Here is a 57,671-nt window from a genome sequence, read left to right on the forward strand (position 1 = left end):
AACCAGGAGGCTGAAGGCTATGAACAGTGCAATCAGCACGTTTCTCAGGTAAGAGAGCTTGTCATAGCCAAATGCATCATAGGCTTTAATAATCGCATAATAAACCTGGTGATTGCTTTCGATATAAGCGCCCAGAACATCATAGTGCTTTTCATCTGCAAAAACAGACTGCTGAGCAGGTGACAGATCCAAAAGAACAGACCGGGCGGAATAAATCTCCAGGCTGTCAAGACTTGAAAAAATCAGATCCTTTTCCTTATCATATACCAGCAATTTTTCATCGAAAAAATCATTAATATCCTGTTCATCCAAAATAGATGATATCTCTGCACTTTGCTCCCGGTATTTCTGGATCAACTGAACCGTATAGCGGATCTTATTTTCCTGCTGCTTTCTAAAGGACTGTTCGCGGTAGGAATAGAATAATATATAGATCAGCAGGAAGGTAATAGCAGTAATACCTATGATGGTAGAGCAAACATAAATCAGTATCCTTTTTTTGATTCTCATGACATATCCCAGTAATAACCGTACCCCACTTTTGTTTTGATAGACTTTTGTCCGAAAGGCTTGTCGATCTTATTCCTTAAGAAATTAATATACACTTCGATTGTATTGGTATTGTAATCTACATTGCCGCCCCATATTTCTTTCATCAACTCTGCCTTGGACACTACCCTGTCTTTATTGTCGATCAGCATGTACAGTATCTGGTACTCCCTCGGCGTCAGCATTATCTCCTGCTGCCCGCGATAAACTTTCTTCTGATCATCATTAATCACCACATCACCAGCTGCCAGATTAGACGAGACTTCTTCCTGCAATTGCCTGGACCTTTTAACCAGGTTTTGTATCCTTAGATATAACTCCCGCATATAAAAGGGCTTGGTGAGGTAATCATCGGCGCCTGCGTCAAACCCCGTTACCTTGTCCTCTAATTCAGCAAAAGCAGTCAGCATAATCACTGGTGTGCTTTTATTAAATTGCCGGTAAGCCTTACATAGCTCAAAGCCATTTTTACCCGGGAGATTGACGTCCATAATCACGCAATCGAATGCCTCTTTTCGCAGTAAGCGCTCAGCAAGCATTCCATCATATACAACTTTTACATGGGCCTGCTCTGCTCTCAGCGCTTCCGTTATATTTTGCGCCAAAGTATGGTCATCTTCAATCAATAACAGGTTCATACTGTAAAGGTATTACATCTCCGGCGAAGCTTCTCATGAGCACCCGGTTTAAGGACAATTTTATCGGCTTTAAGCCTTTCTTAAGGTGTTTCATCCCAGCTTTGCCCATCATGAAACGGACTCTTTTATTGAGCACAATGCTTCTTGCCTGCTGGTGGGACGCCGCAGCACAGGACACGCTGCATTTATCGCGCAGCCAATGCGAGGCAATTTTCCTAAAGGAAAATTTATCATTGCTGGCTGAACAACTTAATATCCCGATGGCAGAAGCCGAAGTAAAACAGGCTTCTTTATGGCCTAATCCCCAATTCACCCTCGACGAAATCAATCTCTGGGCAACGCGTCATCAAACAGGCGGACAGGAAGTATCTCCGCCGATTATAGGCAATTGGGGGCGTAACCAACAATATGCCATATCTATAGAACAGTTGCTCTACACCGCGGGCAAACGAAAAAAGTTAATGGCATTGCAAAGTGTTGGCGTTGAAAAGGCACAACAATTTTTTAATGAACTATTACGAAATCTAAAACTGGAATTGCGCCGCCAGATAACGGAACTGCAATATCTGCAGTTGTCGGAGCATGCTTTTCAAACACAGCTACAATCGGTAAACGACCTGCTGGGCGCCTACGAACGTCAACTCGAAAAAGGAAATATAGCGGCAACCGAGGTTACCCGATTACAAAGCAAACAATTTGAGCTCCAAAAATCACTACACGAGCTGAAACAGCAAAATAATGAAACGCAAAAAGAACTGAAACAACTGTTGCATTTGCCACCTCAGACCTTTCTGCAATTAAGCAGCGATCAGTTTGAGCGGGCCATTACTAACAATAGCATTCCCACTTACCAAACCCTGGTAACTGAAGCATCAACCCACCGCCCTGATTATAAGTTAGCATTACTGGAAAAAAGGTATTCAGAAAAAGCTTATTCCTACGAAAAAGCTTTACGCACACCAGATGTAACTATTAAAGGCAGTTACGACCGGAACGGAAGTACGATGCTGAATTTTGTTGGCTTCGGGGCATCAATAGACCTCCCCTTCTTTAATAAAAATCAGGGTAATATCCAAAAGGCGAAGCTAGGCATTCAGCAGGCAAAAACTTTGTCTCAGCAGTCCCTGCACCAGATGGAGACAGAAGTAGCTGCCAGCTATAAGTCCCTACTGAATGCCTATACTTTTCATATAAATATTGACGCTGCTTATCTCCAAAAACTGGATCAATCTCTCGAAGCCTATACCCGTAACTTTTTATCTCGAAATATTAATATGTTAGAGTACCTGGATTTCCTGGAATCATATCAACAGAACAAACTCTCCATTCTTGGCGCCTCCCGTGATTTGAATAATGCAGTGGAAGAGGTCAACTATGTATCGGGCACTGAGCTGATGCCCTGATTTAAAACTATATGCTCCTAATTGATCCCATCAATATACAATATGAAAAGAATATTTACGATCGGAATAACCATCGCTCTGCTTGCAGGTTGCAGAGAAAAAAAAGCAGTGCCTGTTGAACAACAATTCTGCCTTGACAAAGAGCTTAAGTCGAAAATCAGTATTGAAGAAGCCAAAGCTGAACCTGTTGCCACCGGTGTTCATTTAATGGGTAGTGTGGAAGCCAATGCCGACAAGCAGGTCACCTATTCCAGTTTAACCAATGGTGTAGTCAACAATGTATTTTTTTCTTTGGGCGATAAAGTGCAGAAAGGGCAGGTATTGGCTGAAGTAAAAAGTGTTGAGTTAAACAGCTTACAATCAGAATCAGGCAATATCCTTCAACAGATCAGGATCGCAGAAAGAAAACTGGAAACTTTAAAAGACCTGTATGCCGACGGCATGTCATCAGGCAGGGAATTACAGGAAGCACAAAGCGAGTTAGAGATACTTAAATCAGAGCAAAGAAGAACCGGCGCCAATATGAGCCTTTATAATGCCAGTACGTCAAAAGGTGTTTTCCAGGTCAAAGCTCCTTCAAGCGGTGTTATTACTTCGAAGAATATTGCGCCTGGTACCCAACTCAATTCTGAAAGTGAATCGCTTTTCACCGTTTCTAACCTGGATGAAGTGTGGGTAATGGCTAACATCTATACCAGCAACATAGCAGAGATAAAGGAAGGCATGCCGGTAGAGATCACCACACTTTCTTACCCGGGCCAAACCTTCCGCGGAAAAGTATCGGTACTCTCACAGGTAATGGATAATGACTCGAAAGTATTGCAGGCGCGTATCGTAATGCCCAATAAGGATCTATTGCTAAAACCAGGGATGATGGTCGACATCACGGCATTAAAAAACGAAACAACCATGCAGGTATGCCTGCCTGAAGCATCCCTGGTGTTTGACAACAACGAATACTATGTGCTGATTTATAAGGAGGATTGCAGCATAGAAGTGCGTAAAATAAAGACAGGTAGCCGGAATCATAATAAGATCTACATACCGGAAGGCATCGTGCCCGGAGAAAAAATCATCACCCGAAATCACCTGCTTATCTACCAGGCGCTTCAATCATTTTAATACTGTATGTATATGCAGTTAACCCGGCAACACAATTGCACCAGACCAGGTGCGAGATTAAACCCGTATCGACATGACAAAGATCGTTCAGCAAATAGTTTCGTTCTCTTTAAAAAATCACATTATTGTACTGTTTCTTACCGCCTTACTGGTGGTATCCGGAATAGTAGCTTACCTGCACACTCCCATTGAAGCATATCCCGATGTTACCAACACCAGGGCCCGTATCATTACACAATGGCCCGGGCGGAGCGCAGAAGAAATAGAGAAATTTGTCACCCTTCCTTTAATGAAGGAGTTAAATACGATTCCCAAAAAATCGGATGTTCGTTCCATCTCTTTATTCGGGCTATCGGTAGTAACAGTTCTTTTCGACGATGATGTAGATGACTTTTATGCGCAGCAATATGCGGCAAACCGGTTACAATCTGTTTCTCTGCCGGATGGCGCAGATGCCGGTATTGAACCGCCAGCCGGAGCAACCGGTGAGATCTTCCGGTATGTTTTAAAAAGTAAAAGAGACATTAAGGAACTCACGGCTATACACGACTGGGTAGTTGAAAGGGAATTGGTTGCAGTGCCCGGTGTATCTAATATCATCAGTTTTGGAGGGGAAGAAAAGATCTATGAGATCAAGATCAACCCCACGGAGTTGGCCAATTACGACCTATCTCCCCTGGATGTATATGATGCCGTAGCGAAGAGTAATATCAATGTAGGTGGTGATGTGATTGAAAGAGGCAGCCAGGCCTATGTAGTAAGAGGTGTAGGTTTATTAGAACAAACAGAAGATATCGAAAATATTCTGATCAAAGTAAAAGGCAACACACCTATACTCGTGAAACATGTTGCCCGGGTAGAAGTAGCAGCTAAGCCACGGTTGGGTAAAGTAGGATTACAAGATGATACAGATCTGGTTCAGGGCATTGTGATGATGTTGCGGGGTGAAAATCCGGGAGATGTAATACCCAGGCTAAAGGATAAAATTGCCGAACTGAATAACAGTACTTTACCTGCCGATGTAACGATAGAGCCTTTTATTGACCGTACCGAACTGGTAAGTGCAACGGTGGATACCGTAAGTAAAAATATTATAGAAGGCATTCTCTTTGTATCGGTCATTGTTTTCATTTTTCTTTTCAACTGGCGTACCACACTAATAGTAGCATCGGTCATCCCGCTCTCCTTCCTGTTCGCATTACTTATGTTGCGGATACAGGGATTACCGGCAAATCTCATATCGTTGGGGGCCATCGACTTTGGCCTATTGCTGGAAGGCACTCTCGTCATTGTTGAATCTGTATTTGTAACCATGGAGCTCAGGGCGCACCAGCTGGGCATGAAACGGTTTAATAAAAGCAGTAAGCTGGGGTTGATCCGTAAAGGAGCAGGCAGCGTGGGTGGTTATATTGTATTTGCACAACTGATATTGATTGTTGCGTTAATTCCTATTTTCTCCTTCCAGAAAGTAGAAGGAAAAATGTTCCGGCCGCTTGCATTTACTTTGGGATATGCACTGTTAGGCTCACTCCTGCTCAGCATTACCTATGTACCGGCACTTTGCAGGTTAATGCTCACTAAGAACATAAAGGAGAAGGAAAATGTCATTTCAAAATTCTTTAAGAACAACCTGTTTCGCCTGTTTTTATGGAGTAATCGTCGTCGCAGGATTGTTGTTACGGGTTTTATAGTAATACTGGCCGGGTGTGCGGTAAGATTTGCATTCTACGGAACAGAATTTATTCCTAAGCTTAACGAGGGGGCGTTGTATGTAAGGGCCACACTCCCGAATAGCGTCAACCTTGAAGAATCAACGCGGTTAGCAGAGGAAATGAAAAAGAAGATCCGCGGCTTCGACGAAGTACAATTTGTGCTCAACCAGGTAGGAAGACCTAATGATGGAACCGACCCTACAGGTTTTTTCAATATAGAATTTCATATACAACTATACCCGGAAAAGGAATGGACACGACCGGTTAAAAAGGATGAGCTGGTGGAAGAAATGCGAAAGTCTTTGGATATCTATCCGGGTATCGTATTAGGCTTTAGTCAACCGATACAGGATAATGTGGAAGAATACGTGGCAGGTGTAAAAAGCTCGCTGGTAGTAAAGATCTATGGCAATAACCTTTTTGAATTGGAGAAATATGCTGACCAGGTAGCCAACAGTATACGTACGGTAAAAGGTATTGAAGACCTTAATGTATATCGCAATATTGGTCTGCCGGAATTAAGAATTCAATTGCACGATCATAAAATGTCCCGTTACGGCATTGATATCGCCGATGCCCAGGCTGTAATAGAAATGGCGATAGGCGGCCGGGCCGCTACCAAATTCTACGAAGAAGAACGCATGTTTGATGTACGGTTAAGGTTTGACAAACCCTACAGGGATAACGAGAAGAAGATCGGCGAAATGATGATCCCTGCCGAGGATGGTAAGAAAATACCTTTAAAAGAAATTGCTACCATCAGCTATATTACAGGACCTGCCTTTATTTATAGGGAAGGCAGCAGCCGTTATATAGCGGTAGGCTTCAGTATACAGGGCAGAGACCTGGGAAGTACGATTGCTGAAGCCAAAGCCAAAGTAGCTAAAGAAGTGAAAATACCGGTGAAAAATAAAATGACCTGGGCCGGTGAGTTTGAAAGTAAAGAGCGCGCTTCCCAACAACTATCTGTTATTGTGCCGGCAGTATTGTTACTGGTATTATTTTTATTGTACTTTAATTTCGGTACCATTAAGGATACCCTTATTGCAGCCAGTACCATTCCATTTGCATTCATAGGTGGCTTTCTTTCCTTGTGGCTTACCCAAACAGTATTTGGTATTTCTGCAGGTATTGGCTTTATTATACTTTTTGGTGTAAATACTATCAACAGTATCATATTGATCGCCGTGATGAAAGAAAACATGCGAAAAATGAATTTAAAAGAAGCCATATCCAATGGCGTACATAGTCGTATCCGTCCTATTGTAATGATCGCGTTAATGGGATCAATCGGTCTCCTCCCGGCAGCCTTATCAACCGGTATGGGATCTGAGGTTCAAAAGCCGCTGGCGATTATGATAGTGGGAGGATTACTGATTTGCATGATACTGTCGCTTACCGTGCTGCCCCAGATATTCTACTTCAGCTACCGGCGCAAAGCAGCCAGTCAGCAAACTTCATAATATCAAAGGTTTCAGGTATACACAAACTAAGGATCGAAGGTAACCCGTTATAGCATGCTATCATGGGTTGCTTCATAATAGGGCTTGCCCCTCGGGCAAATTATAGTCAGCGAATACAAATCTTACTGCTATAACGGAAGTTCAACTATGAATATGGATCCCCGGGGATTGTTCGGTTCAAACCACAAACGTCCCCCATGCCCTTCCACTATTTGCTTTGAAATAGCCAGCCCCATTCCATAGGTTTTCTCACCGGCAGTACCTTCTCTTTTAGACGGAGAGTATAGTTCAAATAAGCCGGACTCAAGATTTTCAGGAATGCCAATGCCGTTATCTATTACTTTTATATAAACCTTACCGGCGGCTTTTTCAGTAATAATTTCAATATGTGCTGATTCGGGACTAAATTTAATAGCATTAGTAATAAGGTTGCTGATCACTCTCCATAATTGTTCCCTGTTGGCTGGTATTTTCAACGGCAGCGCATGTAGTACCAGTTCCTGTTTCTTTGCACTTGCCCTGGGTTTAAGAATCGTAACACAATAGTGCAGAACCTCCGAAATATCCAGTAGCTCTTTTGCTATATTCTCCGTTTTAAATTGTACCTGCAGCAGATCATCTACCAATTGAAGTGCATTGGCACCGGATGTACGGATCAAATCCAGGATCTCAATATCATCCTGCCGCCTGTGCGAACTGCTGAGCATAATACCGGCCAACGAGTAAATCGCTCCCACCGGGCTGCGCAGGTCATGCGCCACTACTCTTAATATCCTTGTATTTTCTTTATGACTATGTTCTAACGCCGAAAGCGTATCATTCAACTCCCTGTTTTTTAAGATTAATTGTTGATTAAAATAACGCGATTTCAAAAGATTTTTACGAATGAGCAACAATATTATTATAATCATCAGAAGCGCAATAACCCCTATGACCAGTAGCTTTCTCTGATCCGACAGGTGGCGCTGCGCTGAAGCGAGCTGACTTTCCTGTATTGCATATCCCATGTAATCTACACCGGAAGCGTTCTCCTGCTCTCTCTGCTGATCTGCCAATGTTAAAGACAACCGGGCATAATATGCGGCCTGCTTATAATCGGTACCTGCATAAAAATCAAATAATTTTCTCGAGATCTCCTGGCTGTATGACAGGTATCCCTGCTTTTCAGCTATTTGTAAAGCTTCCCTGTAATGCGATAAAGCCCTGGCCGTGTCGACAGGCAAGAGTTGATCACCGGCGCCAATCATCATATCCATCGACGCGTAATACAGTTTCTGTTCGTGCGCTTTCTGTATAGCTAATTCCAGGCGCTCTACACCTTCCCGCCGGCGTCCGTCTTCAATCAGCTCGTTCGCTTCCAATTGTTCTATAGCCAATAAAACGAGACGATCTTTGTAACGGCTTGCAATTTCCTTTGCTTTTGAGAGATAATACTTTGTTGAATCTTTTCCGAAATGTTTGGGATACATCAACAGGTAATTGTACAAAAGGGGAGCCAGCATTGAATCTTTAGCCAGTATAGCGCTCCCCATTAACGCCTCATTAAATAATTCGATAGCCCTTGCATCATTTCCTGTTTGCTGGTACACCATACCGATATTCATTTGCATCTGTACCGAATTGGCATGATCTCCCATAGCCTGGTAGCCTTCATAAGCCTTAAAATAATACCGTAGCGCCAGTTGAGGATTACCCCGAACATCGAAGGATATTCCCAGGTTTTTGATCGCATCCGTTTTTCCTTTCTGATAGTTATGCCGGTCCGAAATTTCGCGGGCCAGTTTTGCAAGATTAAACGTACTATCAATGTTGATCTCGTAAAACAATGTAGCCATTCTATTCAACCTGTCTACCTGTTGCAGGCTATCCTTAGTCACAAGTAACTGAGCTCTTATTTGTTCTATTTCAGAAGTTTGGGCAACAGCGGGTTGCGCTCCAATCATTATAAAGAGTAAAAAGAACAAGGGCTTATTCATTATTCCAAAGTTAGCCGTTTTTTAAAAGCTGAAAAAGTGATAACCAGCCCTGTCACCGGTAAGGCCGGCAGGTTATGCGTATATTTGCAATCATCCGGTTTCGAGATTATTAAAAATAAATCGACAACATGTCCATTACAAAAGAAGCAGAACTTATTGGCTTGCAAAAGGCAAGTGAGGCAGTTGCCCTCACGTTAAAGGAAATGATCGCATATGCACAGCCCGGCATGTCGACAAAGGAATTAGATGAGTATGGAGCGATGCTCTTAAGCAGGTTCGCGGCCCAATCAGCACCTTATTTAACTTATGGCTTCCCGGGTTATACCTGCATTAGTGTGAATAATGAGTTTTGCCACGGCATCCCTTCTGACAAAAGAATATTGAAAGAAGGTGACCTTGTGAATATTGATGTATCGGCGGAACTGGATGGATTCTGGTCTGACAATGGCAGTTCGTTTGTATTGGGGGAAGATTTAAATCAACATCAAAAACTGGTGGCGGCCTCGAAACAAATCTTACATAAAGCAATCTCCAACATAAACGACGGTGTTCGTATTTCAGACATCGGGCATCTTATTGAAACGGAAGCTAAAAAACGCGGCTACAAAGTAATTAAAAATCTTACCGGGCATGGAGTGGGAAGAAGCCTTCATGAAGAACCGCTGGAAATAGCCAACTACCGCAACCGGCACTATAAGCGTAAATTTAAGAAGAACGAAGTGGTAGCTATTGAAACCTTTATCACCACTGCTTCAAGCTATGCCGATACTTTGCAGGATGGCTGGACGATGGTTGGTGACAAAGGAGGATATATGGCTCAACATGAACATACTATTGTTGTTACCGACGGGCAACCGATAATACTAACAGGAATGAATGGCATCTGGAATTAATAGCATATTTTACCTGTCCGATTACGATTCGACATATCATTCTCTTTTATAGTCCCCCCATCCCTATACTCCTCTCCATTACTCAGGAGAAGCAGGGCAATCGTTCTACAAACCGGGAATAAAATGTGTCGCCATTAGCATCACGTACCGCACACTTTAAGGCTTTAATGTTTATGAAGGGCGCTATCTGCCTTATCGACTATAACAAACTGCCGGATAATACCTTGCTCCCAGGCATTTGCTAATGAATCAACAGGCGGATCGGGAATCCCGGCTCTTTGCTCCTTAATCTTTCTTGTTTCAACTTTAAATCTTGATCCCGATCCCCCAGGAGTAAACGCTCTTCCAATTGCCCCTCTTTGTAAAGCCCATCATAATCATCGGAGCTCCGGTTGGCAGACTGCGCTGCTGATCGGTATGCAAGGTGTGGATAGTTTTGCCGTAAGTAGATACAAGCTTTTTCATCAGCTCGGTTTCAGCTGGCTCCGGAACACCTGGTTCGATCAGCGTACCCGTTTTTAATTCATGATGATGAGAGTGCCAAAGTAATTTCTCCTCATTGGGCAGTGTTGCAAACATGCGGGACGTAATAATATACTTCACACCCATGAATAGCAGAACATATTTTTTTGCATAACCGGTTTTTAATACGGAAACCAATTGCTATGCCGTCGTGCACAGTTACAACTAAATGACCTGTATTGATAGTAGCAATAGTTTTTAAATGGCATCCAATTTGCATCAGGACTATTACAAATGCAGACAGATTTAAGTATGACGAATTTATCCCCTAACAACCTGACCAATAGTGATAATGGACTTTATCCGTACCAGATACGTGATCTCAACCGTTTATTCGCGGAGGTTAATTTTGCAGAGCAGGCAGCCGGTCAGCGGCTACTCTACCAGCTACCTACCGGCGCCGGCAAGACACGTATTTTTTCGGAGATTGTAAAGCGTTATATGGGAACGATAGATGGAGATGTGGTGGTACTGACTCATCGTCTGGAATTATGTGCCCAAACGCATCGCCAGTTGAGTAAACAGGGAGTCCGGTGTAAAGTTATTTCAGGTGTGGTATCATCTCTGCGAAAAACCACCTCTGCCTATTGCTATGTTTCGATGGTCGAGACTATGAAAAACAGGATTAAGGCCGGAAAATTCAATACCGCTTCGGTAGGCCTGTTGATTGTAGACGAAGCTCATCATAATTCCTTTGCCAAACTGATCTCTAAATTTCCCCATGCCTGCGTTATCGGTGTCACAGCCACTCCACTTAGCTCTGATCCATCCTTACCATTAAAAAAAACATACGATAAAATAGTTATTGGCGAGCCAATAGAACAGTTGATTGAAAATGGTTACCTGGCAAAACCCAGATATTACAGTTATGAAGTAGAACTTAACAGCCTGGCAACCGGTGTACGCGGAGACTTTACCATGCAATCTTCAGACGCACTATACAGTTCACAGGCCATGCTTGAATTATTACTCCATGCCTGCCAACAGCATGCAAAAGGCCTTAAAACCCTGATTTTTAACACGGGGGTATTCAGCTCTGTAAAGGTTCAGCAATTCCTGGCAGAAGCCGGCTTACCGGTTAAGCATATAGATCATAAAACCCCTTCTGAAGAGCGCACCGAAATTTTAAAATGGTTCAGAAAAACCAAATCAGCCATACTCACCTCGGTGTCTATGCTGACAACCGGATTTGATGAACCTTCTGTGAATTGCGTAATCTTATACAGGGCTACCACTTCTCTCACCTTATACCACCAAATGATCGGGCGTGGCTCCAGAATCAAAAGCGGAAAGAAACACTTTACTATTATTGATCTTGGTAATAATGAAGAAAGATTTGGCCCCTGGCAACAATCTATTAACTGGCAGGAGTCATTCGATTATCCCGAATTGTATACCAGCCTTTACAGCCCCTCTCAATCTGCCGGGGATAAAATGAACGTCAACCTCAGACAAAAGTTCCCTAACAGCCTGTATATCGACTTCGACGTGCAGCAAGCTTACAATGAAGCGCTGGAAATGAACAGAAAGCCACGTTATGTTATCTCACAGTCTATACATCAGCACGCATTAATGTGCCTCGATAACAGTAATGATATTCCCTCAGCTTTATTACTATCCAAAGATTTAAAGGATGTCGTTAAATATCGGGTTAAGCAATATGGTAAATGCCTGGGCAAAGTCACCCGCAGCTACCTGCAATGGTTAGCGGAAGACTACATCCTGAGATTGTCTGAACTTATTGAACGATTGGGAAAAAAGCGGTGGATGGGGAACCTTACGGAACCATTGGCAGCCGCCTGATGAAGAAAGCTGAGGTGATAACCTGATGGTGATGCGAAACTGCTGAGGGCAATGCGTCCAGTTTCTGATTTCCTGCCCTTTACTCTCCCTGGAATGATCAATACCGATCACAATTGATTCATCGGGCTGAGGTTCATTAAATCAAAAAACAGCAGAAACTGTAGAATAAATTCCACAGTTTTTACCCTAAATAATTGTAAAAGCAACAGAAGGGTTTTATAGCGTACTTTTTTCAACCAGCTTAACATTTTTGTTGTACTATTATGCCTTAATTATTGATTATGAGTATTGATATATTTAAGTTTTTACAGCAAAATCAATCCGTCATCCTGGAGAAATGGATGACTAATCAGCTTGCAGATACCGGTTTAAGAGATGACCTGATCAGCAACGAGGAACTAAGAAATGAGTCGGAGGAACTGGTTCAGGAATTCATTAAAGGTTTATCCAAAGATAATATTGACAATCCGGAATCTCCTGACTTCGACCCTGTATTGGAGATACTGGGCGGCATCTCCATTTCCAGGGCGCAGCAGGGCTTCAGTCCCAAAGAAACAGGGCTGTTCGTAATCAGCCTGAAAGAAGCACTTATCGATCTGATATCAGAACAAAACTGGGAAGCGGCTACTGTTATGCAATCCATACGTTCACTCAATAAACTTTTTGACAGTTTTTCTATTTATACTTTTGAAACCTTTATAAAGGGAAGAGAAGAAGTTATTTTAAGACAAACGGATGAGATCACAGAAATTTCCACACCGGTCATCCGTATCTGGGATAATATCCTTGCCTTACCGATTATAGGAACACTTGATAGTGCCCGAACGCAGGTGGTAATGGAAAGCCTTTTGACGGAAATCGTAGCATCAGGAAGTAGTATTGCGATCCTCGATATTTCGGGAGTTCCAACCGTTGATTCACTGGTAGCCCAGCACCTGTTGAAAACCGTTAGTGCCACCAGGCTGATGGGCGCTGAATGTATTATTAGTGGTATACGTCCTGAAATAGCTCAAACGATTGTCCATTTGGGTATCGATCTTTCGGGCATCATCACCAAATCATCACTGGCGAGTGCCCTGTCTTACGCATTCAGAACACTACGCCTGGAGGTTAAAACGATTTTGAATAACAAATAAGAGGAGTTTTATGGATAGAATACCCATTTTACGGATGGGCAGGTATTTACTGGTAACCATCCAGGTAGATCTTTATGACCGTTTGGCGCTTGATCTCGAAAGCGACCTCGTAAAAGCGGTTAGTGCTAATAACTCAACTGGTATTCTTATAGATATATCGGCAGTGAGCATTGTCGATTCATTTATGGGTCGCATCATCGGAAATATAGGCACGATGGCATCACTGCTGGGAGCGGAAACAGTTGTGGTAGGCATGCAGCCCGCCGTGGCTATTACACTGGTAGAATTAGGGTTGGACCTGAAAGGCGTTTCAACCGCATTGAATGTAGAAAAAGGTATGGCATTGCTTGATTCAAAAACAGGCGGTGCATCGGCGTCGCATCAAAATACAAATACTGATGACGACGAGATTGATCGTTCTGAATAAAGACCAGGTTCCGGTGTTGAAAGAGCAGGATGTAGTGGTCTTCAGGAACAGGTTGAAGGAAGCAGCAACTAAAATAAAAATGGGGCTGGTAAACCAAACCAAGCTGATCACTGCCGCCAGCGAATTAGTCCGTAATATGCTTCGATATGCCGGAGGGGGAAAAGTGCTGCTGGAAATCGTATCCCGCGGCCGTGATAATGGTGTGCGACTCACTTTCGCGGATGAAGGGCCGGGCATCTCGGACATTGGCCTGGCAATGAAGGACGGATACTCTACTCAAAAAAGCCTTGGCCTGGGATTGCCCGGTGCAAAACGCCTGGTTAATGAATTTGACATACAATCTGAAGTAGGTAAAGGTACTTCAGTCACCATATTAAAATGGGCAAATGGTTGATGCCACTCATAAATTCTTTAATGCTTCGGACAGAAGCTATTTTGCTATTATAAAAAAAGAAGTGCATGCCCTTGCATTGCAACACCAGTTCACCGAAAAGCGGATTGCCGAAACAGATCTTATTATTGCAGAGCTTACATCCAATTTGGGTAAATATGCTACAGGAGGATATATCTTGCTTGGCTGGAATGAATGGCTGCAGGGTGGATATATAGAGATTATTTCGGTTGATAACGGACCCGGTATCAGCGACACGGGCCGTGTTATGTTCGACGGATTTTCAACTTCGAATACCCTCGGACATGGACTGGGAAGTATTAAACGGCTCTCCGACTTCTTCGACATATATTCTCTGAAAGGTTGGGGAACCATCGTAGTAAGTCGTATTTTTAAAACTGCTCAGCCTATAACAGGCCTGAAAACATTCCCGGAAATTCAACCACTTGTACTGGCCAAACAGGGTGAAACTACATCGGGTGATGGTTTTGTACTCCGTAAAGGAGACCGGTCTATTAAATTGATGCTGGCCGACGGCCTGGGTCACGGACCCGATGCTAATCTGGCTGTTAACGAAGCTGCCAAAGCTTTTCATAATATAGCGTCCAATTCACCGGTTGAGATCATCAGGCATATGCACAGCTCTGTCCGCAAGACACGCGGGCTGGTTGCTATGATATGCATTGCCGATCTTGTAAAAAAAACGGTGTCCTTTGCCGGTGTGGGAAATATCAGCACCAAGCTGTTCGGCGTCAACCAAACAGTCAAAAGTATCTTATGCTATAACGGGATTATCGGGCATAATATACCGGGCACGATGAATGACAATATCCTGCCCATAGATTCTTTCCAGGAGCTGATTTTATGTTCCGACGGAATCCGGTCAAGATGGGATACGGCGAAATTCACCGGCATAAATCGTTGCGACCCGATGATAAAAGCAGTAGCGCTTCTTAAAGACTTCAACCGGCTCACAGACGATAGTTCTGTAGTAGCCATAAAATTTAAAAGATGACAACCCTGGGCAGTACTACATTGGAAAATGAAATGGACCTGACATTGGCCTATAAGAAGTCCATATTGGTTGCTGATAAACTTGGGCTTACCGCTGCCACCCAAACTGCGTTCGCTACAGCAGTCTCTGAGGTTTGCAGAGATGTCATCGATAAAGCTACAGATGGACTGCTAATCATTGGCACTGCGCCAGAGGAAGGCAGGTTTGCACTGGAGGCTATTATCACTTATAACCCCACTGATAAAATACCGCATCCTAATCCTGGCTACGAATATGCCAAGAAGCTGGTTCCCGTTTTTAACAAGGGTTTCGAAGATGGGAAGGAGCGTGTTACACTGAGCCTTACTATGCCGAGGTCGTTGAACCTGAGTGATAAAAAAATTCAGCAACTGCAAACAGATCTTCTTGGGGCTTCCCCCATTAATTCTTACGAGGAAGTAAAGCTCCGCAACAGTGAGCTACAGCAGGCTAACCTGCAGCACGAATTGGAGCTGGTCAGCATTAAGTATCTGAACGAACAAAAGAAAGAATTTCTTTCCATAGCCAGTCACGAGATCAATGGGCCGCTTACGGTAGCGCATTCCATGGCACAGATCGCATTGAAGCTGGATCCAAAGACCAACCCCGCATTAACAGGATATCTTCAAAGGCTTCATTTACATACTACCAAGCTGGTACGGCTTACCCGGCAATTACTGGATATCTCCCGGATGGAAACAGGCAACTTCAACTATGAGCGGGAAGTCATAACCGCCCCCCTTTTTTTTGACGAGGTGATCGAAAATCTTAAATTGTTATGTCCTGATCACCATATCGCCCCTTCCCTTTCTTTAGACCTGGCGCTGTTGAATATTGACAAGATCAAAATTGAACAGGTTTTCAATAATGTAGTGGGGAATGCTGCCAAGTACTCCGATCCGGGCACTACTATCACTATTCATGCCAACTGTACCGCAGAGCAATTAGTAGTAACTGTTAGGGATCAGGGTATCGGTATGTCTGAGGACACGCTTTCCAGGGTTTTCAGCAAATTTTACAGAGGGAAAAATGAACGAAGCAAATTTAGTGGACTGGGTATGGGATTGTATGTTACCGCCAGGATCATAGAAGATCACAATGGCTCATTGACTGCCAGCAGTGTGCCCGGAGAGGGGTCTGCATTTACATTCAGGCTTCCGCTACACCAGGCTTAGATCTATTTTATAAAAGAGCTTATTTCCTGATCCGGTACGGAACAGTTTCTGCAATTGGTTTGCAGCCTTTCAAGCAGGAAGCCGGCCGAACTGGTCCATCATATTAAGGCGATCAGAAATTTGCCGGGTTAAGAGTCTGAAAAAACAGCAGATAGTTTTACCAGTTCGTCCTGGCTAGACTTTATTAGGCTTACTTATATATCGATTTCCCCTTACAAAAAAACGCCAGGGCAGCAGCGCGTGGTCGCCGGCATAATCTACACCCACACGGGGCGTGGCCACTATTTCATTATCATTAAATAGAAAACCATGATCCTCTATCCATATTTCCTGGCCGGTTAAATCCTTTGCATTCAAACTCAGATCAATTCCAAGCGCCTTACTTACCGAGCCCGGACCGGCAGAAACAGAGGCCTTATCAATGCTCCGGTTGCGCCGCTTTTCAATGATATCCTTACCCGCCAAAGGTTCCACTGCTCTTATCAATATGGCATGAGGCTCATCTTTGATAAAAGTAACCACATTAAACAAATAATGTATACCATAACAAAGATAAACATAGGAAACGCCTCCCGCCTGATACATGATCTCTGTTCGGTTCGTGCGCCTGCCTCCATAAGCATGGGAGGCCTTATCGGTCACTCCGGCATAGGCTTCCGTCTCTGTGATGATGCCTGATGTCACCTCTCCATTGATCCGGGTCACCAACACTTTACCGAGCAGGTCTTTGGCCAGGAACAGCACATCCTGGTTGCTGTAATAGGTTTTATCAAGCTTTTTCAAGACCCCAAATTAATTATTTTTTTATCACGGCACTGGTATATTTTCCGGTAAAGGCATCAATATCTATTCCATCCCTTATACTTTCTTTTATTAGCCGGATTGTCGGAAATTTCCGGGAGAGGGCTGATATAAAGCATAAGATGTCATTTTTGTTTACAGGAAAAGTCCGGCGGGCAATAATAATGAACATCAAAATCTTATTATATATCATTTTCTTTTTTGCAGCTACCTGCATGGTATTGGCGCAGGCAAAAGCATTTAAAGTTAATGCACAGACATTTGTTACTCAAACTAAAAAAATTGATAACGAATGGAACACTAAAGATGAAATAAAGCCGCAATATGTCCAGCTTATTACCCCTATAAGGACGAGGGTGGCGATTGCAATAATCTCTTCCGGACTAAAGAATGGTTGACCGTGAAATCCAGCATCATTGTTGTTACAACGCGGCATTTTCAAAAGACAGGGCGGGATCCTGTTACCCAATGGACCGCTGAAGAAAAATGAGGAAACACGTTGAAAAGCTCAACACTTACTGTAATTTGATATAGACTTCCTACCTTACAGCATGAAAATTGAAAAACTGCACCATATCGCCATTATTTGTTCGGACTATGAAAGGTCTAAAAAATTCTATACAGAAGTGCTTGGATTTACAATTGAACAAGAAGTTTTCAGAGCTGAAAGAAATTCTCATAAATTAGATCTTTCGCTGAACGGCCAATACTTAATTGAACTTTTCAGCTTTCCCGATCCGCCTGAAAGGCTAACCCGGCCTGAAGCCACCGGGCTAAGGCATATCGCCTTTAGCGTCACGAACATCGCTGATACCGTTAAATATCTGCAATCAAAGAACATTACACCCGAGCCGGTTCGCACAGATGAATTTACCGGTAAAAAATTTACTTTTTTTACGGATCCCGACCTGTTACCGATAGAAGTTTACGAATTATAGCTTTCTCCCGACCTGGTCTTAGCTTCAACAGGATACTTTTTGCTGAGCACGGATAAAAGAATCAACCTATGCCGCCTTCCGTTACTACGTACTTTTTACATAGAAAGGAAGGGTATATTTGCAGGTCTATCCCGTTCTTATTAACTTCGAAAGGTTATTTTCATATGAATAAAAACATTATTGCCCTATGCATTCTTCTTTAAAAAATATGACGCGTCATAAACCCCTTACCTTCAAGCTTATTTTATGTCATATACTGATTCTATGCTATCTTTTTAGTTTTGGCCAGAAACCTGATTCTAAATTTTCAGGTGTCCAGATGGGGGTGATCACTTACTCTTACCGCACTATGCCCGGTAAACTTGAACAGGTACTAGATCATATTGTAAGAAGTGGCATCAGCGCCACGGAATTAATGGGTGACCCTGTGGAAGTTTACCTGGGAAAACCTGCGGACCCCAAACAGGTAGCAGCATGGAGAACCTCTGTATCTTTGGACGGGTTTAAAAAAGTAAAAAAAATGTTTAATGATGCAGGTGTTAGCATTTATGCTTTTAAGCCCAATGCGCTCGGACCTGATAACACTGATGAAGAAATTGAATATGCTTTAAAAGCAGCAAAAGCACTGGGCGCAAAGTCTGTTACAGTAGAGCTACCTAAAGACCCTAAACAATCAGAAAGATTAGGGAAGCTTGCGGCTAAGCACAAGGTATATGTATCTTATCATAACCACCTACAGGGTAATGACCAGGCCTGGGTAACGGCATTGGCCCAATCTCCCTACAATGCCATCAACCTGGACTGCGGCCACTATATTGCCGCGGGGGGCAATAATACCAGGGAAAGCTTACTGGCATTCATAAAGGCAAATCACAAACGGATCACCTCTATGCATCTGAAAGACAGGAAAAATAAAGAAAACGGAGGCGCTAATTTACCCTGGGGGCAGGGTGATACACCTATTGACGAAATTCTAAACCTGCTTAAATCCATGCGCTACCAGATCCCCGTAAGCGTTGAACTTGAATACCCCATCCCGCCTGCTTCTGATGCAGTAAAAGAGGTTCAAAAATGTGTCGGATATTCTGAGAACGTACTTTCTGTAAAATAAGCCCTGGTACTGTGATCTGCATTGCAGCAAAAGATAAAAGAGTGTCAATCAAAAATGCCGCGGGGTTATAAAACCGCAGCATTTTGATAAGATCGTGCTTGGCAAACGTTCACACCTCAGTAGCCAGGATTCTGAATTAAATTGGGTTCGGTAGATAAGCTACTTTCATGGAAAGGCCACTTGTATTGATGATTTAAAAACCTGCGGTCTTCCACTTTAAGGCTTTCCATATTACCATTCAGCATGCGGGTATGGCCCAGCACGGGTTGATTAAGCGCCACTTCAGCGATCTTCCATCTTAGCAGATCATCATATCTTACACCCTCTCCGGCAAATTCAATACGTCTCTCATTACGTAATAATGCGATCCATTCCTGCCTGGTTTTACTGCCCAGCGTTACATCCGCAATAGTCATATCAAGACCCGCGCGCTGACGCACCTGGTTAATACAGCTTTTAGCTAAATCGTCTACATCATCCAACATAATTTTGGCTTCAGCGTAGGTAAGCAATACCTCGGCATAACGGGTCAGACCAAAATGCATATTTCCCCCGGTACGAAACAGATCTGCTTCATCAACATATTTTTTAAACCAGTAACCGGTACGGCTGCTGCGCAGGTTTTGGTAGTAAAAAATACTTTTGGAATCGTATACATCAATTTTTTCATTATTCAGCAAGTCTCCATTACCAAAAATGCTTACTGACAGGCGTGGATCACGATTCAGTTTTGGATTTAACTCGTACTCTTGTTTGGTATGCAGCGGGCATTGATCAATGGGTCTTCCCTGCGCCGTCCAGTAAGCATCTACCAGGGCTTTTGTAGGTACACAGTACGATTGACCTCTGCCGGTACGGTATTGGGGCGCCAGGTGCTCAAACGATTGAGTAGCCGAGTTAGCATGGCTTTCCATGTCGAACTTAACAATAAACTCTTTATTCGTTTTATCTGCTTTATAGGTAAACAAGTCTCCATATTTTGCATTCAGCTGGTATTTCTTACTGTCGATAATTTCTCTGGCCAAACGTGCTGCCAGCTCGTAGCGTCCAAAATACAGGGCATAGCGCATTACAACAGATTTAAAAGAGTATTTATTGAACATATAAACATTAGTGGTTCCTTCATCTTCAGGTAGCCGGCTGGCCACATCCTCGCTCATTTCAAATAACTGATCCAACACCTCCGCCTGCGATGTCAATGGAGGCGTTGATTCTTCTAAGTTTACAGGCACTAAAACAAATGGTATATCGCCCCAATAATAGGTAGTGCGGAAATAGTGCCATATCCGCAACCCTTCCAGTATCGCCTTATACCTTTGGCGGGTAGACGGATTCTCTACATAAGGTATATCAATATTTTTCAGGTAGGTATTGATACGGCCTATATGTTTCATAAAGAGCGTCCAGTAATATTCAGAGGCGCGGCTATTGCTGGTGAGGTTTCCGTTGGCGATGATCATGTGATGATCCGTTTCGATCCTGGCATACGCATTATCACTCCTGCCCTCCATCATATAAAACAATAGTCTGCGTTCGGTGGGATGCGTAAACGCATCTAAAAAACTACTATATACCACCCGTCGTATATCTTCTTCTGTAGTAAAAAACTCGTCAAAAGAAGTAGCAGTTGGATCTCTCTTGTCCAAAAATTTTTCGCATCCCGATAAAGAAATGATAGCAATTGCTAGCGCTATTATGTATTTTTTCATTAGATAGAATTTTTAATAGATACTTGTGCTGATTCCAAAACTGTAAGTTGCCATGCGCGGATAATTACCATTCCCGTCGTTAGTTCCCGGGCTGTCCACATCAATGCGCTCAGGATCTAACCCCTCCCACTTTGTTATGGTAAATACGTCCTGCGCGTTCAGGTATATCCTGAAATTTTTGAAGCTTCTGCCAATCTTCGGGAAGGTGTAGCCTAATTGCAGTGACTTTACCCGGAAGAAAGCAGCGTTGCTTAACCATACGTCACTTAGCAAGGTATTAGAAGTAGGGCCGGTCCAAAGCCTCGGAAAACGGCTATCGGGGTTTTCAGGCGACCAGTGACTGGCTACATATTCGACCCTGGGAGCACCTAAGTTATTACTGTTTCCATCTACATAAACAGGGTAAGCCTCCTGCCCCATCAAACGGCCCGTACGTTTTCCAATTCCCTGTCCCAATGCAGAGAAGTCCCAGCTTTTATAATGCAGATCCAAATTGATCGCATAATTAAAATGAGGCAACGGGTCTGCCAGGTAAACCCGATCCTGGTCATTGATAAGCCCGTCCCCGTTCTGGTCTACATAACGGATATCACCGGGCAAGGTATTGGGCATTTTTGCCGCTGTAGCATCAATTTCTTCACGGGTTTGAAAGAAACCATCGGTTTCAAAACCATAATAATTGTTGATCGGAATACCTTTATACCATATACGATCATTGTTGCCTTTAAAAATAAGGCTATCCATATCGGTGTACCCGGCTTTTAGCATTTTGTTCCGGTTATCGAAAAGCATACCTCCGATCTTATAAGAAAAATCTCCCGCCTTGTCAGACCAGTTCGCAGATAGCTCCCAGCCCTTGTTTTCTACCGAGCCGATATTAACAGCAGATACCAACGTATTGGAACCGGTTAGCGGAGGTACAGAAAACTGGTCATAGATCAGGTCATAAGACATTTTGCGATACACTTCTGCTGTAAAACTCAGCCGGTCGTTAAGCGCAGTAAGGTCTAAGCCAAGGTTCCACTGTTTTTGCTTCTCCCATGAAAATTCGGGATTAGGCACCCTGATCATCCAGCCATAGTTATTCACTGACTCCTGCCATAGATAAGGTCCGACATTTTCATTACCTATTAATCCATAAGAAGCCCTCAATTTCAGATTGGTGATGGCGCCGCTCTCTAACAGCCCCGTAAAAAAAGTTTCGTTATGTACATTCCAGGCAAAGCCCCCGGAAGGAAAAAAGCCCCACCGATGTCCCGGTGCAAATTTCGAGCTTCCATCCGAGCGGCCTGTCAACTCAAGAATATACCTGTTGTCGAATGAGTAATTCAGCTTACCAAAAAAAGAGGATTTGCTAATCTCCCTGTAATCTGTATAAGTATAGTTCATTACCTCAGATCCGGCAGTTAAATAGATCTTATCCTTATCCTTCCGCAATTTTTTATTATAATTGATCAATGCCCGGGCAGTCAATTGACTCTCGCTAACGCCTTGTGTAGCCGATACCGAATTAGTCCATATAGTTACCGGTGCATTATTTTCATCAAAAAATTTAAAAGTCTTCCGTTCGAGTTTTTCAGCAGATTTATTGATCATATAGGATACATTGGCTTCAATATTCAGGTTCCTGCTGATATTATATTTGGGACGCAGGTTAATGGTGCTGCGATCGTACATATTATTCTGAATACCGCCACGGGTAATAGAAGCTACGGGGTTGATATTATTATGAAGAATATAGGGATCCGGGCGGTCTACATCATAAAATACAGCTTGTGTAGGGTTCATTCGCCAGGCCAGCTTATAGAGCCCGTGACCATCATCGTTAGCCATTAAGCGATCTACCTGCAGCCTGTGGGCATAAAAATCGGCCATCAGAACAAACTTATCTGCAATATTGATATTGGTATTAAAACGTGCAGAGAATTTTTGAGTACCTTCAATATCGTTCAAGCCATTCTCTTTAATATGCCCCAGCATTAGATTAAATGTACCTACGCCACCCCCGCCCGACACGCTGACATTATTATTTAAAGCTGTAGAATTACGCTGCATTATTTCATCCAACCAGTTAACATCCTTCCGCTCCCCGCTTTCAAACCGGGTAATTTCCTCCTGCGAGTACACGGCAGGCTGTCCCTGATGCAATAGTGTCTCATTACGTAATTTCATAAACTCGGCGCCGCCCACAAACTTCGGCAGGTCAATGGGCTTGTTCAAGGCATACCAGTTATTGGTATATACTTTAAACTGCCCGGTTTGGCCACGATCCGTTTCAATAATAATAACACCATTGGCTCCGCGGGATCCGTACATAGAAGCGGAAGCAGCATCTTTTAAAACGGTGATGCTTTTTACCTGGTTAGGATCAATATCGTGAATACTTTGCTCCATACCATCTACTATTACCAAAGGATCGGCCGCCCCCAAAGTACTGATACCGCGGATGGAAATAGTGCCCGGCACACTTCCGGGCAGACTGCTTCCCCGCATCATGGTAACGCCCGGAATAGTGCCAGAAAAAGCATCCTGCATTTTGAATATGGGTCGATTCTTAATTTTTTCCATATCCATTTGTGAAACCGAAGAAGCAATATGTTTCCGATCTACTTCCGAAAACCCCATTACTACTACCTCTTCCAAACCCACATCGTTGGCCTCCAGAATCACATTAATTTCTGTTCTGTTGTTGATCGATATATCAGTTTGCTTGTAGCCGATGCCCGAAAAAATAAGTGTCCCGGCCTTTGCAGTCTCCGATAGGGTTAGCGTATAAGCACCATCAGCATTTGTTGAGGTACCGATATTTGAACCTTTAACCAGAATACTGATACCAGATAGCGGAGCGCCCTTGTTGTCACGCACCGTACCTTTGATGGTTTGAGCATACAATTGAGTTACCGACATTGCAATCAGGATGATCGCAATAAATGTTCCTTTCATATAAAATAAAGTTTAAAGGGAGATTATACACTCATAAGCAAGTTCAACGCAAATGGGAAAATCATTTGTCAAAAATACTTTTATGAGATTACGCCAATGTTACCGATTCATTTACTTTATATTAACATCCATAAGCAATATAGCCACCACATTAAAGTGAAGTCGATAGTACGTGAAAGCTTTTTTACGTAGCAGGTTTATTCAAGTGCTCATCAGGATGGCATCAGGTATACGGTTTCCCCAATCTGCAAAAATGTTTGCAGAAGGGTGCAACAAGTGTAAATTATCTTACTCTGAAGCGGATGGATTATCTTTCATTTATCCTCAGCCCGGCCCGGCCGCAACCGGCAAAACCGGACACAAATGTGACCTTCCTTATTATGAGCGGGAAAACAGGATTCGAACCTCTATCCTGATTGTTCTGTTTATACACTATCTGAAAAAGCTTACGTAGAAATGAACAGGATCAGGAATGAGATCTTTATAGCTATACAAAGGATAGGTCCAAGCTTACATTTAAGGCTATAGGAGGAGGAGCCTATTATGGAGTAAATTTTTAGATTCATATCGTTGCTGACACATTCCTGCCCATATGGCCCTTCGTATCAAAGCTTTTATATTTTTCTTGGAATGTAGATTTCATCCATCTCGCTAACGACAATTTCAACCCGGTATTTTCAATCCTAAGCCGGCCTTCTTCCCAATAAAAAAATCTGCATACGACATCAAACCGGCGTTTTACCTTACCCAACCCGCTGTTTACCGACCTTTCATTTACAATAGTGCAAATCTTTGTTTCCTTTGAAGCTGCCGACCTTTTAACACTGAATTCTTTTATTATGCGCAAGAACCTCTTTTTTTTACTACCCGTCCTACTTTGGGCCTGCCATCATAAAGCAGATCAGCCAGACACACCGAAGTTACCTGAGAGCAAATACATTTTTACCCCCGTAGCAGAAATGCCCGTATTGCCGGTTACGGATCAATGCAGTTCCGGCACTTGCTGGAGTTTCTCAACAGCCTCGTTCCTGGAAACGGAGATTGTGCGTATTAAAGGCGAAAAGATAAAGCTGTCCGAAATGTATTTTGTCCGGGGTGCTTATCTTTTGAAAGCTCAGAATTATATACTACGGCAGGGAACAGCCCGCTTTACCGAGGGCGGCCTCAATCATGATCCGGTTATAAGCGCTTCAGTCTTTGGACTGCTTCCTGAATCCGGTTACACCGGCCTGATCAATGGCCAGACGCGGCATAACCACTTTAAAATGTTTGAAGAATTGGAAGATTCTGTAAAAAGATATGCGAATCCCTCCAATAAGCTGGGAACAGCATGGAAACAGACGGTACCACATATTTTAGATAAATATATGGGGAGCGTACCCGATTCGTTTCGCTATAACAATAACATGTATACTGCAAAAAGCTTCCTGGCCTATACGAATTTGAACCCTGCCGATTACATCACGATCACCTCGTTTTCAAATGTTCCTTTTTTCAAGCCATTTGTATTAAGTATACCCGCAAACTGGGCCAACCAGCAGTACCTGAATCTTCCGCTGGATGAATTTATCGCCAACATCAACCATGCGATTCATACAGGTTATTCTTTAGCATTGGATATAGATGGCACGGAACCCACATTTCCTTCCGAACAGGGGGTCACTTTGCTTCCTAATGATACCGCAAATAACCGACTTATACTTACTGAATACAGGCCCGAAAAACAGGTAACTCAGCAAATGCGGCAGGACGCCTTTGAAAATTTTCAAACCACCGATGATCACCTGATGCACATTACGGGTCTTGTTCAGGATCAGAACGGGCATCTTTATTATAAATGTAAAAACTCCTGGGGGCCCGGAGCCGGCAGGAATGGCTATATGTATCTTAGCACTGCCTATATAAGAATGAAAGGGATTTCGGTATTACTGCATAAAAAAGGGTTGGCAGATACTACCCGTTTGAAGTTGTCTTTGTAACACACAATTTAGACAGATTAGGACAAGAAGATGCCTGTATGGCTTAAGACGGTATTTAAGAATTTTTCTAACACAGTTCACCGGTTCGAGGACGGTAGAGATAAAAGACTTCGCGATTCATTGCCAACACCGGCGCATTATTAATAGAACGTAAGCAGATAACCGCATGCAGCACCAATAATTATTACCGCCACTGTGGTTATTTTTTTCACAAAAAGAGTTAAACAAAGACAAAGTAAAAGGATAAAGCTGTTTCTCCAATCTCCCAATGTGGTTCGAGTAAGATTAACGCCGACTATGGCGATGACTGCGATAGAAGCAGCACTCAACCCGTCGAGAAACAAGCGTAAGGTTTTGCTCCTACGGGCATAGGATAGCAGCCGATGCAGGAAAAGAGATATAAAGAACGATGGAAGGAATATAGCTGTTGTTGCCAGCACGCCTCCGGACACACCACTAACAAGATAACCTGCAAAAGTGGCACTTGATAAAATAGGCCCGGGCGTAAGTTGTCCAACCGCGATCGCGTCCATCAGTTGCTGCCTGGTCAACCAATGATTTCTTTGCACAAGATCAGCGTCCATATAAGCGAACAATACATAGCCACTGCCATATAAAATTGCACCTATTTTTAAGAAAATAAGAAAGAGCTTTCCCAATGTAAAGTTCGATCCGTCCTGGACAAACAGTGGTAAAAATGGTGCAAGCACCACAGACCTAATGCGATCTCTTGAAGAGTGGAAAAGGCAGTTAACTATGCCTGCCCCAAGGATGAGTAGTATCTCGCTGATCCCTGCTAGACCACCTATAAAAACAAGGATGCAAAGTCCTATTAACCAGTAACTCTTTTTTAATGTGCCGCTCAACCTGAACAAGGTACCGATTACCAATGCTGTTGTAGCCGGACGTATGCCTGATATAAATCGCTGTACATTGGGTAATGCACTATACTGTTTATAAAAAAACGCAAACACAAGACATATTAAGGTGGCCGGAAGAATGTAACAGATACCAGCAGTAATCAATCCTGCGCGACCTCCTCTCTCCTTACCACAATGCATCATAATTTCAACTGAATTGGGGCCGGGAATAATGTAAGATGCACTTAATACATCCATAAAATGCTGGTGGTCGATCCATTTACGCTTTACTACCAATTCTTTTTCGATAGTTGATATCATACCAGCGATGCCTCCGAAGCCTATACATCCAAGTTTGAACGAAATTTTTGCTATTTCCTTTAATGAATCAGACATAATATGTTGATCTGCCAAACATCTTGACAATGTTTTGAATTATGAAAAGCTCTATTAGCGCTGGCAAATATACCAAGACCAGTCTTTTACCTACACACAGTATGCTGTATGATTATGTCAAAAACTGGTACTTTTCGGAACTCGAAAAGGTCAACGATATCACAGGTCATATTTGGGCAGTGTTCGACGAAGAAAGAAAGAACCATTAAGCAGGAAGATCTTTGTGACTTCGTTCAATACGTTCCGAGCGTCAACGGTGAAATCATACTACGTCAATATCAGGGATGGGCTATATTCCATCCGTAATCTTTCTAAGAAAATAAAACCGGGGGACAAAGCCATTCAGCACCTGTCACCCGGTCAATATTCAGCTAAAACGACTTACTTAAAAGCTCTTCCAGTGCTTTTGTCAATCCAGTAACCGGTAAGAGGCCTGTTTCCCGTACCAGCATTTCATTATAATGCTGCTTTTATTTGTTACGGGTCGATGACTTCTTCGCTCGAAGCTGTAGAGTGCGAGCGGAGCGTTGTTGCAGGTTGCGGCCTAGCCCCTGACCGGTATCGTGATTTAACAATAAAGTTGAAAGAAAGCATTGCCCTCCCGGTCAGACGGCAATGCTGATAAAGAAATCCCGTTACACCACGTTATAAATCCTGATATCCGGCTGTCTTTTAAGATAGGGTTTCAGGGCTTCCACTACATCTTTATTGAACAGTTCGCTGGTCAGGTAGGCCTGCGCTGCTTCAACGCTTTCAAAACCATGTAACACCTGTACACCCTGAATATGTACCAGTAGTTCTTTGGATAGTGCGCCCGGGACTGATTCCAGGAAAGATGATCTGTATTTCTGGTATATACCGGCTGCATTTGCCCTGTCGGTCTCGTCGATCTGTAAGGTGATCTGTAAATATGCCTTTGTCATAGTATCAATTTTTTGTTGATCATGCAAAGGTCCGACGCATCAGATTCATGAGAAATGGGCAGAAAGGAAAATGGATGGTAATTTTAGGAAATAGCCTTCCGGAATTCGGTGGGAGATATATTGGTGTGCTTCTTAAAGTACTTTACAAAGTAAGACGGATCATCAAATCCGAGCCGGTATCCAATCTGGTTAATGTTGAGCCCCGAATGTAACAACAAGCGTTGCGCCTCTAATACAATTCGTTCCTGTATTAACTGAGAAGGTGTTTTGCCTAGCGCATGCTGTGTTAAATCAGATAAGGTGCGTGTAGAAACAAGCAGTATACTAGCGTACTCAGAAACTGAATATCCTTTGCTATAATGCTCATCTACCAGGTTTACAAATTTCACGAGCTGCAAGCGCTTTTCATCTAAAACCTGGACCTGCTTATCTCCCTCTGCTTGCCTGCGACGCTGCAACTGAATAAGGAATGCTTTCAAATAAATGCGCAAAAGCTCTTCTTTCCCAAATCCCGCCGTTGCCGCCAGCTCCTCTTTCATCTGTTTTATATAGACATTCAAAAGACCATCCATTCCGTCACCCGAACAGTAAGCGGGCTGATCATAAGGATTGTTAAACAAATTACACTTAAGGCAAAAGTCAGTCTCATTCTCCTGCTGTACAAGGAATGATTCATTGAAATGAATTAAGATACCTTCATAATGGGTATTACTATCAAAATAATGCACCTGATTTTTAGCGATAAAAAAGATAGTATTGTTCGCCACATCGTAGGATTTAAAATCAATGAAATGCTTACCCTTTCCACGCGTGAACCAGATCACCTGGTAATAGCTATGGATATGGGGCCGGGTGGTATCACCGCTGTGCTGGTTGATGTAATGGTTCAAATCATGAAGGGCCAGCTGCGGACGGTCTGGCTGGTACCGGTTAAGATGATACTCATTGATCTTGCTTGCTTTATCTTTTGCCATAGCATTTCCTCTAAATGCACAACCGGATAACTATGCGTTTATGCAAGGCTAAAGTACAAAAAAACAGAGCCGGGTGGGAACTTTGCTTAAAATTACCATTGTGCCGCTGATTGTTACACTATTCGAGTTGTATGTTTACCGAATTTTGCATCTTCATAATCGACTCATTTATTTTTTTTACATGAAATACGAGAAACAAGTAGTTATCATTGGGGGAGGCCTCAGTGGATTAACGCTCGCTTATTTGCTTTCCAAACAAAATATTAAGGCAACTATTTTAGAAGCTGCTCAAAGATGGGGCGGTCGTATACAAACAGTTAGGGGAAAAAATGATACACCTCTCGAGCTTGGTGCCACCTGGTTTTCTGATATGCACCCCAATTTAATTTCTCTCATCGATGATCTGGGCTTGAAACGGTTTCCTCAATTCTCAAAAGGAATTTCTTTATTCCAAACCAAATCGTTTGAACCTCCTCAAGAGTTTTTTGTGCCGGAGGCAGAAACGCCTTCGTACAGAATAGCCGGTGGAACTCAAATGCTTACCGATTCGTTAGTAGCTAAGTTATCTCAGGAGAATCTACAACTTAACACCAAAGCCGTTTCTATTAAACAGACCGAGAGAGCACTTGTAGTGGAAACAGAGGATGGTACGCTCCTATCTGCCAGCCATGTGGCTATTTGCATTCCGCCACAATTAGCCGCCCAAACAATTCGCTTCGATCCGGTACTGCCCTTTAACCTTTGCGAAGTGCTGCCAACAGTTCAGACCTGGATGGCAGGCGCTATTAAATTTGTGCTGGAATATGACACACCCTTCTGGCGCAACAATGGCTACTCCGGTATGTTGTATAGCCACGCAGGGATCATTGTGGAAATGTACGATCATACCAATGCAGAGCAAAACAGGTTCGGATTTACCGGGTTTCTTAACGCATCAGCGGCCGCCTATACTTATGAAGTTCGCAGAGAGTATACTTTAAGGCAATTAACGGAGTTGATGGGAGAAAATGCTTCAAACCCACTAACCTATCATGACAAAATATGGAATGAAGAGTATCTCATTGCCGGCAATCCAATAATCATGCGCCCTCACCAGAACAATGGGCATCCGTTCTTACAGGAAAGTTATATGGAAGACAGGCTTCACTTTTGCAACACGGAAACAGCGACTGAATTTGCAGGATATATGGAAGGTGCGGTAGTAGCAGCTCGGAGCTTATCCGAAAAGATGCCTGCTCAATACAATTAACTGGTGTTGCAAGGTAAACGCTTAACTTTAGAATGTTGACATACCGGTCTAAATGCATTTTCGGGAAGTTTAGACAACTTTACGGGAAAAACCGGCGCCTTCCCCGGCTACCTCCTAACCTACTTTTGTCGTACAACAAACGTAATGAAATCATGAAACCTAAAAATTCAGCATGGCTTCCGGTCTTTGCATTCCCTCTTTTAGTTTCGGCATGCAACAAGGATAATGAAAATATGCCGCAAACATCGGCAGCCACCATCACTATAGAGAATGTTTTAGATTCCCGGCCACTGGTGGAATCGGGGACTTTTAAGAATAATGGCGCATCGCCATTGATTGTGCCGGGCGAATCTGTATCTTTTCAATTTTCAGCTGCCAAAGGACAAGCATTGACGTTTGCAACAATGTATGGCTGGTCCAATGACCTCTTTTTTGCACCTGCAAATCCGGGAATAGAACTGTATCAGGATAACGGCACTCCCATTGAAGGCGAAGTGTCTTCTCAAATCAGGCTATGGGACAATGGTACCCGGATCAACCAGATGCCGGGCGCTTCTGTTTCGCATCCCGGTACCGCGTCGGGCGCCCAAAACGTCACTGAAGTGAACGGAACAGACGCTCAGGGCAATAGCTATGCCAGTGCTGCTTCTTTAATGAAGGTAAGCTTGCACTATGAGGGAAATTCAACCTTCACAGTGACTATTACCAATACCTCGGGATCGACATCCAATCCAACCCCTTTTAGTCCTGGTGTTTGGGCGATCTCGTATATCGCCGGAGGAAACCTGCTGTACCCCAACCCTCTTTATGAAGCAGGCAAACCCACCGCCAATGGGTTGACAAACATTGCTGAAATGGGCGACAATAGCGTTCTCAGCACCTACCTAACCGGACAAACAGGCATCTTCACTCCTTTATCGCCCGTGCTGGTAGTAGTCTATAGTGGCAGCGAAAACCCAATCTATAAAACCGGCCAAATGGATCAGGGCAAAGGGTTGAAGGAGCTTGCTCAGAAAGGCGATGCAAGCGGATTGGCAGCTTATCTGAAGACCGTTCAAGCTGTGAAAGAAGTATATATTCTGCCTGCTGCAAGCACCACAGTCCTACTCCCGAAAGTTGGAGGTCAAGCTGGCAGTAGTGTTTCTCAATCAGTAAATGTTACCCAGGGTGATCGCATAGCAATTGCAACGATGTATGGATTTTCCAATGACTGGTTCTTTGCCTCAAAAGACAACGGTGTAGATGCAATGCAGAAAGGCGACGTTTCATCCTCAATAGGCTTATTCGACAATGGCACCGCAATTAACCAATTTCCCGGTGCAGGTATTACACAATTTAATTTATCTGGAACCCCTTTGGAAGAAAACAAAGACATTGAAGCCGTACCTAACCCCAATGCTTTTACGACGCTGCCGGCAATATCTCAGATAATTAAAGTTACCCTTAATTAACTTCAGGCGGGAAGTATGGACTCAATGTCATACTTCCCGCTTTCATTAATCATTTGGCAATAAATACAGATCAAAAATTAAAATGAACGCAATGCTTAAACATATCACTATAGCTATCTGCCTAGTCTTTTCGATGGGTGTAATTCACGGCCAGGAAATAAACAACTCATCAGCATCATCCACGACGGTGCACGGTGGCGAAGGTAAAGAAATCCAGTACGTCATTCCTCAAAAACCCGAGGATATTAGCCCATTGTTAATTGGAGAAAAAATACCTATGGCCATGCTGCCCGATGCTTCAGGCAAGCAAGTTGATCTAAATAAAATGGTTTCGGAAATGCCGACAATCTTAATATTTTATCGGGGTGGGTGGTGTCCATATTGTTCCAAGCAACTTGCAGGTCTGCAACAAGCAGCACCGCAACTGAAAAAACTAGGTTATCAATTAATTGCCGTTAGCACGGACGCACCCGGAGGTTTGGCCGAATCCGTAAAAAAAGAGAGCCTGGGCTATACTTTGTTGTCGGATGCAGATCTGGATCTTTCTAAGAAATTTGGAATCGCATTTAAAGCTCCGAAAGGGTACTGGGACATGTTATCAAAAACAACGGAGGCGAAAAACAAGGATATGTTACTTCCCGTTCCATCCGTATTTATCCTGGATCGAACCGGCGTTATTCAATTTGAATACATCAATCCTGATTTCAAACAGCGGCTTAACCCCGAACTTTTAAAAACCGTTGCTACCACCATTAAAAAAGATATTAAGTAAAGATTATGGAGAATACCAAGGTCTTTTCAAAGTGGGTGTCGATGGCCCTGTTTTTGATAATAACGGGAACATCAACAATATCCTTTTGTCAAATCGAAAAATCCGGACAGGAGCTTGCGAAACCCAGGGAGATTAAATTTGCGGATGGAAAATGGAAAGATATCGCAGCCAGGGCAAAAAAAGAAAATAAATACATTTTTGTAGACGCTTTTACTACCTGGTGCGCACCGTGCCGGCAGCTTAAAGAGGTTACGTTTAAGGACGAAGCTGCAGCAGCTTATTTCAACACCCATTTTATCAACTACACTGTTGACATGGAAAAAGGCGAAGGAACAGACTTAGCAGAAAAATGGATTGTCAATGAATATCCTACGCTGTTATTCTTTTCCCCGGAAGGTGACCTGATCAAAAAACAGATTGGCTATATAGATAGCAATAAGTTGATTAATCTCGGCAAAGAAGTGCGGACAGAAGGCAGCAAGAAATGATTTCTTAAATTTAACAAGATGGAAAAGTGGAGTTTAAAAGGTAAGAAGGCATTGGTAACCGGTGGGTCGAAAGGGATTGGAGAAGCGGTGGTCAGGGAACTTAGATTTGGGTGCGGAGGTTTTATTTTCTGGTAGAAATGTAGAGATTGCGGCGGCAATTGCGTTTTTGGCCATGGATAAAGCATCGTTTATTACCGGCCACAACCTGGTCGTTGATGGTGGAGTGACGATCAGTGCACTTTGACAGCGGGAGGCATTCATCATCCACCCGGGTTATCCCGTCAGAAATAACACTAGATATGATCAAAGAATATAGCGAAAACTCGACATCGGCGCGTTTTGTCATGCACAGTGGCAATAAATTCTTCGGAGGCCATGGCCTAAGTAGGCTCAGTACGTACCCCATCAATACTTTTGTTTACAATAAGGGGGCAGCTCAGCAAGTCGTTATAGACGAAATAACCTACACAATGCCCGGAGGCTGTATTCTCCCCCTGGTTTCCAATCAGCATTTCCGATTTAAACATCCCGAAACCTTGACTGCATGGCAGTTTAATCGTGAATTTTACTGCATCGTTGAACACGATACCGAGGTCGGCTGTGTAGGCTTTCTCTTTTATGGAATCAGGCATCCCATGTTCATCATGCTGGATAAGGATGAAACGGAGGAAATGTTGCATCTTGAAAAAGTGTTTTCTAGTGAGATGGTGATAAAAGACAATTACCAGGGAGAAATGCTGCGCACGTTGCTAAAACGAGTTATAATAAAAGCGACCAGGATGGCTAAGGCTCAATGTGAGAGTTATTCGGAATTTCCGGACGAAAGAATGGATATCATCAGGAAGTTCTCCTTGCTACTGGAAGGCAATTTTAAAGAACAGCATGAGGTTAAGTTTTACGCTGCTGCTCTTAACAAGTCACCAAAAACGCTGAGCAATGTCTTTGCGCTATTAAAACAACGGCCGCCGTCGGTCCTGATTCGAAACCGAATTATACTGGAAGCCAAACGGTACCTGTATTACACGGAAAAGTCTGCGAAAGAAATTGCATTTGAGCTAGGGTTTGAAAGTCATGCGCATTTTAGTAAGTTTTTCAAAGCTTACTCGGGGACAAATATTTCAGAATTCAAGAATCAGCGATAATGTTTGTTAACGAACAAAACGGGGGCATGAAATAATTTCTTGTAGTTGAGTGAGTAATAAACAATTACCTAAGCGCTGGAAAATTAAAAAAATAAGATGAAAAACGTAATCAAAATATTCAGCCCCAACCAAAAAGCTTATGATAGCTGGGCGCCTGCCATCCTGCGAATTGTCGTTGGATTCGGCTTTTTTGCGCATGGAATCGCGAAGATGATTAAGGGCCCCGAAGGCTTTGCAAAACTATTGAGCCAGATAAAAGTCCCTGCACCGGAAGTTTTGGCCTGGATGGCGATTACAGTCGAAGTTCTTGGGGGATTGGCGCTCATTCTTGGAATTCTCGTAAGCATAGTATCGATACCATTAATTATAACCATGCTTACTGCGTTATTTACGATCCATTACAAATTCGGATACAGCTCCGTAAAAACCATCAGCCTGGATGAAAATGGGCCAAAGTTTGGCCCTCCCGGATACGAGATTAATTTGCTTTATATCGCCACACTGTTGATCTTGATAGAATTTGGGGCAGGTAAGTTGTCGGTTGACTCTTTGACAGTCAAACGTAACGGGGCCAGAGAAGAACCGCTCCAGCCGGATATTCAGGATTGCAATTAATGGTAATCAAAAAATGTCAATACAGGCTATATCAACTTTTCCAAGCAATAATATTCCGATTGATCTTGCGAATGGCCCAGTTGAAGCTACTTACACTGTAGCGGACAGGAAAATTATTTGAGGCAGGCCAATAAGTTCCGCTTCATTTACCTGTTCACCCATCAGGTCAAACCACTTTGTTTGCGGATTAAGTAGTAACAGTTCAGGCCCTTCAGCTTCTTCGAAATGCCTGAACTTCCCGCGTTTCAGAATCCGAAGATTTTTATCCTGTACACTTTTGCGAAGGAAAAAGTCGCCATCTGAAATATCAGTTTTGACACCGCTGCGCTTTTGCAGGTCGCTTTCGAAGCTCATGAGTTTTTACCCATCGTTTGTCAGGCTCTCCCACTATCTCTTTCAACAGAAGCTTTACTCCTGCGAGTAGTACAAGCTTAAAATCTGCAAGATCAGAGAGTACTATTAACCGATTAGCTGAATTTGATTGGTTTTGTACGCCGGTAGGGAAAATTGAATGATCATCTTTCATGTTATTTTATAAGTTCAAAATTGAAAGACGATGAGGCTTGTAAATCACAACCTATACGAGTGGGGTATGATGGAAACGAAAGAAGCCAGCCTCCTGGCCACTAGTTTTGAACCGGTGAAAGCCCGGCATGAAGGCCGGGCTTTTTAAGATGTATTTATACGCTGATACTATTCCCGTTCGCGATAAAGGGTGCCTGTTGCCTATATTGCCCGTTCTGCAACAGGGCAATGGCAAACGGGCCAACCGGCCGGCGCTGATCTGTTCGCCCGGATAGTCTGCAAGGCTTACTGCAAGCAGACCTTCTTCATTGCTTTGTGCAATCATAGGTAACCGCATCATCGTCCAGTCTACGCTACTGTTACTTAATACCTCGTACTCCACTTGTTTATCAGCCGTGGTCTGCGGATAACAGGTTTTCATCCACTCTGTAGCTGCTTGTACACGGTCGCTTTTATAGTCGGCAGGCGTGTCAACATTTAAACCTGTGGTTACGATGTACCGGCCAATATTATATTGCTGTATGGCAGCCAGTACATTGCCGGTAGCCTGGCTGAAGATAGGTGGTTCGCCCGCGGGCTGGCCCAGCATACTGATTACGGCATCGCAACCTTGTAACAACCGCAATATAGCATCGCCATTTCTGGCATCGCCCTGCACGACGGTTGCCAGCGGGCTCTTGATATCAAACGTTGGGGATTGCGTAACAGGATGCGAAAAGGAATTTCCTGCCTGATGAGTTCCCGGGTCAGGTACTGGCCTGATTTGCCGGTTCCGCCGATTACGGCGATCTTAGAAATAGATATCATGAGTTTTGTTTTATAAATAGGAATAATAATCTCCGGGACACCTGCGGGTATGGCCGTGTCTTATACAAAAGCTGTTAATAGCTTTTGTTTCGGGTAGCCATATATTTATAAAACAATTTGAATGCTGTAAAGCTAGTAAAAAATCCCGGATGCTGGCTGTAAAACAACAGGGTTAATAGACAAAACCGCTCAAGCCGGTCGCGGGTATATAGGGATACTTGTTGCAATTCCTCCTTTTCCTTGTTCTTACCCCGCCTGCAGCCTGCTCTCAACTCCTGACATGCCTTCGATAATTTTTCTTCATCTACTTCAGCATAAATTTTGGTCGTGCTATATTTTTATGTCCGGGCAATGCTTTGACAGTTTCCATAGGAACCTGGTTCTTTAAGGTAACAGTTGTAGCAAATGTATGACGCGCAAAATGAAATGTAAGTTCTTTAAGAATGCCGCAAATCTCTTGAATAATCTTTAAAGAGGGTCACTATTTTTTTCAAAAGTCGATGCTAAATATTGTTTCCGTTTACATACAAAATGATTTAATTCCTGATGATTAAAATCGCTCTCCGAAACACAATTATTGATTAAAACATCAGTTCAAATAGCGTCAAACTAATTAAAAAAACAGAATATTCTCAAATGGTAATCAAATAATTGGACCATCTTCTCATTATGAAGCAGACGGATATTTTTTTCAATTCTCCCGATCCGATATTTTTTCATTTTTTTGGCCTGGCCCGGCCGCAACCGGCAAAACCGGCCACAAAAAAAGCCCACAAAAATGTGAGCTTTATTATTTTTAGTCGGGAAGACAGGATTCGAACCTGCGACCCCCTGGTCCCAAACCAGGTGCGCTACCGGCCTGCGCTACTTCCCGGATCCGCTACGCTTTATGCGAATGGGTTGCAAATGTAAAGGAAATATTTTTAATAATCAAAGAGAACGGTAAAAATTATTGAATAATTCTTACCGGGCAGAAAAAACCGGCTCCTTCTCTAAAAGACGCTGCAATAGAATGCTTTGATTGGTGGCTCTGACAAGATTATGCCCGGGATAACGGGCTCCATAGTATACATCATTATTGATATAGTCGGTAATGAAACGTAATGCCTGCATGTAGATCATAAATTTACCGGCATAAAAGAAATATTGTTTTTCTGTATCAGTAAGCTCAGTCTCCATAAAAGTTTTGTAACCATTTACTATAGCGAAGTAAAATTCTTCCCTGATCTCTATTTTACTATAGTCTTTTTCCTCTTCACTAACCGGACATAAATAGGTGCGCATCATATCCCCTACATCACTTATAAAATAACCAGGCATTACTGTATCCAGGTCAATCACACAAAGCCCTTTATTTTCTTCATCAAATAACACATTACTGATCTTGGTATCATGATGGGTTACCCGTAATCTAAATGCATTATCATGAAGTATATGATTGTACTCATCAACAATATGAGCCTGCTCTTTTAACTGTTGAACCAGACCGGCCACTTCTGCTATCCGCGCCGCATTGCCTTTCACCAGTGCCTCTAAAAACTGATTGTACCGTAAAGCCAGATCATGAAAAGCAGGGAGGGTAATATTAATTGAATGAATATCCATTCCCGATAGCACACGGGTAAATTGACCAAATTGAGCTGCAGCTTCAAAAGCCTGCTGAGGTGTCTGTACTACATCTATGGTATGACTACCGCTTACGAAAGGAAACATCCTGTAATAGCCATCTTCGACACAAACAATACTGTCACCGGCCAAGGTTTTGCAGGGTGTAGTAAAAAAATAAGAGGTATTAATTTTTGCCAGATAAGCTCCTATTTTCTCAATATTTTCTGCTATAAGCAAAGGGTTACTAAAAACAGCTTTATTGATTCGCTGAAGAATATACCTGTCACCCTCCTTTTTTACAAGGCAGGTGTCATTAATAAGGCCGTTCCCAAAGCGTTCGATGGTATAGCTATCTCTATTAAAACCATAGCTGGCAAGCACACTATGCATGATATCCATATCTCCGGTTACATTTCAGATAAAGGTATACTATACAGAGATAGTAAAATTGCGCAAACGATTGTATAAGTTTAACATCAGCTATATACCAGCGAAACCGGCACTTCAACCTGCTCAAATGATGCCTGGGAAGCGCCCTCCAATTGCTTTTTATTGAGAATATCGATTAGCATGTTCATAGCAGTTTGCCCCTGTTGATACGGGAACTGATCCAACGATACAACCGGTGGATAAGCGGCATGTTTATTGGCAGATATGTTCGCATAACTGGCGAAAAGGATATCCTCGTTAACAACTACGCCTTTCTGCAAAGCAAACTTAACCGCATCAAGGTGTACATAGTCGTTAAAACTAATGATAGCATCTGGTGGTCTTTTTAAGTTCAGCAGCTTATTCACAGCAAGTTGGGTGCCTGCCTCCGACAAATCTGTTTTCTCTACCATCTGCATATCAATCTTAAGCTTCTTTTTAGACACCCCATCCATATACCCTTTTAAACGTTCCCGGCTGGCAGCAATTTCATCGGGGCCGTTAATAAAAGCAATACGCTTTCTCCCCTGCCTGAACAGCCATTCAATCATTTGTTCCGTACCCTTGTATACACTGCAAAATACTTTGCTGGCCCTTTCAAAAGGCGGTACCCGGTCGAAATATACTACGGGTATATTATACTTATCCAATGCCTCCAGGTGATTGTATTTATTGGTTTCTTTTGAAAGTGAGATCAGCAATCCGTCTATACGCTGCTTTACCATTGCTTCTATCACCGTCTGCTCCTTGGTTATGCTGTCGTGACTTTGCCCGAATAATATGGTATATCCGTGCTCCATCGCCACATCTTCAATGCCGCTGATACTTTTGGAAAAAAAGTCCTCAGCAATGAGTGGAAGAATTACCCCAATTACAAAGCTTTTCTTTTGCTTAAAGAAAATGGCTTTAGGATTAGGCTCATAATTCAACTCTTTTGCGAGATTCTGAATGGCTTGCTTCGTCTTCAAACCGATTCTCGGATGATCGTTTAAAGCCCGGGAAACCGTTGATACAGAAACATTCAATCTTTTTGCTATTTCTTTTATAGTAGGTATATCACTCATAAACAGGACGGATGACTAGACACAATAAAGATAGAAAAAAACTAAAGGTTCCAACAATAAAAAACGATCCCATATCCGTCAGCGTCCACAGCATTAATCTGTCAGAAAAAAACAGGCACTTATCCATTCCATTCTTTGGAATGGCATTCTTTTGGTAATTACTTCCTAAAAAGCAATGCCCGAAGGTCCATCTATCATCATTCTTAAAGAGCTGGTTACTCCGTTTGCCGGACAAAAAGTTATAGCCGTATCCGGCAATAGTACTCTACCCATTGACCGGGCCACAGGAAAAAAGATCATTGACTTTAAAAGCTGGGGAAAGCATTTCCTTATTTGTTTTAAAGATTTTAGTATTCGTATTCACTTCCTCCTTTTTGGCTCTTACCGTATTAATGAAGAAAAAGAGGGCACGCCCCGACTGCGGCTAAGCTTTAAAAATGGCTTTATTAATTTTTATGCCTGCTCGGTAAAAATAATTGAAGAGCCGCTTGATGATACCTATGATTGGAGCGCAGATGTAATGTCAGAAGACTGGGACCCAAAGAGTGCGCGAAAAAAATTAAAAAGAGCACCTGCTATGCTTGCCTGTGATGCATTGTTAAACCAGGATATTTTCTCAGGATCAGGAAACATTATCAAAAATGAAGTGCTCTACCGTACCAAAATACATCCGCTCAGTAAAATTGGTAGTTTACCACCCCAAAAGTTGAGCGAGTTAATTGATGAGGTGCGGAATTACAGTTTTGATTTCCTGAAATGGAAGAAAGCGTATGTGTTAAAAAAACACTGGCTTGCGCATACCAAAAAAACATGCACCCGCTGCAAAGGCCCTATGCAAAAGGAGTACCTTGGAACAACCCGGCGGCGAACCTTTTTTTGTCCCGTATGTCAAAAGCTTTACGACTGATACATGAGGTTGGCTATGGGGATCAAAGACAAAACCACCTGTTTTAGGTCCTGCAATTACGACCGCTTTGACGCCCGCCACGGTATAATAGCACCCAGCATAATGGCAATGGCTATACCAACCACCAGGCCAGTGGCTTTTGAAGTAATAAAAGCCAATACCAGCATTAGCACCGACATAAACAGCAGGGAAAAACTGATCATCTTTAAACCAAATACATTTTGCTTTTTAATAGCCAGCCTCTCTTCTGCGTCTATTTGCACCGCGGCTGCTTTTTTTGCCGCTTTGTACGCCAGGTACTCATTATAATCGGCGCTGGTGGCTATTTTTTTCCTGGCCCATAATTCATAAATCACTAACATTACCAGTGGCAATAATACACCCAACAGCATCTCGTTGGCCCGAGAAAGCTTATAACCGTTGATCAACGGCAGGAGCATTTTAAATACAAGATTGATGGTGAGTGATACAGAAGTTATACAAAGGGTGGCTTTTCCGCTAAGACGTTTAGAGACTAAAGCCCATATAGGTGGCAATAACAGCGGCCCGCCGGTTATAGCCCCCACACTTAAAGTAAACTCTACGATACCTCCAATATAGGGCACTCCCAAAGCAATCACTATCATGAATAAGCCAAAAAACCAGGAAGAGGCCCGCGCTACAAACATCAGTTTCCTATCGCTGGCCTGGGGATTGATAGAGCCTTTATAGATATCATTGGTAAATACAGCCGAAACCACATTCAACGCCGTGTTAGCCGATGCCGATGTAGAAAAGTACATACCCGTTAACATCAGACCTAACAAACCCGCCGGCAATACCTGCTTGCACACCATGATGTAAGCATTCTCGGCATCAATGCCATTTAAGCCAGGGTTTATAACCTGGTAAGTCATGGGGGGAAGCATCCATAGTATAGGGCTCAGTATATACAAGGCGGCAAAAAGGTAAGCCACTTTAGAAGCGCTTTTAGGCGCATCCACACTGGTATAACGCTGCACAAAGGTCCAGTTGCCACCTATATAAAAAATATGATAGATGGCAAATGCAAAGATGAAGCCCCAGGTATACTCCCCGTTAGTCAAACTGAAAAAATCTTCCGGCGCTTTGGCCAGAAAACGATCTATTCCTCCTACTTCGTTAAACACCAATGGCAAAATAATCAATACAGCGGCCGTAAGCACCACAAATTGTAAAATATCTGTTACCATCACGGCCCAGAGCCCGCCCACTGCAGTATAAGAGATCATTAATATACCCAGTATGATGGTAACCGGTACCAAAGGATAATCGAGCGATGCAGACACCAGTTTCGACACAGAGTATAATACGGAGCCCTTAATAAATACCGATACAATAGTAAAAATGTAGATGTAGATCTTCTGCACTTTACTACCCAATCTTGCTTTGATAAACTCTGCAGCTGTCAGGTTACCTGTAGCCTTCCACCTGGGAGCCAGGTAAAGGCCGGTAATCAGGGCGCCAATACACATAGTCCACTGGATGGTAACCGCTACCCAACCATGTTGATAAGCAATGGCTCCCCAGGCTACAAATGTACCTGCCGAAAAAAAGCTCATAAACAGCGAAAGGCCACCTATAAACCAGGGAACAGATTCCCCCCCGGCAAAAAATGATTTCAGGTTTCTGCCGGTTTTAGAAAAGCTAATTCCCACCAGCAGTATAAAAACAGAAAATACGATTACGACAATTGTATCAGTCATTGTTCAATATATTTATGCATAACACCTTATTGAAAAAACAGAAGCAGCAACCTGCTCCGAAGGATGTTCCAATACCACTTTAAGCTTTGTAGTAATAACAGGTTCATCCAGGATAATTTCATTAATGGTATGAAAATTACCTTGCCTCTGGTAAATCTTATTACCCTTATCATCCTCAATATAATAGTTCCTCACACAAAAAGGCATTACTGTTTCAGGATGTGTCATTAAAACCGACTCCATGGGGTGATCGGTATCGGTATCAAAAACCAGATGGATTTTCTTAATTGATTGAGGCTCTTCCCAGGATAATTGCAAAGCGGGTTCCGGGTCTGCGATATCCGCTACCCAGGCGTTGGGCTGTATGGTAGGGCGATTGACCCCATTCCTGATATTGCCGGTATTAAAAGAAATAACCGTATCCAGCTGTAATGCCAGGTTATGCCCTTCGGGGCGTCTCTGCGGGCACCAGAATTCGAAACTATCTACCGCCGACCCTGCAGGCGCTTCCTGCTTCCCGTGATTGGAGACGGCTTTATTGGTTCCATTAAATACTGATACCATCCCGGTAATACGTTGTGTAGAATAAGCCAGTTGCAGCTGCTCATTGGCCTGAAAACAAATAAAGACATACTGATCCTTATCGATAATGGTATCAAAATCAAGCTCCATATAATGAGCGCCCTGATCTACACCAATTTCAAGCTCCTTTAATGTCAGGTCGGGAGTAAAAGATCCATACCGGCTACTGATCCTTAATGCTGCTTTTAACACGGTTCTTTCAAAAGCATGCACCAATAAATTGGAAACGGGCACTTTGCCGGCCTGTACAGGCAACATTTGCGCTGCAGATACCGACAAGGTTTTAAGCTGGTATCCTTCTTCATTGAAACCTACAAATTGCAAATCTGAACTGGCCCTTATATCACTGTGCTGCACCAGGTCATCAGCATCATCCAGGAGTAATCCCGGAATAAATTGTCCTGTGCGAATCAGTTGCATTTGCAATTCCGGCAGAAGACTGTCATTAAATAAAGCCGCTGGCATTTTATGATATCTTAGACACAGCGCTGCTGCTACCGCAACAGCCTGCGCCGCATAACCACAGGTGGCCATTACTCTGGTAGCTCCGAAAGCTACATGACTTACACTAATAATACGGCCCGCCAGGAACAGGTTTTTAATATTACGGCTATACAAACAACGATAGGGTATTTGAAAAACACCTTTGCTGTGCCATTGATTACAGGGCGACCGGTTGCTGAATACGCCATCAGCAGGGTGCAGGTCGATGGACCACCCTCCATATGCTACTGCATCTTCATGTACCCTCTGTTCTATCAGATCCATTTGAGACAATATATAATCTCCTTCAAACCTGCGACTCTCGCGTTTGCCCGGGATCATACCTACCCACTCCAGCGTATAGTTCGCCGCTTCCGGAAAATTGCCGGAATTTTTAATATAATCCCAAACCCCGTAGATCACTTTCCATAACTCCCATTTTATTTTTTCGGTATCATGAACGGTATCCAAACGTCCACCATATTCTACCCACCACAACTTACATCCATGCTCACGTGCATTGAAACTTTTATAGCGTGGCACATTAGCCTGTACATCCATCGCAAAAGAAGGCGCGGAAAAATGCACGGGCTTGCCGGTATCCTTGGTATAAAAATATAAAGAGTGTCCAAGCAGTTCTCCATAACTTAAGTCCGGCGCCATAGGCTCGTTAAATTCTTCCCGACTCTCCGCTCCCATCCTAAAAGCAGCTCCTGCCAGGAAGCCCAGTATACCGTCCCCGGAAGCATCACAAAACAAAGGTGCGCCGATCAAATATTCGGTTGAATTCTGACTACAAAAAGCCTTAACACTTTCAATTTTATCATCACTCACTTTTACCACTTCATATACAGCAGTGTTGAGCAGCAACTGAATATTGGCCTCCTGCATCACCTTATCTAAAATGATCATATCGAGTATAACAGGATTTCCCTCCGGGTTTCTATACGTATTCTCAACCAGTATTTCATCTATCACACCGCCCTCCCTGCTCCACCGGTTATTATTACCCAGGTGAGAAGTAGCACCTAATATCCACAAACGCACTTCACTAGAGGCATTACCACCTAACACCGGCCGGTCTTGTACCAGTATTACCTGGAGCCCCTGCCTTGCAGCGGTTATTGCCGCGCACACGCCCGACATGCCGCCACCAATGATAGCCAGATCGGCCCGCTTCTCTTCTGCTTTTAAACTTCTTTTATTTTCTCCCTCTTTACGTATCATTCTATTTTCTTTATGTATTGTATTTATGATTTATCTACCTAACTCCGTTTCCTTTGATTGCACCTGTTTTCCATCTTTACCGGTTAACTGCAGGTGAAAACGGATGGGCAAGTCCATCTCCACCGGAACCGTAAATTCGAATGGATATTCTTTTTTTACCATCTCTTTAGGAGATGCTCCGTTAATACGATATACCAGTTTTGCTGAATTCCATTTAGTATCATCGTCCTGCAGGAAAACATAGAGCCGGCGTGCATAAGTGCCCATTGTAAATAACAGCGCTTTTGCATTTCCTTCAGCGATCACGGCATAGTCGGTAGTGCTCCCAGCCTTAGCCCCCAGTAGCTGATCCTGGAAACCTTTGGGAATATCAGCTCCTGGAATCGCTATCGCTGCTATGCCTGATGCAGGCACCATAAGTTGAAAAGAACTATCCTTTAATGCCTGTACCTGCCCGAGCGGTGACAATAATTTCACGGCTGCCTGTTTGGACAAAGCAACCCTGGATGGATTAACAGTAACCCTGGTAGTAACCGGTTTTAAGGACTGGTTCATAAAGGCGAGCAGCAACGTATCTCCCTTTTTTGCACTGATATAATTCAAGGCGATATCATCCGTCTTTAAAAGCCGGGAGGGCATCCATAACTGAGCTTCCCCTAAAGAAAAAAACAAGCCTTTTGCAGCGCCATAAAATTTGTTTTGGAGATAAGCATATCCTTCAATATACTCGCTGGGGAAATCGATCTGCCCGTTACTTTTTACAAAAGCATCGGTTACCAGGTAATCCATAAACATAGATGCCATGGGCAGTATATGGTTATAGTGAAATGAGTTCACGCTTTGGTCTTTATGCCGGTGGAGGGGAAAGTTTACTTTTTCATATGCTGTTGTTCTTTCGGTATTCATATGATAACCAGGGAAGCTTTCCGAACGCCCGACTACAGCAGCTTTGGCAACATTCATCAAAAAGCTGTCTTGGGTATAATACCCGATCCTTAACAACCAGGGCGCGTAATTGGACATAAATATGCCCCTGTGCCCTGTTGAAGTGCCGGAGGATTCGGATGTAAGCCCCATTTCAGAAAGACGCCAGGCCGGTACTTTTTCTTCAGGATAATACATTTGCCGATGCCCTTTCGATTTCAGGTACCAATACATGGGAGCTTTACCACCTTTATTCACTGTAACAAGGGTATCAGGGATTCGCGGTCCCATCCAGGTAAATAAAGTGTAATGCCGCGCGCCATCGTGTGCTGCATCGAGATAACGCTTTTCACCCGTCAACTCATATAATTCCAATAATGCAGACCAGTTATTGGTAAACGTAGGCCAGAAAAAGTTAGAGCTCACCATGGGATCACCAAATTGCTCCATTTTTTTCTCTACCCTGTCTGCCAGGTATTGATCCGCCAATTCCATGCTTAGCTTCAGGTAAGATGAATCGGATGTGAGCCTGAACATAAACATGGCATTGATCCAGTTTCTTCCTTTTTGCTTTTCATCCAGGTTCCGGACACGGGCCCCGCCAAATTCTTTTTCAGCCATAAGGGGATAAAAAGAATGGGTGCGACCGAGAAGATTATATAGGACCTGTAATTCGGACAAGGGTGCAATGGGTCCTTTTAATTTCCTGGAAGGTGATTGTATTTTCTGCGTACTATCGAGTGTAAACAAAAATTTTTCCCTTGACAACATAAACTCCATTAAAGGATATGCTCTCGTTTCAAACATATCTTTATCATCTCGTATCAAAGCCAGCTCCATTGGATTCAGGCTCGACACATTTTTTACCGCGCCGGGCACATCTGTTGAATAAGCAAAGCCTTTTAAACTGTCGATAAACCAGGCGTAATGTGTTTTCGAATAATCAATCAGGTTATCCAATGTTGTATTCATGGATACCGTTGCATTGGTACGATAGTCCCGGAATCCCATTTTTTCTTTAGCCAGCTGCTCATAAGTATGGGTGATATCAAGAGGCTTTACAATAAGGCTTACAGAAAATGAAAATCGGTTGCCCGCATTCATATGCGAGCCGGCTCCGCCCATAACGGGAGCAAACACCTGCGGCTGCAGCTTTCCCGCATCATTACACAACGCAATACCAAACTGGCTGTTCTCCAAAAGAGGCAGCGGCTGAAAAGGCAGGTGCCGGGGATCAGCCATTACACCGATCGAATGATGACCATCGTTTACCAACGTGGTGGGAAGCGTTGCCATGAAAGAGGGAGTCATATAAGGCTGTTGCGGGGCTCTTTTCTCAGTCCAGATTAATGGCTGCCATAGTTCTGCCACCTGACCCTTATCCAAAGAAGGCGCGCCGATATAGCCTACGCTATAGAAACCGTCTTCTTTTGGCGTTAATACAAAATGGATCTGAATATCACTTCTTGTTTTTTTTATCCATGCTTTAAGCACAAACAACGGGTTTTCCGGGAATAAGAGTAGCGTTGAATCGAGCGTTACTATTACTTTATTGGCCGTTAAAAAAAAGCTGGTTCCCGAGCGATATATATTGGCTGTCCTGTTCTCATTTTTACTCCTTAATATCTTATCATCAAATCCATCGCCGGCAACAGCTTCACTCACTTTTTGCTGCACATAGTCCGCGTTGGCAGTATCCGTAGTTTTCCAGGTAGGCACATTGTAGGAAACTTTGGCTATCCCCGCAGGTTTCAATGCCAGAGCAGGGTCTGCAGAATTAAACAAGACCATGAACCGCGGTAAAAAATCATAGGCCTGCCCGCCTGATGTAATAGTTACCCGTCCATCCTTTTCTATTGGCGATTGTGCCAATACCGGACCATAAACACAGGTGATCACTGCAAAAAAAAGTATAACAACTGGCTTCATTGTAAAACAGGCTAAGGATTTAAAGATTTACTTTTGATCAAGCTGTCACGACGCGATGACCTGGTTGCAGCATTACCTGTTAGCCGCAATAACCAACCACCATGGGGTGCCAGCTTCAATGACAAAGATGTTAGATCTGCAGAAGGGATAGCAGCAACACTAAAGCGATTATCCTTGTCGGTTATATGAGTAGCTTTATACTTCGACAATTGCTTTATAAAAGAAAGGTCAGGATCAATAACCAGTTCCTTATCCTGCCCATTGATTGCCGCTACGTACCAATCATTACCACTTCTCTTTGCAATGACAGCACAGCCACCAATCTGGCTTTGCGAAAGCACAATACTACTATCCCAGGTGGCAGGAAGATCACGGATAAAGGGAACGATGGCTTTATACAACGGATCATTTACCAGTTTGACGGGATTTTCAGCTATACATTGAAAAGGTGACTCCAGCAAATACAAAAGTGCCAGCTGATGAGTCAGGGTTGTAGGTCCCTTATTGCTGAAGAAACCTGGCGTATAGTCAGCCGGTCCCACCATAAACCTTGTAAAAGGCAGGGCTGTATTATGCCACGCGGGAATAGGCTCATTCATTATATTCAACTCCACCCCCCTCACGCCTTCTCTAGTCATTTCATTAGGAAAAGTCCGGAACTCACCGGTGGACGCATGGCAACCGTGAAAGTTGACCATCAGATTTTTACGCGCTGCTGCCTTCAGGAAATTAATTTCAAAATCAATAAGCTCCTTTGCTTCACTGTTCATAAAATCTATTTTGATGCCCGCCACACCCAGGCGACTTAATGTATCCAGGAAGGCATTCCGGTAAACGGAATCTCTGAGAAATTTTGAATCCTTCCAAACCCACAATTGAATATTGTTCTTTTTACCATACGCCACCAGATCATTCAATACTTCCCATTTGTTTACCCAGGCCTGTTCCCATCCGTCATCAATTAATGTATAATCATAATGAAGTTGAGCAGCTGCATCTATGATCTTTTTTTCATTTGCGGGATCCAGGTAATTTTCATCGCGGCTAATCCAGCTCCAGGCGCTCTTTCCCGGTTTGATATAATTAGTATTTTTAAATAGCTTTTTATCCGGTGCAGGATTTAAGGCAGCCACGACACACTGGTTGGCTAATCCGTCCAGGTCGGCCGCCCAGCCAATCACCCTCCAGGGCGTGAAAGATCCGGCCGGACTGTTTACATAAAAACCGGCTTCACCCTCTGTAAAGTCAACCAGGAGACTGTTTTTCCTGGCCCTGAGTCGCATGCCGCTGTAGTTGTATAATGCAGCCTCCGTTATAAACAGGTATTGCGGGCCAGGTAATTGTACAATCAATGGCTTACCCTGAACCGGACCGGTCGGAGAAATTTTATCAAGGCTATCCAAACGGGTTTGTTGCCATAAACCTGCATAGGATTTCAACTTCCAGTTATTGGCACGTTCAAAAAACCAAACGGGGCGGTTACCTTCCAAAACAAAACTGGTTTGTTCGCCTGTAATATAAAGCTGTCCCTTCGGTAAATGATAACGAAAAGCACAACCGTTGTCAAATACAGCAAACTCAATGATTGCTTTCCCCAACCTTACCTGGTATCTTTTGTAGGAGATAGCCCGTTCTCTATAATTATTTTTAAGAAGGTTTAAAGATACCTGCACATCGCCGGTTTCAATAAGCTCTGGTAAAGCTTTGGGATTTATCAAAGGAAGGCCAGCAATGCTCAGGCCTAAATCAGAATTATGTATCAGCGGCTGAGCATCTTTCAATACCGTATAAAAAGCGCCTTGTTCATTTTTAATTACCTGCACTATTAAAGAGCCGGAAGGGCTTTCAAGTGTTAATCGTTGCTCTGTACTGTGGCCGGTAATTGATGTGGTAAGTATTATAGCAATGCTTAAGACGACGACACGCACCATACGACGGGCATGAAATATACAGGCAGCGTCTAACAAACGCTTGAATTTTATAAAACTATATATCCAGCCTGCATGTTTCATTGTATACCTGTTGTTTTCCGATGCCGGTACAAAAAAAATTTTCATTATAGTTGAAATGTGATGGTACGGGAAGCAAGGGTTCTTCTGCCATCTGGCCTGAAGTCGAATGCATAGTATAACCGGATCTGCTGTCCTCCTTCAACACTACTTACTCCTATGATTGCCGGGTACCAGGCTTTTGGTCCGTCTTGCAAGAGCAATTTTGGATTTTCCCAGGTTTCTGCATTGGAGCTTGCAGAAATATATAATTTACCATCCCACCCATGCCATATCATTATAAATTTATTCAGGTAGGTATTCCAGTGAACAGAAGGATTAGAGCCAGGATTCATTGTAAGCGGAGATAGCGCGGTTTGTTTGCCTCCCAGGCCAGGTTCTGAAAACGACCCATTATACCATTTTTTCCAGGACCCTACGTAGCCGTTCTGGTCGGACGAAACAGCCATACAAATAGATGTAACCCCGGTAGCAGGTGTGTAGTAACAATAGTATTTATTATTTAAGTGATTATAAATTACAGCTCCATCTCCCAGTCCTGACCAGGACGGTGTTGCGGGTTTATCCACCTCATGTTTTAATATCTGGTAAGGTGCGCCCCAGGATCTTCCACTGTCGCTTGAATAGGCAACTCCAATAGATTTATAAGCATACCACCCTTGGGTAGTTCTGGGATACCAGTGCGTTTCCGCATGAAAAAAACCCGCTAAGCGACCGTCATTTAACTGTCTCACCCCAATAAACCACATGCCCCCGTCATTAAAACCATTAGAGGTGCCGTTATTAGGCTGATTACCTCCAAATACAGGAGTTAAAGGGTTCAACTGACCTAAATGATTTTCTAATAGCGGAGAATTGGCTACCGTTCTGTAATTGCGGTATCTGGCCCAAAAGCCGTAGTACTGGTTACCCAGTTTGATTAAAGGAATGGCGCCATCGGTATAATACCCGCTATCAGAAGGGGGAAATGTGCTCTGGGATAAAACGGAACGATCTCCCAATGTAAAACTCCAACCGGCTGTCAAAGATGCCTTCTTCAATCCAGGATTATCTTTTACAGGGCTGTCATATTTACTACATGAATTCCAGTAAGAAAGTAGTGGTAAGGCAAATAAAACAAATGAAAATTTAATCATGTGAAAAATTTTAGGGATGAAGATTTTAAACCCGATATATTATTTAAGCATTGTTCCCCTGATTAAAATGCGTCCCAGGTAAATGACCGATTGATCATATTTTTCCGGGTAAGCTTCAATGTCGGCTCTTTGATCTGGTGATAATATTTTTAGTTTATCAGATTTTTGTGAAGACACATAAACTTTCACATCGTGTGTCCCCTTCACCAACCTAACGATATCGAACTGCCCGCGATATCGGTTATTGCAATAAGCATTGAAGCGGTTTAAAGCTGTAGCACTCGCGGCTTCTGCCACTTCAGCCTGATAATAAATAAAACTCCCCTGTTTCTGTCTGGTTAGCTGCACCGGCTTGCCATCAATGATCCATTCGAGCTGTCCTGCTTCGGGGCCGCCGATATCAAAAACGCCAACCATATCTCCTTTAAAACGGAAGCTAAATGAAGCGCCAGGCTGAGATGCAGCATAGACTTCACTAAACCACCCTTTGAATTTTTTAAGGTTGGAGTTTAGATCAGTATCAATGGCTTGCCATCCCTTATTATTCTCAGCAATATGACCGGGTATTACCATGGTAGCCTCATCCCAGTCCGCAGTAATTAAAGGCGCCGGCAATTCCTGTTTCCTTTTCTGTTGCTGCGACTCCATCTTCAACAGAGAACGTGCTATAGCTGCAGCATAAAGATTACCGCCGGCAATTGTAGGGTGAATGCCATCTTCGGAGAACATCATTTTATCCGGGTATTGCACTCCCGCGGTTTTCCAAATCAGTTTACCGGCCGCTTCCAGACTTGCTGCTTCCATGCCTAACTGAACAGAGGGAAGCCCATAATAATCCGCCACACGCTCCAATCCTTTAATATTTGCAGGCAGTTCATTCTTCTGATAAAATACAGTTTGCCCCGTCAAAATTGTATAAAGCAGGCAAACCTCTGTTCCAGGATGCTGCCTGATCGTTTGACGGATCATTCCTTCTATTCCATCGGGATACGCTCCGTTTACAGCAAACTCAATAAAAATAAGATCGGGATTATATTGCAATACCTGTTCGCCAATTCTAAAAGCCCCCAGCTCTGTACCCGTACCGGAAACACCTGCGTTGATCCATTTAAAATGGGAACCTGGAAAATGCTGCTTTAAATAATGAGCGGTCTGTAGCCGGTAACCAAAATTCGCCTGGGTAATACTTCCACCTACAAAAGCCACTACAAGATCCTGTCCTTTTTTAGCTTTTTCGAAAAAACCGGGGATGCCCAAACGCACCCGGCATTCCATGCTATTTTCGTAATTACCTGGCTGTATCGAAGTAATGCCCGATTCAGGAACATCAAAATAAACCGGCGAAGCTCCAGCCTGTGAAGCTGCTATCCTGTCCTTATCCATACCCGACTGACACACCACCACAGCCGGCAGTAACAGGCTCATCATTACAAAAACATATAAGCAGAATTTATTCGCTTTCATTGAACACAATCTGTTTAGATATCGTCCTGGATTGATCATCTTTAAACGTAAGCGCGACAGCAATAGGTTCATTCATTGGCAGTTTATTATAGCTCCATTCGTAGGGATACTGGTTGACCTGCTGTGTTTTTTTATTACAGGTTATCGTAACAGAGCAGTTCTGTAAAGGAGCTGTTTCTGCAAACCCATAGAAGGTATCCCACCCGAATGGTGAACGGATACGAAAAAGAAACACTTTGCCCCAGGGTGCTCCCAGGTCGATCACTTTCATACCATTTTTAACAGGTGGATAGTTTTTAGCAACAACGGCAGTTTCTAACGGGACTGCTACTGCTTTAAATCCTTTAGCAGGTAGCATAACAGTCATGGTTGCGTCCTTAAAATCGATGGAAGTGGATTTACCGTCACTTTGATAACCCAAAGCTGCACCGCTTTTTTTAGCATTTGTTTTCGGTGACCACTTTAAATTGACGGTTTGTTCTGTGGCAGCTTCGGACGAAAGCAATATCCAAAACTTCCTGTCAGATGTTGCAGTCACATAGTTAATTGCAGGATTGCTGACAGACAACAATCCTTTTTGCATATACAAAGTTGCTTGTTCATCATCAAATACCTTACCCTTACCACCACCATAAACACGGTTATTAAACCACACAAAACCCTCCTGTTTACTATACGGGAACATTATATTTCCTCCGGACCGCTGAATCGTTTCGCTGATTAAATAATCAAGGCTGAAAGCCATATGTGCAGGAATATGGTGGTAATAAACAGAACTCACATCCGGGCCTTTATATGGGAATGCAGCTGACATGGGCACATCGGTAAACCCTGTTGCATAATAACCCGGGTAATTAGCATAGCGCCCAATAACACTATTGCGGGCGTAGATCTCATAAATAGGCTTTTGAGTAAACTGGTACAACCGCAGCAAGTGAGGAGCCCAGCTGCTCATAAATACCGGATGTACGTTTTGCCCCTTAACTCTTGTGAAGTAGGTGCTCGGTTGTTCCAGGCCCAGCCCTACGGGAGATACCACCCATTCGGAAACCTTCTTTTCCTGCACATCGCCGTCTTTTCTTGGAAAACCTAACCGGTAGGGAGCATTTCCCTTCCACCAGATACGTGTTACCCCGTCATAACGACCACCCGGATGAATCATTTGCAGCTGATCTTCTACTTTGGGATAGCTTCTTATTCCTGCAATCGTAAAATAAGCTCCATATCCAGCAGCTTTCAGCCATTTATCATTTTTCGTAGTTTCGTATAAGTCAAGCAGGTCCCACCATGGCGCATAAAAAGAAGCGTTATAAAACGGGATATGGCTTAATAACTTGTTGGTATTGGTATAGATTTTTTGCTTTACAAAATTGTCAGCATCTTTCTCCGCCATTGCTAACCATTTCTTTTGCCCGGTTAACCGGTAAGCCCATAGCGCCTGGTTCCATTTATGAAAATCGGTTGAGTAACCTTTCACAGCTCTAAGCGAGTCTCCGGGTAAAGCGATATTGCTCAGCCATGGATTCAGCTCGCCCAATAAACGATGGAGGCCTAAGTAATAAGAAGTAGTAAACTGTGACTGGTAAGGATTTAATTTTAGTGTTTCGCGGGTTGCATTAAAAGCAGTAGGTACAATATCTGTGGCCCACCGGTAGCCGCTTCTTGAAATCGTAAATTCAATGGTAGGTAAGGAGCGGGATACATACAGGTCTTCATCATTTTGCAACACTGCAAGCGACACGTTGAGTAAGGGCGTCGCATTCACCACCGTTGGAGCCGTTTTAGGATCTCCTTCAATATCATAAAAACCTTTCAACTCCGGAGCCCAGCCACCTGCGCTATCGTTCTTTGCCAGTTCGATCATATTGAACACGGCATCAGTTAGAGAAACATCCTGTTGTTTCCTGTAATCCTTTACTTCGAATACTTCGTTAGAAACTTCTTCCAAAGCGCTGTCCCAATCCCCGGTAGTTATACCAATAACAAAATGGCGGTCGATCAGCTGATCCTGCTGATACCGGGAGTCTTTCATACCAAACACCGGCGAAAACATTACCGGTTGCAGCTGGTTCTGCTCATTCTTCAAAGTAAATCCAACCGGTGCAAAGTCTACCGATCCCCAGTCCTTGGGAAATGATTTCAGATCTGCGGCCACATAGGCCGATACCAGCCCCTGTGCTGTTTTAGCCGATACGATAGCCAGTGGTTGTTGCATCATAGAGGAAAGCATCATTTGCGGGCCTTCAGATATGCGCTTGTATTGAAACATCGGGGCCATCATCACATTGTGCAGTTCGGCGTCGGCAATAGCCTGGAATGCGGCTACTCCCATACTGTAATAGCCGGGACGCGCCGTCTTGCAGGTCAGGCGCAAGTCAATATGTTTTTTACCGGCTGCCAGCGACCATAGCCCGGTAATAACAGAACTGTTACGCGTTACATATTGCACTTCGATTGTTTGCTGATCAATGGCGGTGGCAGATACCGGAATAGCTTCGCTAAAATTCCCCGCCTGGAAAGGATTAAACTCTTCGCCCGGCTTACGCACTTCATATTTTTTCCCTTCAAAAAGAAAATGCGCATTTAGTTTTTTATTGTCCCAGGTTGGATAATATTTATTATAGCCAATTACTGCTGTGTCGTCATAGATAAGATATATTTTATGATCTTCTATTGAACTGCCTGATTGCAACCACTTACCATCCTTCTTAATTTCGGTTTTGCACGCAATAGCTTTTTGATGAGCCCCTCCCCTGACGAACTGCAGCCGAAGCACCTCGTTATGTATGGTTGCTACTACTTTGTCATCAGCATGCAGCTCAAGCGGAGCACTTACCGCCTGTTGCTGACCGGACAACACCAGCTGTTCTTCCGGTCTTACTTTCCACGAAAGAAGGGTTTGCTTGTTTAACTTGTTTGGATTAATGCTGCTATCCTGTACGAAAAGGATAGCATCGCACCGGCCATAATTAAAATTATGCAATCGTAAAAGAGAGGGGGCATTTTTCAAAGTCACCGCGCCCACTTTTTCCCATAAGTATCCGGGCTGACCATGTCCTCCGGCCTTCTTCAGGGTAATATCTCCAACTAACAATTGTATGAATCGCGTACGGGGATTCACATCAAAGTCGGGTGTTCGTACCCACACCGTAAAGTTGCCCGCCTGCTTTATATCAATCACAGTAAGTGCATCTGTTGCATCGTCACCGGATCCGCCTATACAACGCAATACCTGGCCGCTAAGCGTTTCCCTGTCTGGTTCTGTAAACCACTTACCTTTAAACTGGAAGTCTGTCCCCAGCAATAAGTATTTTCCCTGTTGTGCAGAAACATTCGCCATTACCAGGATCGTAATGAAAAGCAGTACTGTTCTTATTGTTCTACTCCAATGCATCATTTGTTGTTTAATCGAACCGGAAACTGTATACCTGAAGTCCGTACGGGTTGATATTTACCTGGTCGCCCCACGAAAAGGGAATCCGTTTACCATTTGCAGATAAGCAGTTAATACTCTCTAATTGCAAACGATGTCCTGCCATAAAACGTGATGGATTGATCTGCAAAGTGGACTGTTGCGCGTCATCATCATTATTCAATACAAACAGGTAAAACTTTTTTGTTTCCAGGTCGAGTGCGCAGAGGTAATCAATATTGGGGTTATCAAACGATACGAGCTGATCCATCAATACCAGCCGGGCTGGCTCACCGAATATCTTACCGGCATCAAATCCAAAAGTTTTATGAGGACCTACTTTAGGTGTTACAAAGCCCGAGGGAAATGCGATACGCCCCCCCGACCTCAATGATAACTCAGACATCAGGTAATCTGTTATCCAGCCTACCTGCCACCAGGCATGGTGTGGAAAAGGTCCCGCTCCTCTGTTCATAGCGCTCCAGTAATAGGAAGCCACACCCGTAGCAGGATCAACAAAAGCATCTTTAGCTAACGCCGCGGTACGGGCCATTTTAAGAAAAAGAGAATCTCGGGTCAACTCAAAAAAACGAACAAACATACCTGCGTGGCTGGCTAATAGTATAGGTCCGCTGGGATTGGCTGAACCTAAAGTGCCCCCATGTTCAAAGCTTAAACCTACCTGGCTGATCTGCCAATCCTCTAATGTTCGCGCACCATTCTTCTTAGTGCTGCGATCCGGAATAGGGTGAGAATATATGGATGTAGTATAATACCTTGCGGTAGTGATGGCCGCTTGCTTAAACCGAACCTGCCTGGTCATATCATACAGATCCAGCAAAGCCTGGGCGCTTTGGGCAGTTGCAAAATCAGGAGCAAACCTGGCATCGCCACAAACGCCTAAGAAGTAACCGGGCTCCACCGCGTTCTTTATAAACCAGTCAGCTGATCGCAATGCAGCATCCAGGTATTTTTTATCGCCCAGTAGTTTGTAGGCAACCAGTAAGCCATAAAATGTAGGCCGGTAATCTTTTTGATCTGTGAACATCGGCTTTTGAGTACCATTGTTATAAGCTACTTCCCAAAATCCTTCCGGCTTCATCTTTGCAAGCAGCCAGTCGGCAGCCAGCCTGAGTTCGGTCTTTAGTTTTTGATGCCCTGGCTCAAACAATAAAACATTCCCGATATCGAGCATCATATAATAAGTGGTAGCGATGGGCTCCGTATAAGCTCCCCATTCCTCTGTAAACCGTTTAGACCGGTACAGGTAATACTGTCCTGCAGCAGCCCCTTTAAAAAAGTCATCTGCCGTATGTTGTTGCGCCAGTTTAAAATTCAGCGCCTGGGGTAAGCGGGTATGTTGTAGTACCGAATCGCCTGTTATGGTTCCCAGCATCCACATCGCACCATAGTCAGCATTTTTTACGGCATCCTTTTCAGATTCATGAACGCCTCCCAGATATTCCTGGGCGCCAATAATACTCCCCTTATAGTCAAATGTGCGCCACCGGGAAGTGCTGTCATTTTTTACATAACCCAGCAACTGTTCCATTCTTTGCGATAAGGACAAATTCGTTTGCTTTAAATGCAATAGTTGATCAAAACGATACACATCATTTACTACGTGCTGGTAAACGGGATACCAGTTTTTATCTTCAATAGTAAACCTGAAATTGAACGATATAGACTCTCCTTTGTTTAAGAACGATTTTTGTTGCCCCAGCACAGGATGATACAAGGTAGGTGTTAATTGTTGATTACGATTGACCAGAGATAAGCCCAATAACCAATCAGACTGGGTAGATTTGTCTGACAACCAGGGATGCCTGGCCGTACCCGGTTCTGCTGTCACTGCTATCGTAACACCTTCTTTGTTGGTTAAAATGGAAGTAAGTGCCGCAGCGGTTCTTTCTCTTACAACTACAGGAACATCGGGGATACCGTGACCATAGGCATAAGCATCTACAAAGTTATTATTAATTGTTTTGCCCTGGAAAATACCGGGTATAACGGCCCAGTCAAATTGTTTTTTATCGTTTACTGTTAAAGCCGGCGTAGCTATTGAATAGTAGCCCGCAGCCCTGGCGGTTAACCTGATCGTAACCCTGAGATCATGCGCATGAACAGGATCCGGTTTCCAGGTAGCTTCTACATCCGCTACATCCGTGTTCTGAGAAAATACAAGCGTATTCCCTACCGCCCTGCATTGTTGGGGATAGAAAGAAACTGCATTTCCTTCTTTGTTTAATGAGACCGCTGAGGTATTGGCCTTCCAGGTTGGAATTATATAGCGATATTCCGGCTCAGGAAACAAAACCTCCCCTCCTTTTTCGTCTTTAATCACCTGGGCGTCCATTCCGGGCTGGTTCCTGCTGTAAAGTATGGTATATTGCCCTGATACTCCCGACAGGGAACGCCATTGCTGCTGCCCGTTTACCTGCAGCTGCTGTAACCGGTAGCCCTCGTTAGTGTATACCCAGTTCATGCGTAATCCACGACTTTCCAGCTTAGGCGCTTTTAACGACTGGCTATACCCGCCGATACCAGGTATCGATAACAATACCACTGCCACAAAAATATACAAGCTCAATCGGTTCATTTTTTTGTTATTGAGTGATCGTAATCTCCATTTCTTTGATTGCAGACGCAGACGCTTTAACGTTTGCGTTGGTTGCTACAAGTGTTACTTTGTAGACCCCCGGCCTGGTATATACACGCCGGTATTCATACAAATTCTGTGATATATTTTTGATAGTCTCCCCCTTGTCCGGGTTGGTTTTATTGGGATTAAATTGCTTGGTGATCACCCAATCATCATCCAGCGCCAGCGGATTAGTAACCGTTAAC

General features: G+C 43.4%; 47 protein-coding genes and 1 tRNA gene (2 of these 48 only partly in view). 23 read left to right on the forward strand and 25 right to left on the reverse strand.

Annotation, left to right across the window (positions count from 1 at the left end; genetic code table 11):
• Together U0035_RS05430 and U0035_RS05435 are read right to left on the reverse strand one after the other, a co-directional pair.
• Positions 1-510, reverse strand: the 5' portion of a protein-coding gene (locus U0035_RS05430) for a sensor histidine kinase (protein ID WP_114789019.1). It extends 852 nt beyond the left edge of the window; the window shows 510 of its 1,362 coding nt (coding positions 1-510); it begins with the start codon at positions 508-510; its stop codon lies off the left edge, out of view.
• Positions 507-1,187, reverse strand: coding sequence for a response regulator transcription factor (locus tag U0035_RS05435; RefSeq protein ID WP_114789020.1), 681 nt, complete (start codon positions 1,185-1,187; stop codon positions 507-509). The genes U0035_RS05430 and U0035_RS05435 overlap by 4 nt, the downstream gene beginning before the upstream one ends.
• Before the next feature lie 110 nt (positions 1,188-1,297).
• On the opposite strand from U0035_RS05435, the gene U0035_RS05440 reads away from it, so the two are divergent.
• From U0035_RS05440 to U0035_RS05450, 3 genes are all read left to right on the forward strand, one after another.
• A complete protein-coding gene (locus U0035_RS05440; protein ID WP_211316319.1) occupies positions 1,298-2,590 on the forward strand; it encodes a TolC family protein in 1,293 nt (430 codons plus the stop codon).
• 42 nt (positions 2,591-2,632) lie between these two features.
• Complete coding sequence (locus tag U0035_RS05445; protein ID WP_114789022.1) at positions 2,633-3,712, forward strand: efflux RND transporter periplasmic adaptor subunit; 1,080 nt, start codon at positions 2,633-2,635, stop codon at positions 3,710-3,712.
• Positions 3,713-3,785: 73 nt separating this feature from the next.
• Positions 3,786-6,887 carry an efflux RND transporter permease subunit gene (locus U0035_RS05450; protein ID WP_114789023.1) on the forward strand — a complete coding sequence of 1,034 codons (3,102 nt, stop codon included), beginning with the start codon at positions 3,786-3,788 and terminating at the stop codon, positions 6,885-6,887.
• Between the two features lie 128 nt (positions 6,888-7,015).
• Here U0035_RS05450 and U0035_RS05455 read toward each other — a convergent pair whose 3' ends face one another.
• A complete protein-coding gene (locus U0035_RS05455; RefSeq protein WP_114789024.1) occupies positions 7,016-8,863 on the reverse strand; it encodes a sensor histidine kinase in 1,848 nt (615 codons plus the stop codon).
• 128 nt (positions 8,864-8,991) lie between these two features.
• Between U0035_RS05455 and map the strand changes: the two genes are divergently transcribed.
• The gene (gene map / locus U0035_RS05460; protein ID WP_114789025.1) at positions 8,992-9,756 is read left to right on the forward strand and encodes a type I methionyl aminopeptidase; all 765 of its coding nucleotides are present in this window, start codon (positions 8,992-8,994) and stop codon (positions 9,754-9,756) included.
• A 306-nt stretch (positions 9,757-10,062) separates the two neighbouring features.
• On the opposite strand, the gene U0035_RS05465 is transcribed toward map, so the two are convergent.
• The gene (locus U0035_RS05465; protein ID WP_114789026.1) at positions 10,063-10,365 is read right to left on the reverse strand and encodes a DUF1264 domain-containing protein; all 303 of its coding nucleotides are present in this window, start codon (positions 10,363-10,365) and stop codon (positions 10,063-10,065) included.
• A gap of 165 nt (positions 10,366-10,530) precedes the next feature.
• Between U0035_RS05465 and U0035_RS05470 the strand changes: the two genes are divergently transcribed.
• The 6 genes from U0035_RS05470 (at position 10,531) to U0035_RS05495 (ending at position 16,243) form a co-directional block, all read left to right on the forward strand.
• Positions 10,531-12,081 carry a DEAD/DEAH box helicase gene (locus tag U0035_RS05470; protein ID WP_114789681.1) on the forward strand — a complete coding sequence of 517 codons (1,551 nt, stop codon included), beginning with the start codon at positions 10,531-10,533 and terminating at the stop codon, positions 12,079-12,081.
• 281 nt (positions 12,082-12,362) lie between these two features.
• Positions 12,363-13,217: an STAS domain-containing protein gene (locus U0035_RS05475; protein ID WP_114789027.1), complete on the forward strand. Its 855-nt coding sequence runs from the start codon at positions 12,363-12,365 to the stop codon at positions 13,215-13,217.
• 10 nt (positions 13,218-13,227) lie between these two features.
• Positions 13,228-13,644, forward strand: a complete 417-nt coding sequence (locus U0035_RS05480; RefSeq protein WP_114789028.1) for an STAS domain-containing protein — start codon at positions 13,228-13,230, stop codon at positions 13,642-13,644.
• Positions 13,616-14,038, forward strand: coding sequence for an anti-sigma regulatory factor (locus U0035_RS05485; protein WP_114789029.1), 423 nt, complete (start codon positions 13,616-13,618; stop codon positions 14,036-14,038). The genes U0035_RS05480 and U0035_RS05485 overlap by 29 nt, the downstream gene beginning before the upstream one ends.
• On the forward strand, positions 14,031-15,050 hold the full coding sequence (locus U0035_RS05490) for a SpoIIE family protein phosphatase (RefSeq protein ID WP_114789030.1): 1,020 nt from the start codon (positions 14,031-14,033) through the stop codon (positions 15,048-15,050). The genes U0035_RS05485 and U0035_RS05490 overlap by 8 nt, the downstream gene beginning before the upstream one ends.
• Positions 15,047-16,243 carry a sensor histidine kinase gene (locus U0035_RS05495; RefSeq protein ID WP_114789031.1) on the forward strand — a complete coding sequence of 399 codons (1,197 nt, stop codon included), beginning with the start codon at positions 15,047-15,049 and terminating at the stop codon, positions 16,241-16,243. The genes U0035_RS05490 and U0035_RS05495 overlap by 4 nt, the downstream gene beginning before the upstream one ends.
• A 174-nt stretch (positions 16,244-16,417) precedes the next feature.
• Here U0035_RS05495 and U0035_RS05500 read toward each other — a convergent pair whose 3' ends face one another.
• Positions 16,418-17,026 (reverse strand): DNA-3-methyladenine glycosylase, encoded by a 609-nt coding sequence (locus tag U0035_RS05500; protein WP_114789032.1) that lies wholly within the window; start codon positions 17,024-17,026, stop codon positions 16,418-16,420.
• Positions 17,027-17,208: 182 nt separating this feature from the next.
• Between U0035_RS05500 and U0035_RS05505 the strand changes: the two genes are divergently transcribed.
• The 3 genes from U0035_RS05505 to U0035_RS05515 all read left to right on the forward strand — a co-directional run bounded on the left by U0035_RS05505 (position 17,209) and on the right by U0035_RS05515 (position 19,093).
• Positions 17,209-17,442 carry a hypothetical protein gene (locus tag U0035_RS05505; protein ID WP_162817729.1) on the forward strand — a complete coding sequence of 78 codons (234 nt, stop codon included), beginning with the start codon at positions 17,209-17,211 and terminating at the stop codon, positions 17,440-17,442.
• Between the two features lie 153 nt (positions 17,443-17,595).
• On the forward strand, positions 17,596-17,982 hold the full coding sequence (gene gloA2, locus U0035_RS05510; RefSeq protein WP_114789035.1) for an SMU1112c/YaeR family gloxylase I-like metalloprotein: 387 nt from the start codon (positions 17,596-17,598) through the stop codon (positions 17,980-17,982).
• Positions 17,983-18,190: 208 nt separating this feature from the next.
• Positions 18,191-19,093 (forward strand): sugar phosphate isomerase/epimerase family protein, encoded by a 903-nt coding sequence (locus U0035_RS05515; RefSeq protein ID WP_114789682.1) that lies wholly within the window; start codon positions 18,191-18,193, stop codon positions 19,091-19,093.
• A gap of 116 nt (positions 19,094-19,209) precedes the next feature.
• On the opposite strand, the gene U0035_RS05520 is transcribed toward U0035_RS05515, so the two are convergent.
• Positions 19,210-20,802 (reverse strand): RagB/SusD family nutrient uptake outer membrane protein, encoded by a 1,593-nt coding sequence (locus tag U0035_RS05520; RefSeq protein ID WP_114789036.1) that lies wholly within the window; start codon positions 20,800-20,802, stop codon positions 19,210-19,212.
• A gap of 12 nt (positions 20,803-20,814) precedes the next feature.
• Positions 20,815-23,745, reverse strand: coding sequence for a SusC/RagA family TonB-linked outer membrane protein (locus U0035_RS05525; protein WP_114789037.1), 2,931 nt, complete (start codon positions 23,743-23,745; stop codon positions 20,815-20,817).
• A gap of 839 nt (positions 23,746-24,584) precedes the next feature.
• Between U0035_RS05525 and U0035_RS05530 the strand changes: the two genes are divergently transcribed.
• Positions 24,585-25,724 (forward strand): C1 family peptidase, encoded by a 1,140-nt coding sequence (locus U0035_RS05530; protein WP_114789040.1) that lies wholly within the window; start codon positions 24,585-24,587, stop codon positions 25,722-25,724.
• A gap of 140 nt (positions 25,725-25,864) precedes the next feature.
• On the opposite strand, the gene chrA is transcribed toward U0035_RS05530, so the two are convergent.
• Positions 25,865-26,980, reverse strand: coding sequence for a chromate efflux transporter (gene chrA, locus U0035_RS05535; protein WP_114789041.1), 1,116 nt, complete (start codon positions 26,978-26,980; stop codon positions 25,865-25,867).
• A 41-nt stretch (positions 26,981-27,021) separates the two neighbouring features.
• On the opposite strand from chrA, the gene U0035_RS05540 reads away from it, so the two are divergent.
• Entirely contained in the window at positions 27,022-27,189 is a 168-nt protein-coding gene (locus U0035_RS05540) for a hypothetical protein (RefSeq protein ID WP_162817730.1), read from the forward strand.
• 426 nt (positions 27,190-27,615) lie between these two features.
• On the opposite strand, the gene U0035_RS05545 is transcribed toward U0035_RS05540, so the two are convergent.
• Complete coding sequence (locus U0035_RS05545; protein WP_114789042.1) at positions 27,616-27,903, reverse strand: hypothetical protein; 288 nt, start codon at positions 27,901-27,903, stop codon at positions 27,616-27,618.
• 83 nt (positions 27,904-27,986) lie between these two features.
• A complete protein-coding gene (locus U0035_RS05550) occupies positions 27,987-28,877 on the reverse strand; it encodes an AraC family transcriptional regulator (protein WP_114789043.1) in 891 nt (296 codons plus the stop codon).
• A gap of 181 nt (positions 28,878-29,058) precedes the next feature.
• Here U0035_RS05550 and U0035_RS05555 point away from each other — a divergent pair, with 181 nt between their 5' ends.
• From U0035_RS05555 to U0035_RS05580, 7 genes are all read left to right on the forward strand, one after another.
• Positions 29,059-30,126, forward strand: coding sequence for a flavin monoamine oxidase family protein (locus U0035_RS05555; RefSeq protein ID WP_114789683.1), 1,068 nt, complete (start codon positions 29,059-29,061; stop codon positions 30,124-30,126).
• A gap of 152 nt (positions 30,127-30,278) precedes the next feature.
• Positions 30,279-31,577, forward strand: a complete 1,299-nt coding sequence (locus U0035_RS05560) for a spondin domain-containing protein (protein WP_114789044.1) — start codon at positions 30,279-30,281, stop codon at positions 31,575-31,577.
• Between the two features lie 91 nt (positions 31,578-31,668).
• Positions 31,669-32,349: a peroxiredoxin-like family protein gene (locus tag U0035_RS05565; protein WP_245957556.1), complete on the forward strand. Its 681-nt coding sequence runs from the start codon at positions 31,669-31,671 to the stop codon at positions 32,347-32,349.
• A gap of 5 nt (positions 32,350-32,354) precedes the next feature.
• The gene (locus U0035_RS05570; RefSeq protein WP_211316321.1) at positions 32,355-32,837 is read left to right on the forward strand and encodes a thioredoxin family protein; all 483 of its coding nucleotides are present in this window, start codon (positions 32,355-32,357) and stop codon (positions 32,835-32,837) included.
• A 172-nt stretch (positions 32,838-33,009) separates the two neighbouring features.
• Positions 33,010-33,081, forward strand: a complete 72-nt coding sequence (locus U0035_RS22905; protein ID WP_394365415.1) for a hypothetical protein — start codon at positions 33,010-33,012, stop codon at positions 33,079-33,081.
• A 55-nt stretch (positions 33,082-33,136) separates the two neighbouring features.
• Entirely contained in the window at positions 33,137-33,979 is an 843-nt protein-coding gene (locus U0035_RS05575) for a helix-turn-helix domain-containing protein (protein WP_114789045.1), read from the forward strand.
• Between the two features lie 96 nt (positions 33,980-34,075).
• On the forward strand, positions 34,076-34,594 hold the full coding sequence (locus U0035_RS05580; RefSeq protein ID WP_114789046.1) for a DoxX family protein: 519 nt from the start codon (positions 34,076-34,078) through the stop codon (positions 34,592-34,594).
• Positions 34,595-34,684: 90 nt separating this feature from the next.
• Here U0035_RS05580 and U0035_RS05585 read toward each other — a convergent pair whose 3' ends face one another.
• From U0035_RS05585 to U0035_RS05610, 6 genes are all read right to left on the reverse strand, one after another.
• Positions 34,685-34,948: a hypothetical protein gene (locus tag U0035_RS05585; protein WP_114789047.1), complete on the reverse strand. Its 264-nt coding sequence runs from the start codon at positions 34,946-34,948 to the stop codon at positions 34,685-34,687.
• A gap of 223 nt (positions 34,949-35,171) precedes the next feature.
• Positions 35,172-35,738, reverse strand: coding sequence for an NAD(P)H-binding protein (locus tag U0035_RS05590; protein WP_327138728.1), 567 nt, complete (start codon positions 35,736-35,738; stop codon positions 35,172-35,174).
• Entirely contained in the window at positions 35,714-35,926 is a 213-nt protein-coding gene (locus U0035_RS05595; protein ID WP_211316324.1) for an NmrA family NAD(P)-binding protein, read from the reverse strand. The genes U0035_RS05590 and U0035_RS05595 overlap by 25 nt, the downstream gene beginning before the upstream one ends.
• 800 nt (positions 35,927-36,726) lie before the next feature.
• Positions 36,727-36,800 (reverse strand) — tRNA-Pro (locus U0035_RS05600).
• Between the two features lie 89 nt (positions 36,801-36,889).
• A complete protein-coding gene (locus tag U0035_RS05605) occupies positions 36,890-37,933 on the reverse strand; it encodes a phosphotransferase enzyme family protein (RefSeq protein ID WP_245957560.1) in 1,044 nt (347 codons plus the stop codon).
• A gap of 77 nt (positions 37,934-38,010) precedes the next feature.
• Complete coding sequence (locus U0035_RS05610; RefSeq protein ID WP_114789049.1) at positions 38,011-39,027, reverse strand: LacI family DNA-binding transcriptional regulator; 1,017 nt, start codon at positions 39,025-39,027, stop codon at positions 38,011-38,013.
• A 175-nt stretch (positions 39,028-39,202) separates the two neighbouring features.
• On the opposite strand from U0035_RS05610, the gene U0035_RS05615 reads away from it, so the two are divergent.
• On the forward strand, positions 39,203-39,934 hold the full coding sequence (locus tag U0035_RS05615) for an endonuclease (protein WP_114789050.1): 732 nt from the start codon (positions 39,203-39,205) through the stop codon (positions 39,932-39,934).
• A gap of 56 nt (positions 39,935-39,990) precedes the next feature.
• Here the strand turns inward: U0035_RS05615 and U0035_RS05620 are convergent, their stop codons facing one another.
• The 9 genes in view from U0035_RS05620 to U0035_RS05660 are tightly spaced (at most 39 nt apart) and all read right to left on the reverse strand, a layout consistent with a single transcriptional unit that may run on beyond the window.
• Positions 39,991-41,658, reverse strand: a complete 1,668-nt coding sequence (locus U0035_RS05620) for a sodium:solute symporter family protein (protein WP_114789051.1) — start codon at positions 41,656-41,658, stop codon at positions 39,991-39,993.
• A gap of 12 nt (positions 41,659-41,670) precedes the next feature.
• Positions 41,671-43,950 (reverse strand): FAD-dependent oxidoreductase, encoded by a 2,280-nt coding sequence (locus tag U0035_RS05625; RefSeq protein ID WP_114789052.1) that lies wholly within the window; start codon positions 43,948-43,950, stop codon positions 41,671-41,673.
• Positions 43,951-43,980: 30 nt separating this feature from the next.
• Positions 43,981-46,803 (reverse strand): glycoside hydrolase family protein, encoded by a 2,823-nt coding sequence (locus tag U0035_RS05630; protein WP_211316325.1) that lies wholly within the window; start codon positions 46,801-46,803, stop codon positions 43,981-43,983.
• An 11-nt stretch (positions 46,804-46,814) separates the two neighbouring features.
• Positions 46,815-48,860 (reverse strand): glycoside hydrolase family 97 protein, encoded by a 2,046-nt coding sequence (locus tag U0035_RS05635; protein ID WP_245957561.1) that lies wholly within the window; start codon positions 48,858-48,860, stop codon positions 46,815-46,817.
• Positions 48,860-49,948: a hypothetical protein gene (locus tag U0035_RS05640; RefSeq protein ID WP_114789053.1), complete on the reverse strand. Its 1,089-nt coding sequence runs from the start codon at positions 49,946-49,948 to the stop codon at positions 48,860-48,862. Before U0035_RS05640 ends, U0035_RS05635 begins: the two co-directional genes overlap by 1 nt.
• Positions 49,949-49,987: 39 nt before the next feature.
• On the reverse strand, positions 49,988-51,412 hold the full coding sequence (locus U0035_RS05645) for an SGNH/GDSL hydrolase family protein (RefSeq protein WP_114789054.1): 1,425 nt from the start codon (positions 51,410-51,412) through the stop codon (positions 49,988-49,990).
• Positions 51,399-54,809 (reverse strand): hypothetical protein, encoded by a 3,411-nt coding sequence (locus U0035_RS05650; RefSeq protein WP_327138729.1) that lies wholly within the window; start codon positions 54,807-54,809, stop codon positions 51,399-51,401. The genes U0035_RS05645 and U0035_RS05650 overlap by 14 nt, the downstream gene beginning before the upstream one ends.
• A gap of 7 nt (positions 54,810-54,816) precedes the next feature.
• The gene (locus U0035_RS05655) at positions 54,817-57,414 is read right to left on the reverse strand and encodes a glycoside hydrolase family protein (RefSeq protein WP_327138730.1); all 2,598 of its coding nucleotides are present in this window, start codon (positions 57,412-57,414) and stop codon (positions 54,817-54,819) included.
• Between the two features lie 16 nt (positions 57,415-57,430).
• Positions 57,431-57,671, reverse strand: the end of a protein-coding gene (locus tag U0035_RS05660; protein ID WP_114789056.1) for a DUF5017 domain-containing protein. 659 nt of this gene lie beyond the right edge of the window; 241 of the gene's 900 nt are visible here — the last part of the coding sequence; its start codon lies beyond the right edge, outside the window; its stop codon occupies positions 57,431-57,433.

Origin of the sequence: Niabella yanshanensis, assembly GCF_034424215.1 — a bacterium.
Lineage (GTDB): Bacteria > Bacteroidota > Bacteroidia > Chitinophagales > Chitinophagaceae > Niabella > Niabella yanshanensis.

Bases quoted from the DNA above. Each gene is read 5' to 3' on its own strand.
- U0035_RS05435 (WP_114789020.1), bottom strand. From the start codon at position 1,187: ATGAACCTGTTATTGATTGAAGATGACCATACTTTGGCGCAAAATATA.
- U0035_RS05440 (WP_211316319.1), top strand. From the start codon at position 1,298: ATGAAACGGACTCTTTTATTGAGCACAATGCTTCTTGCCTGCTGGTGG.
- U0035_RS05445 (WP_114789022.1), top strand. From the start codon at position 2,633: ATGAAAAGAATATTTACGATCGGAATAACCATCGCTCTGCTTGCAGGT.
- U0035_RS05450 (WP_114789023.1), top strand. From the start codon at position 3,786: ATGACAAAGATCGTTCAGCAAATAGTTTCGTTCTCTTTAAAAAATCAC.
- U0035_RS05455 (WP_114789024.1), bottom strand. From the start codon at position 8,863: ATGAATAAGCCCTTGTTCTTTTTACTCTTTATAATGATTGGAGCGCAA.
- map (WP_114789025.1), top strand. From the start codon at position 8,992: ATGTCCATTACAAAAGAAGCAGAACTTATTGGCTTGCAAAAGGCAAGT.
- U0035_RS05465 (WP_114789026.1), bottom strand. From the start codon at position 10,365: ATGGGTGTGAAGTATATTATTACGTCCCGCATGTTTGCAACACTGCCC.
- U0035_RS05470 (WP_114789681.1), top strand. From the start codon at position 10,531: ATGACGAATTTATCCCCTAACAACCTGACCAATAGTGATAATGGACTT.
- U0035_RS05475 (WP_114789027.1), top strand. From the start codon at position 12,363: ATGAGTATTGATATATTTAAGTTTTTACAGCAAAATCAATCCGTCATC.
- U0035_RS05480 (WP_114789028.1), top strand. From the start codon at position 13,228: ATGGATAGAATACCCATTTTACGGATGGGCAGGTATTTACTGGTAACC.
- U0035_RS05485 (WP_114789029.1), top strand. From the start codon at position 13,616: ATGACGACGAGATTGATCGTTCTGAATAAAGACCAGGTTCCGGTGTTG.
- U0035_RS05490 (WP_114789030.1), top strand. From the start codon at position 14,031: ATGGTTGATGCCACTCATAAATTCTTTAATGCTTCGGACAGAAGCTAT.
- U0035_RS05495 (WP_114789031.1), top strand. From the start codon at position 15,047: ATGACAACCCTGGGCAGTACTACATTGGAAAATGAAATGGACCTGACA.
- U0035_RS05505 (WP_162817729.1), top strand. From the start codon at position 17,209: ATGAACATCAAAATCTTATTATATATCATTTTCTTTTTTGCAGCTACC.
- gloA2 (WP_114789035.1), top strand. From the start codon at position 17,596: ATGAAAATTGAAAAACTGCACCATATCGCCATTATTTGTTCGGACTAT.
- U0035_RS05515 (WP_114789682.1), top strand. From the start codon at position 18,191: ATGACGCGTCATAAACCCCTTACCTTCAAGCTTATTTTATGTCATATA.
- U0035_RS05520 (WP_114789036.1), bottom strand. From the start codon at position 20,802: ATGAAAAAATACATAATAGCGCTAGCAATTGCTATCATTTCTTTATCG.
- U0035_RS05525 (WP_114789037.1), bottom strand. From the start codon at position 23,745: ATGAAAGGAACATTTATTGCGATCATCCTGATTGCAATGTCGGTAACT.
- U0035_RS05530 (WP_114789040.1), top strand. From the start codon at position 24,585: ATGCGCAAGAACCTCTTTTTTTTACTACCCGTCCTACTTTGGGCCTGC.
- chrA (WP_114789041.1), bottom strand. From the start codon at position 26,980: ATGTCTGATTCATTAAAGGAAATAGCAAAAATTTCGTTCAAACTTGGA.
- U0035_RS05540 (WP_162817730.1), top strand. From the start codon at position 27,022: ATGAAAAGCTCTATTAGCGCTGGCAAATATACCAAGACCAGTCTTTTA.
- U0035_RS05545 (WP_114789042.1), bottom strand. From the start codon at position 27,903: ATGACAAAGGCATATTTACAGATCACCTTACAGATCGACGAGACCGAC.
- U0035_RS05550 (WP_114789043.1), bottom strand. From the start codon at position 28,877: ATGGCAAAAGATAAAGCAAGCAAGATCAATGAGTATCATCTTAACCGG.
- U0035_RS05555 (WP_114789683.1), top strand. From the start codon at position 29,059: ATGAAATACGAGAAACAAGTAGTTATCATTGGGGGAGGCCTCAGTGGA.
- U0035_RS05560 (WP_114789044.1), top strand. From the start codon at position 30,279: ATGAAACCTAAAAATTCAGCATGGCTTCCGGTCTTTGCATTCCCTCTT.
- U0035_RS05565 (WP_245957556.1), top strand. From the start codon at position 31,669: ATGCTTAAACATATCACTATAGCTATCTGCCTAGTCTTTTCGATGGGT.
- U0035_RS05570 (WP_211316321.1), top strand. From the start codon at position 32,355: ATGGAGAATACCAAGGTCTTTTCAAAGTGGGTGTCGATGGCCCTGTTT.
- U0035_RS05575 (WP_114789045.1), top strand. From the start codon at position 33,137: ATGATCAAAGAATATAGCGAAAACTCGACATCGGCGCGTTTTGTCATG.
- U0035_RS05580 (WP_114789046.1), top strand. From the start codon at position 34,076: ATGAAAAACGTAATCAAAATATTCAGCCCCAACCAAAAAGCTTATGAT.
- U0035_RS05585 (WP_114789047.1), bottom strand. From the start codon at position 34,948: ATGAGCTTCGAAAGCGACCTGCAAAAGCGCAGCGGTGTCAAAACTGAT.
- U0035_RS05595 (WP_211316324.1), bottom strand. From the start codon at position 35,926: ATGATATCTATTTCTAAGATCGCCGTAATCGGCGGAACCGGCAAATCA.
- U0035_RS05605 (WP_245957560.1), bottom strand. From the start codon at position 37,933: ATGGATATCATGCATAGTGTGCTTGCCAGCTATGGTTTTAATAGAGAT.
- U0035_RS05610 (WP_114789049.1), bottom strand. From the start codon at position 39,027: ATGAGTGATATACCTACTATAAAAGAAATAGCAAAAAGATTGAATGTT.
- U0035_RS05615 (WP_114789050.1), top strand. From the start codon at position 39,203: ATGCCCGAAGGTCCATCTATCATCATTCTTAAAGAGCTGGTTACTCCG.
- U0035_RS05620 (WP_114789051.1), bottom strand. From the start codon at position 41,658: ATGACTGATACAATTGTCGTAATCGTATTTTCTGTTTTTATACTGCTG.
- U0035_RS05625 (WP_114789052.1), bottom strand. From the start codon at position 43,950: ATGATACGTAAAGAGGGAGAAAATAAAAGAAGTTTAAAAGCAGAAGAG.
- U0035_RS05630 (WP_211316325.1), bottom strand. From the start codon at position 46,803: ATGAAGCCAGTTGTTATACTTTTTTTTGCAGTGATCACCTGTGTTTAT.
- U0035_RS05635 (WP_245957561.1), bottom strand. From the start codon at position 48,860: ATGAAAATTTTTTTTGTACCGGCATCGGAAAACAACAGGTATACAATG.
- U0035_RS05640 (WP_114789053.1), bottom strand. From the start codon at position 49,948: ATGATTAAATTTTCATTTGTTTTATTTGCCTTACCACTACTTTCTTAC.
- U0035_RS05645 (WP_114789054.1), bottom strand. From the start codon at position 51,412: ATGAAAGCGAATAAATTCTGCTTATATGTTTTTGTAATGATGAGCCTG.
- U0035_RS05650 (WP_327138729.1), bottom strand. From the start codon at position 54,809: ATGATGCATTGGAGTAGAACAATAAGAACAGTACTGCTTTTCATTACG.